Source organism: Streptomyces sp. S063, from assembly GCF_002832675.1.
GTDB lineage: Bacteria > Actinomycetota > Actinomycetes > Streptomycetales > Streptomycetaceae > Streptomyces > Streptomyces sindenensis.
Window position 1 is genome coordinate 1,882,256 of sequence record NZ_CP021707.1, and the last position, 56,385, is coordinate 1,938,640.

Sequence of the window (56,385 nt, forward strand, 5' to 3'; positions counted from 1 at the left end):
CCGGCCCGGGCAACGCCTTGGCCGCGACGAGGCCGAGGGCGACGACGAGCAGCAGGGACCCGAACGTCCAGGCCACGCCCAGGGTCTGCTGGGCCGTGGCGGTGAGCGGCTTCAGAACGAGCCCGGCGAAGGGCGTCCCGGTGAACCGGCCGCTGTCGTACAACGAGCCCGTGACGTGCAGGACGCCGCTCTCCCCGATCCAGGTCTCCAGATCGAGGAGCCGTTCCCCCGGTGGCTGCCGGAGCACCACCGCCACCTGCCGTACCGCGAGCGCGGCCACGACCAGCCAGAGCAGGGCCCTGGTCAGCCCCGTTCTCGCTCCCGTGTCCGCCGCCGCGTCACCGCGCACACTGTGATCCGCATTCACCACGCTGCGCCGACCCTCCCACCGTTCCGTGCATCGCCCTTCGAGTGGGGGCCATGCAGGATGAAGCCTCGCATTGCCCTACGAGGTAGACCCAATCAACCCCCTCTTTGCCTGGCTGTCATCCTGCTTTGGTCCGGAAGAATTCGTCCGCGGGGATGACGGGGGCTCGCGGGGAGGGCATCGGCCGGGCGCGGGAAGGCTTCAGGCGTCCGGGGCCGCGGGGGTCTCCGCCTGCCAGGCGGTGAACAGGGGTACGTCGTCGGCTCCGGCCAGCACGACGATGCCGAAGGGCCGGTCGAAGGCGATGTGGTGCACCCGCTGCGGCCGGGGCGCCGCGCCCGCCGGGGCCATGGCGACCACCGTCACGGCCGCGGCCTCCACGCCCTCCTCCGCGATCTTCAGCACGGCCTCCTGGATCACGTCGGAGACGAGGAGAGGTTCGGGCGAGAGGCCGGAGAAGTCGGCGTCGTCGGAGGTGGCCAGCCGTACGCCGAGGGCGGGCAGTTGGCCGGTGACGGGCACCCGGGTACGCAGGGCGAGCCGCGGCAGCCCGACGGTCACCCGGTCGGCGTCCAGCGGGGCCCCTGTGGTCCGGGGCGCCCAGCCCGCGGGGAGCACGCGCTCCGGGCCGGCCCCCGGCTCGCCCAGGACGAGACGGACCCGGGCTCCGGGGGCGCCGCCGGGCTCCCGCGCGCAGCGCAGCTCGACGACGTATGTCCCGCCGGCCGTCCAGGCGTCGGCCATCGGCACGTCCTTGGACATGGTCGGCACCTTCCGGACCGTCCCGGCCGCGTCGGTGAACGGCAGGTCTCGGGTGCGCCACCCCTCGAACGGCGTCTCCCAGCGGGCCTTCAGCGCCAGGACGTTGACCAGGGCGAGCAGGGTGTCGTCGGTGATCTCCAGCGGCAGCCGCTCGATGAGCCCGCCCGTCGCCTCGCGCACCCAGGCGTCGACGGCCGCCGGGTCCATCGGGTCGAAGCGGACGTCCGGCAGCGCCTCCCGGTACGCGCGCAGCACGGGCACCCGGCTCCAGACCCGGGTGGCCACGCCCAGCGCCCCGGTCGTCGCCAGCTCCCGGGCCACCTCCGTGACGGCCGGGGCGGCCTCCCGGTCCGCGGTGCCGAGGAGGGCCCGCAGCTCGGCCGCGGTCCCGCCGCGGGCGCCCGCGGCGACGGCGGCCAGGGCGAGCCACAGCCCGGCGGGCGAACAGACGAAGCCGGCGGGCGGCACGGTACGGCTCCGGCCTCGGACTGCCGCTCCGGCGGCGGTCATGCCGTCCTGTATCCAGCGTTCGGCCAGGTGCTGAATGGCTCGGGTCGTGGGTATCGCCGATGTCGTGGACACGTCGGTCACTGCTGCCCCCCGCACGGGTAATTGCGTCGTCGTCAGGCCGTACGGCAGCAAGAATGCCCCACATGACCTGGACCGTGGCCGCCGAACGATTCGACTCCCCCGACGCGAGCGCCCTGCGCCGTGACTACTACGACGAGGTCGCGAGCCGCTACTGGAATCGGCCCGCGACCGCCGAGGAGATCGCCGACGGGCTGGCCGACGACGGGGCCGACCTGCTCGTACCGCCGACCGGTCAGTTCGTCGTCGGCCGGTACGGGAGCGAGGCTGCGAGCTGTGCCGGGCTGGTGCTCACGGAGGAGGCCGAGGCGGGTACGGCGGAGCTGACGCGGGTGTACGTGCGCCCGGCGTTCCGGGGGACGGGCGGCGGCGGGCTGCTGCTGGCCGCGGTGGAGGAGGCGGCGAGGGCGTACGGCGTACGGCTGCTGCGCCTGGACACCCGCAACGACCTGGTCGAGGCGCGCGGGCTGTACGCGAAGCACGGGTACCGGGAGGTGCGGGCGTTCCACCGCCGTAACCGGTACGCGGAGCACTGGTTCGCCAAGGAGCTGTGACCCCCGGGGCAGGAGTCCGGCAGGCGGGCGGCTCAGACGGGCGGGTGGTGACGGCCGTGGCCGTCGCGGTCCTCGTGGTCGTGCTGGTCGTCGAGGACCCGGCTGTGGGCCTCGCGCTCGTCGTGGCGCAGATGGGCCTCGTGGTCGCGGGGAGGCGTCGGGGAGCGGGGCCGTTCCCTGGTCGAGCCGCTGACTTCGGCGGTCAGTTCATGGACGAGTCTGACCAGGTCGGTGGGGCGTTCGGGGCCCCACCAGTCGCCGAGGAGTTCGGCGAGGGAGTCCTCGCGGGCCTGCGAGAGCCGGACGACGGCTTCGGCCCCGGAGTCGGTGAGGATCATCTGGAGACCTTCCCGGCGGGCCAGTCCGCGCTCCTCGATCTGCCGGGCCGCGTCGGTGATCACACGCAGCGGTACGGGAACCGTCTCGGCGAGCCGGGCGGGTTCGACCATGCCGTGCCGTTTGATCCGCAGGAGCAGCCAGCCGGCCGCGGGCAGCAGGTCGTACCCCGCCCGCTCGGTGATCTTCTCGTAGATCTCGCGGCGGCCCTCCCGGGTGGCGAGCACGGACAGGGCGCGGGCGCACTCGTCGTACGAGGAGCGCTCGACGGGGTTGGAGGCGAGGGTCTGGCTGGTGTCCGGGGCGGTCACCGATCCCCGGAGTTTGTCCTCGCGGAGGAACCAGGCGAGGACGAAGGCCAGGAGGACGACCGGGGCGGCGTACAGGAAGACGTCCGTGATGGAGGTGGAGTACGCGCTGAGGACCCCGGGCCGGAGGTCGGCGGGGAGCTGCCCGATGGCCCGGGGGTCGGCGGACAGGCTGCCCGCGTCGATGCCCGGCGGCAGCGGCTGCCCGGCGAGCGCGTCCGTGAGCTGACCGGTCAGCCGGTTGGCGAAGATGGTGCCGAAGATCGCCACGCCGAACGCGGAGCCGATCGACCGGAAGAACGTGGCGCCGGAGGTGGCGACGCCGAGGTCCTGGTACGAGACGGAGTTCTGGGCGACCAGGACGAGTACCTGCATCACCAGGCCGAGACCGGCGCCGAAGACGAAGAAGCAGGCGCTCATCAGCCAGGTGGAGCTGTTCTCGTCGAGGTTGTGGAGCAGCAGGAGACCGACGGCGGTGAGGGCCGTGCCCGCGAGCGGGAAGACCTTCCAGCGACCGGTCCGGCTGACGATCTGGCCGGAGGCGGTCGAGGTGATCAGCAGGCCGAACACCATCGGCAGCATGTGCACACCGGACATCGTCGGGGTGATGTCGTGGACCACCTGGAGGAACGTCGGCAGGTAGGTCATCGCGCCGAACATGGCGAAGCCGATGACGAAGCTGATCACGGCGACGAGGGTGAAGGTCCGGATCCGGAACAGCTTCAGCGGCAGCACGGGCTCGACGGCACGCCGTTCGGCGGCGACGAAGGCCGCGAGCAGGACGACGGCGAGCACCGCGAGCACGATGATCTGCGGGGAGGCCCAGGCCCAGGTCGTCCCGCCCAGGGAAGCGATGAGCACCAGGCTGGTCGCGACGGCCGCGATGAGGAAGGTGCCGAGGTAGTCGATGGTGTGCTTCTCACGGCGGACCGGGATGTGCAGGACGGCCGCGATGACGCCCAGCGCGAGGACGCCGATCGGCAGGTTGATGTAGAAGACCCAGCGCCAGCTGAGGTGTTCGGTGAAGAAGCCGCCGAGGAGCGGCCCGAGGACGCTCGTCACACCGAAGACGGCACCGAAGAGCCCTTGGTACTTTCCGCGTTCGCGCGGGGTGACGAGGTCGCCGACGATCGCCATGGACAGCACCATGAGCCCGCCGCCACCGAGCCCTTGGAGAGCACGGAATCCGATCAGCTGGGGCATGTTCTGGGCGACTCCGCAGAGCGCGGAGCCGATCAGGAAGATGACGATCGCGGTCTGGAAGAGCTTCTTGCGGCCGTACTGGTCGCCGAGCTTGCCCCACAGCGGGGTCGCCGCTGTGGCCGCCAGCAGATAGGCGGTCACCACCCAGGAGAGATGGTCGAGCCCGCCGAGCTCGCTGACGATCGTCGGAAGCGCCGTGGAGACGATGGTCTGATCGAGTGCCGCGAGCAGCATGCCGAGGAGCAGCGCCCCGATCGCCACCAGGACGCTCCGGTGGGAATGCCCCTCACCGGGGGCCGCGGCCGAGGGCGGCGGGCTCAGCTGCTGGGACATGGGCGTCTCCTCCGCTGGGCCATGGCGTCTCCTCGATCCGCTGCGTCCGCTGATCCACTACACCCCCATCCTGGACGTTTCGCCCCGTTATGGCCTGCCGAGGGCGGGCCGTGCCCCCTGCGGCCCGTTGGGCTTCCCCGGAGCGGGCTGCATAATCGCAGGCAGTTCAAGGGGAGGGGACCCACGATGACCGGACACGCATGCCCGGAGTGCGGTAGACGGACGGCCGGGGAGCCCGGCACGGAGTACCGGGTGCCGTGCCGGTGCGGCGCGGGCGCGGGTTCGGCCCCGCTCACGGACGACGAGCAGCGCGCCGCCCGTACGGCGGAGATCGCGGCGGCCGAGGACTTCGACCCGCTGCGCATCCGGCCGTACGTGACGCTGACGGACCACGCGAGCACGGGGCCGGACCACCCGGGGGCGGGGCCGGACCGCTCGGGGGCCGGCGAGGCTTTTGGCATCACCGAGGGCGTGCGGCAGCCCGGCACGTGGACCGGCGAGGCTTCCGTGCCCGGAGGGCCGGGGCCCGACGTTCCGGGCTCGGCCGCCACCACGATGCCGCTGTTCCTGGGCGGCGACGGCTCGGACGCGGGTACGGGCCCGGGTACGGGTACGGCCGCGGGCCCGGGCGCCCCCACCGGCGCGTACCCCGCACCGGCCGGAAGCGGGGACCGGAACCGCAGGCGAACCGCCGCCGCGAACCCCGCCTTCGCCCCCGACCCCGTGCAGCCGCGCCGCAGGCGGCCCTTCGGGGCGCTCGCCGTGGGGGCGGCCGTGGCCGCGGTGGTCGGCACGGCAGCCTTCGCCGGCGGACTCCTCGGCGGCGACGACAGCGGGGACGAGGCACTGCCGGAGGCGACCACGAGCGTCCCGGACCTGGAGGACGAACCGGCCGCTTCGGTGGCCCCGTCCTCCTCCGCGTCGGCCACTCCGTCCCGTACGCCGTCCCGCTCGGCCGCACCGTCGGCATCGCCGTCCGCGTCCGCCTCGCCGACGAAGAGCCGGGAGCCCTCGCCGACCGCCACCGCCGCCGCGCCCGCGTCGCCGACGGCGAGCGCGTCGCCCGCCCCGGAGAACGGCGGCGCGCCCACGTCCTCGCCGTCCGCCGCCCCGCCCGCGGAGTTCGCCGGCCCTTCGCTGCGGCCCGGCGACCGCGGCCCGGAGGTCGGGGTGCTGCAGAACCGGCTCAGGGAACTGTGGCTCTACTCGGGGCCGTCCGACCAGAACTACAACGACCGGGTGGAGAACGCGGTGGCGATCTACCAGTCGTACAAGGCGATCCAGGGCGATCCGGTGGGCGTGTACGGACCGAACACCCGGCGCGCACTGGAGGCGGAGACGAGCGGGCGCGGGCACCGCTGAGGCAGGACACCCGGCGGGCCGGAGAGGGGCGAGCGGAGAACGGGAAGCGGCGAGGGGCGAGCGGGAAGCGGAGAGCAGGAAGCGGCGAGCCGGGTGATTGGCGTTCCGGCTCCGGTTTTTGTATCGTGATGGAACAAAGTAGCTCCCGCCCGCACTCCCTGACCGGCGGGCGGGGGTTGCTCTGGTTCCGCCCTGCCGTACGCGAGCCCGGGCCGTTCGCACATTCCCCCGCATTCCTGGAGCAGCCGATGCCGGCCACCGTCCTCACCGCACGCGCCCTCCTTCTGGACATGGACGGCACCCTCGTGAACTCCGACGCGGTGGTGGAGCGCTGCTGGCGGCGCTGGGCGGTGGAGCACGGGCTGGACCCCGAGGCCGCACTGAAGGTGGTGCACGGCCGGCAGGGGTACGCCACGATGGCCGTCCTGCTCCCGGACCGCCCGATGGAGGAGAACTACGCGGACAACCGGGTGATGCTCGCCGAGGAGACCGCCGACGTCGAGGGCGTCGTGCCGATCGGCGGGGCGCCCGCGTTCATGGCCGCGATCGCCGAGTTGCCGCACGCCCTGGTGACCTCCGCCGACAGCGCGCTCGCGACGGCCCGGATGAACGCGGCCGCGCTGCCGATGCCCGCCGTCCGCGTCACCGCCGAGCAGGTCGGCGCCAGCAAGCCGGACCCCGAGGGCTTCCTCAAGGGCGCGGCGGAGCTGGGCTTCGACGCGGCGGACTGCGTCGTGTTCGAGGACTCCGAGGCGGGCATCGCGGCGGGCCGGGCGGCGGGCATGCGCGTCGTGGGCGTCGGCCCGCGCGCCGCGACCCTGGCGCCGGACGCCCATGTGGCGGACCTGACGCGGGTGCGGGTGGAGGCGGCCGAGGACGGCTCGATCCGGCTGCACATCGACGAGGCCTGAGACCCGCCTGCACATCGCCGAGGCCCGAGACGGCAGCCGGAAAGCCCCGCCCCCCAGCCTCAGTCCCGGTACAGCAGCCCGCGCGCGACCAGCTCCAGGACCGTCGCGACGGCCACCCCCTGGACCGCCATCAGCGCGACGAGGACGAAGAGTTGCACGGCGCCCGCCTCCACCGGTGAGGCGCCGCCCAGCAGCATGCCCACGAACGCCCCCGGCAGCGTGACGAGCCCGACGGTCCGGGTCTGGTCGAGCCCGGGCAGCAACGCGTCCGAAGCCGTCGGCCGCACGATCTCCAGCCGGGCGTCCCGGTCGAGCAGCCCGAGGGCCAGGCCCGCCTCCACCTCCCCCGCGCCGGGCGGCGAATTCGCCCAGGGCGCGCCGCCCGCCGAGGACGGTCGCGGTGAGCGCCCCGCCGAGGAGGATGCCCGCCACCGGTAGAGCGCCACACCCCGGACCGGCACGAGCCCCGTGAGCAACAGCGCCCCGACGACGGGCAGCACACCCGCTCCGATCGGCACGGCGGCCCAACGCCAGGTGCGATTGCCGGTGATGCGACGGCCGGCGGTCCATACGGCCACGGCGAACATCAGCGCCACGAACCCGCGAAGCGGTGCCGCCGAGCGGACGACCCAGCCGATGAGCAGGGAGACGGCGGCGGCGAGGAACAGCAGGGCGGCGAGGACGACGCCGAGGGTGACGAAGACCGGAAGCAGCAGGCGGCAACGGTAGAGCCCCGCACTTCCCGCCGAACTCCCCGATGCCGCAGGGCCCGTACGGCCTTCGCTCTCCGAGGCGCCGCACGTCGATGCGATGCCACACGCCCGTACGGCCATCGCGCCCTGAGACCGCCGGAGCGCGGGACGACCGAGGACGCAGGAGAACCGGGGACGCGGGCCGACCGGGGGCGAGCGGGCCGCAGGCGACCCCCGGAGGGGGCGTGAACGGAAGCCCGAGCGCCCCCTGTTCCCCCGTCAGGGTGCCCACCACGCTCGGGAAGACCCCCCGTGACGGACGCGCGCGCCCCCGCGATCCGTCACTCCCCTTGCACACCTCTTGATGTGACGTGCACATGTCGCCACTCTGTTACCTGACGCCCACCCCACAGAAACCTGGCGTCGCCACGATGGCCGGGATCCGCCGAAGCCCGATCGTCGCCCACCCACGCACCCCCCACATCAAGGGAGTTCGCATGTCCGGTGTCTACGCGCGTCGCCTCTCCGTCGTCGCCGCAACCGCAGCGCTCGCCGCCACGTCCGCCCTGTTCAGCGCCCCCGGCGCACAGGCCGCCATGCCCACCCCGGTCAGCGCGGCGACCGCGCGGACCTACCTGAGCCAGCTCACCGTCGGCGCGGAGGGGTCGTCCAGCGGCTACAGCCGCGACAAGTTCCCGCACTGGATCACCCAGTCGGGAACCTGCAACACCCGCGAGGTCGTCCTCAAGCGCGACGGAACCAACGTCCAGCAGGACTCCTCCTGCGCCGCGGTCAGCGGCAGCTGGTACTCGCCCTACGACGGCGCCACCTGGAGCGCCGCGTCCGACGTGGACATCGACCACATGATCCCGCTGGCCGAGGCCTGGCGCTCCGGCGCGAGCAGCTGGACCAACGCCCAGCGCCAGTCGTTCGCCAACGACCTGACCCGCCCCCAGCTCATCGCGGTCACCGACAACGTGAACCAGTCCAAGGGCGACAAGGACCCGGCCGAGTGGATGCCGCCGCGCTCCTCGTACACGTGCACGTACGTCCGCGCCTGGGTCCACGTCAAGAAGCACTACAACCTGAGCGTCGACTCCGCCGAGAAGAGCGCTCTTCAGTCGGCGCTGAACGGCTGCTGACCCCGTCACCACCCCGGTACGCCGACCGAGTGCAGGTACCCGGTCGGCGTACCGGCGCGTTTTCGGCCGAGTACGGCTGGTGACGGTCGACACCCGCGTGACGTGAGCCCCGGCCCCGGAGACAGCAGGCAATGCCCGCGCCCGAGAAGACCCGACCGGCCGCGGGAAGCGGCGCGGTACGTCCCCTGCGCACACCTGCTCATAACGCTCACACCGCTTGGCCGGAAGTCTGCGCTGACATTGGTACAGGCCACAGCAGGGAAGCGGGGAGCCCAAGTTCGTAGGGGTTCTTGAGCGTTCCCCACCCCGGAGAGTTAGTCGATTTTCAGCCATACGACAGAATGTTGAAGTTGCAAGTAACGGTGAGGTTTCCCTAACCTGATGCGCCCAGTCGGTTCACGTCCCCACCCCGACCGAAGGAGCCCACCCCCCATGCTCATCCGCTTGAACCAGGCGCAGCCCTATGTGCTCAGCCTCTTCCGCCTCGTCGTCGGCCTGCTCTTCGCCTTCCACGGCGCCGCCACCCTCTTCGGGGTGCTCGGCGGCGATCAGGCGGAGACCGGTGCCTGGCCCGGCTGGTACGCCGCTCTGATCCAGCTGGTCTGCGGGGCTCTGGTCGCCCTCGGTCTCGGCACCCGTGCCGCGGCGTTCCTCGCCTCGGGCTCCATGGCCTACGCGTACTTCAAGGTGCACCAGCCGGAGGCGTTCCTGCCGCTCCAGAACGGCGGCGAGCCGTCCGCGATGTTCTGCTGGGCGTTCCTGCTGCTGGTCTTCACCGGCCCGGGTGCCGTCGCCCTGGACCGGTTCTTCGGTTCGCGGAGCACCGGCACCGCCGACACCGCCGGGGACGCGACGCGGCAGGACAAGGCCCCGGCGGTCTCGGTCTGACCGGCCGCTCCCGCACCACGGCTCTCCCCGGCCCCGCCCAGCCCGCGTTCCGGCGCCGACCCGGCGCGCGGTGGGGCCGCTGCGGTGAGACCGGAAGACGTACGACTACGCGCCCCGCTCCCCCGCGTTCGCGCAGGGAGCGGGGCGCTGCGGCGTACGCCGTGCTACCCGGTCAGCCCCTGCCGTCGGACCCGAACGGCACCGTGAAGCAGGCCGCCCGCTCCCCCGCACCGCCCTGCCGGTCGTGGATGATCACCGACCGTGCCCCGCCCTCACGGAAGTTCCAGTCGTGGACGGCCTCCGCGCGCCCGTCGCCTTCCTCGTCCGTCCGGAAGTCCAGCCACACCTCGTTGACCGGGTCCGCGGTCGGCGACGGGCGGTGCTGGTAGTGAGGGCCCGCGGCGGCCGGGTCGGCGCCACAGGGCGAGGTGTGCACATGCATCCCGTACGCCCGGCCGGGCACGAGTCCTCGCAGGCGCGCCCCGACCCGGGTGCCGGACGGGTCCGTGAACCCGGTGACCTCGATCCGCGCTCCCGCGGGCACCAGCCGGGTGTCGTACGTCAGCGCGTCGGACGGGACGAACGAACCGGGCGGCGAGAACACCCCCGCGGCCCGCGTCCACGAGGCGCCGCCCGCGCCGGCGACGCCATCGGCGCGGCTCGGCTCCACCGCGGAAGCCCCGGGCGCACCGTGGCCGCCGGGGGCGTCGTGGCCCACGGGAGTGCCGGGTGCGGCGTGGCCACCCGCGCCCTGGCCCCCCTGCGCTCCGTGGGCGCCAGGGGTGTCATGGCCACCGCCGGGGGCGGGCTCCTGGGCGGCGACCCCGACGCCCGCTCCGTACGCCAGCGTCAGCAGGGCCGCCGCGCCCGCCAGCACACCAGGGACCCGTGAGATCCCCCGGCTCCGCGCCCTCGGCTCCCCCTCGGGTCCCGCCGTCGGCCCCCGTCCCGAATTCGGGTGCGCGGGACCGTGTCCCGTCCGTACCATCCATGCCGTCATGCGCTGCTCCTCGCTCGTGCCGGTCGTTCTCCCCGCCTAACGGGCACATGGCCGCCAGGTGTACGTGACCTGCACAACATCACCCGCCCTGGGCGATGTCGGGAGAAGCCCCACGCGTACGCTGTACAGCTGAACCTGCCGCCCCTGCCGCTCCCCTGCGACCGTCGCGGCGCTTACACGACCGGGGAGTAGTAGACGGTGTTGGAGAGTGTGGCCGCGCTGACCAGCAGCCCATGGATCTACGCGGTGGTCGCCCTCTCCGTCCTCCTGGACGTCTTCCTGCCCCTTCTGCCCAGCGGTGTTCTCGTGATCACGGCCGCGACGGCGGCGGCAGCGGGCTCCACCACCGTCAACGGCGTCGGTGCGGGCACCGGTGGCCAGGTCCCCTCGCTCGTCGTGCTGATCCTGTGCGCGGCCACCGCCTCCGTGCTCGGCGACCTCGTCGCGTACCGGCTCGCCTGGCGCGGGGGCGACCGGCTGGACCGGGCCATCGCCCGCTCCCGGCGCCTGACCACCGCGCAGGAACGTCTCGGCGCGGCCCTGAGCCGGGGCGGCGGCGCGCTGGTGATCATCGCCCGGTTCGCCCCGGCGGGCCGCTCCGTGGTCTCCCTCGGCGCGGGGGCCGCCCACCGCCGGAAGCGGGACTTCCTCCCCTGGTCCGCGCTGGCGGGCCTGGCCTGGGCCGGTTACAGCGTGGGGCTCGGCTACTTCGGCGGCCGGTGGCTGGGCTCGACGTGGTTCGGCACGGCGGTCTCGGTGCTGGCCCTGTTCGCGGCGGGCGCCCTGGCCGCGTTCGTGGTCAAGCGCCCCGCGTCGCGCCCCGTATCTCCAGCCCGTCGAGCAGCTTCATCGTCGCTGCGGTGATCTCGTCGACGGCCCGGTCGAACACCTCGCGGTTGTGCGCGGCGGGCGCGCGGAACCCGGAGACCTTGCGTACGTACTGAAGGGCGGCGGCCCGCATGTCGTCCTCGGTGGCCTCTTCGGGGAGGGCGGGCGGGCGGAGTGTTTTGATGCTGCGGCACATGACTCCAGTGTGGACCGCCCCACTGACAACGGACACCCGTCCGCTCAGCGGCCCGTCGGCCGGGCGCCCTCGTTCGACCGGTCGGTGCACAGGGCCCAGATGACGAAGACGTCGATAGCGATGGTGACGACGGCCCAGACCGGGGTGTAGGGGAGCCACATGAAGTTGGCGATGAGGTTCAGCGAGGCGAGGGCGATGCCCGCGACGCGGGCCCAGGTGGCGCCGGAGAGAATGCCCCAGCCGACCAGGATGAGGATCACGCCGAGGACGAGGTGGATCCAGCCCCACGAGTTCACGCTGAACTTGAAGACGTAGTCGTTGATCCGCGTGTACACGTCGTTCGAGGCGATCCCCGCGATGCCCTTCAGCACTCCGAGGACACCGTCCACGAAGAGCAGGACACCGGCGAACACCGTTCCCCCGGCCGCCCACGGGCTGCCGGGGCCGCCGCCCGCACGGGGATCGGCGGGGCGCGAGGATCCGGGCGGGGGCGGGGGCGTGCTGGACTGCGACATGAGGACTCCTTGGCCGGAACAGGCTCCGGGACGGCCGGGGATCGGCCGGTAGCAGGTGGTACCGGGCGGCTGCCGTCCTGACCCGGTGGTTACGGACGGGTCAGCTTCGACGTTCCTGGCTGGGTCCGGCCGCAGCGAGCGGGACGCACCCGTTCGGGTGAGAGGTCACGGCGCGCTGACCGTGACGATGCGCCCCTGGGCGTCGACGGTGAGCGCCTCCCGCTCGACCCGGTTCACCAGCGCGAGGACGGCCCACACGACGCCCCACACCAGACACGAGAAGACGGTGAGGAAGGCGTGCAGCACATGGTTCACCGACTGCCCGCGCACCAGCACCACCTGGCTCCCGGAGCGGGACTCCACGCGCCAGCCGCTCGCGATGCGCCGGCTCACGACCCAGTCCAGGATCAGCGCCCGCTGTGCCCCGTCGGGGGGCTCGCGCCCGGCGTCCCCGGCGAGGTAGTAGCCGGGCGGTGGTTCGATCGACGCGCTCTCCCGTACCGTTCGACGACGCTTCACCGGATCACCCCCAGGTGTCGAGGTCGCCCCCGCGCCATTCGATCAGCCCGGGCCGGTCCAGCTCGACGGCCTCGTCGGGCCCGGGGGCGAACCCCGCGGCCCGCAGCAGCGCGGCCACCTCGCCCCGACCGTGCGCCAGCCCGACGATCCGGCCGTGCACGGTGACCCGCCGTCCTCCGGTCCCGGAGGGCGGGTAGACGATCACGGGCGGGTGCGCGGCCATGCATCCACGGTGCCCCGACCGCTGCCCCCGCGCATCCCGGGCGGCCCCGCCCCGCGCCGCGGAACCGTCCGAGCACGGCGGGACGCCCATGGACGTCGCGCCACGGAACCGCCCGAGCACGGCGGGACGTCCCATGGACGTATCGACGATCATGACCCGCGACGGAGGACCCGTCCATGACGGCAACGGCTGCCCGCTACCTGTACGTGACCCGGCACGGTGAGGCTTCCCAGGACGAGACCACGCTGACGGAGGCCGGCCGCCGCCAGGCCGCCCTGCTCGGGGAGCGGCTGCGCGGCGCCCCGATCACGGCGATCCACCACGGCCCGCTCCCCCGCGCCGAGCAGACGGCGCGGCTGGTGGGCGAGCAGTTGCCGGGGATTCCCCTGCTGCCGTCCGAACCGGCCGGCGACTACCTCCCGTACCTGCCGTCACGGGAGGAGCTGCCGGCGGAGTCGGCCGACTCGACGCTCGCACGGCTGGCGGAGTTCCCGGCGGCGGAGCGCGAGCTGGGCCCCGGACTCGCGGAGGAGGCGCTCGCACGGTTCACGGGAACGGTCGGGGGCGACGAGCCCCGCCACGAGCTCCTCGTCACGCACAATTTCCTCGTCGGCTGGCTCGTCCGGGACGCGCTGGACGCCCCGAAGTGGCGCTGGTTGGGCCTCCACCACGCCAACGCCGGGCTGACCGTGATCCGTTACTCGCCCGGCCGGCCCGCCGCCCTGCTCGTGTTCAACGACACCGGCCATCTGCCCACCGAACTCCGCTGGACCGGCTACCCGCCCGAACTGCACGTCTGAGGCAGTTCACCCGTTCCCGCCCTTCCTGCCCTTCCGCCCGCGACCGCCGATCATCGACATGAGCAGCTCGTGCGTCCCGGCGTCCGCGGCGGCGACGAGCCCCCGGCCGCCCGGTCCGACCGGAGCGCCGTCGACTCCGGTGACGACGCAGCCGGCGGCCCGGCACAGGGCGATCCCGGCGGCGAAGTGCACACTCCCGCTCAGGTCGCCGCCGTCCGTGACGTAGGCGGCCCGTCTGCCCGCCGCCACCCAGGCCAGCGCCAGCGTGGTGGAGACGACGCGCGGGCGGAAGTGCGCGACGAACCCGGGGTGGGCGAGCAGGTCGACGGCCCGGAATCCGGGTGCGCTCGGGAAGGGCGGGTCGAGGTTCACGTCCACCAGCCGGGTGTCCGCCGTGGGCGCCAACGGCCGCTCGGCGCCCCGCGCTCCGGTCCGTACGCGGGCGCTCTCCCCGTCGGTGAGGAAGACCTCGCCGCTGAACGGATCGGCCACGGCGGCCGGGCCGTTGCGCAACACCACGTTGACGGCGACGAGTTGGGAGCCGACGGCGTAGTTGAGCGTCCCGCACAGGGGGTCCACCAGCCACTCCCGCTCCGCGCCGGCTGCCCCCTGCCGGCCGCCCTCCTCCCCGTGCACGGCGTCCCCGGGCCGGGCGGCACGGATGACGTCGAGGATCGCCTCCTCGGCGGCCAGGTCGGCGTCGGTGGCGAAGTCCCCGGAACCCTTGTCGATACGGGAGTGGAGCCGCCCGTAACGGGCTCGAACGACCTCCGCCCCGGCCAGCGCGGCGGCTGCCGCGACCTCGGTGTCCGTCGCGCTCGCGAGTGAGTCGGTCACGCCGCCTCCCGACGGCCGAGGAGCAGCGCCTCCGAGCCGACCGGCCGGAATCCGGCGGCCTGGAACGCCCGGATGCTGCGCGCGTTCCCCGCGGCCTGCTGCGACCAGAGCGATTCACCCGGGGGCACCAGATGCCGGGCGGCTCTGGCGAGGGCGCGCCCGAGCCCCCGGTGCCGGGCGTTCTCGTCCAACTCGACGGCCACCTCCCAACGACCGGCCACGCCGCGCCCGAGCACCAGCACTCCCCCGTCGACCTCCCACATCCGCACCCCGTCGCGGCGCCGGCGGGCACTCACGACCCGCGGGTGCACGGGATCGGTGACCTCCCTCAGTTCCAGGCCGGGTTCACCGGGCAGCGAGGCCGCCACGGTCAGGAGGTCGATCGTGTCGGTGGTCCGCCCGGTGCGTTCCAGGAAAGCCGACAGAAAGCGCGGATGCATGGTCGCGGCCAGCGCATCGCAGTCCAGGGCGGCCAGCGTCTCGTGGACCCACTCGGGATCCTCATCGGTGAACACGACCGAGTGCGCGGTGAAGGCGATCACCCCCGTGTCGCGGCTGGAAGGCGCGGCGACCACGGTCGTCCTCCCGTCGGTCTCCGGAAACCGCCCGCCGGCCGCCCCGTGCAGGATCTCCGCCAGTGTCCGCCCCATCAACTGCCCCCTCGTCTTTCGTCATTCGCCGCCCGAGCGCAGGAGAAACGGGGATCGGCCTCCAACGGTCAACAGCAGAAGGGACGATATCCCCATGACCGATGAAGATCTTTTCGAGCCCGGCCACTTCGACCGCAGCGAGACCGACGGGGATCACAGCTGATGTGGGAAAGCGCCATCGCCGTCCTGGGCACTCTCGCCGGCGGCCTCCTCGTCACGGTCACCCAGCAGATGACCGACCGGCGCCGTCGGCGCGAGCAGCACCGTGAGCAGGTGGCGGACCTCACCGGCCGGCTCCTGAGCGCCGCGCTCCGCTACCGCCAGCTGTACTGGCTCCGGGTGGACGCCCTCCGGGCGGGCGAGCCGGACCCCGTCGTCCGGGCGGACTTCTATCAGGCCCGCAGTGATGTGACCGAGGCCCGGGACCGGCTCGCCCTCTCCGTCACGGACGAGACCCTGCTCCGGGCGGCCGGGCGCGCGGCCTGGAGCGCCCTGGGGCTGAGCGATATCGACCCCGGCGTGCCGCAGAACGGCCGCTACGCACCGGAGATCGAGGCCCGGCTCGAGGCGGCGCGGCAGCATACGCACAACACCCACACCGAGCTCCGGCAGGCCGCAGCCGGCTACGGCACCGCATCGGCTCCCGGCCGCGTCGTCGACACACGGTCGCAGTCCACCTGACGGCCCTGTGGCATCTTCGTGGACTTCCGGCATGAGAAGGCCCCCCAGTCGAGCACGACTGGGGGGCCGAAACAGGCTCTCACCTGCTGCTTTTCCTCGGTGGGCGCGGACGGTTTCGAACCGCCGGCATGTGCTTTGCAAGTTCGGCCGGGCGCCGCTGCGGCCCCCGCCTCCCGCCACAGCGACGGTCGGCCAAGAACGCTCACATACACCCCTGTCCAGCGGCGTTGATGTCAGCTGTAGATGTCAGAGACCTTCCGATCCGTAGCTCAACCGGATCGGCCATCGATAGCCATTCCGGCTGCTGCAGGCACCGAGAGGGACGATGACGGTCCGGGATGTGTGCTGTGGTTGCGGTGCTCCGTTGCTGTACGCCCACGGACCACCTCGTGCGGTGCCCCGCGGTGGCCTATGTCTTCAGCTTGGTTCGGGGGGCGTAGCAGTCCCAAATTCAATCTTCTCCAGCGCGCTAGCTTCATCAGGAAGTAGCCTTGCCGCATCATCAAGCCGCTGACTACGCAACGGTCGCATGAGGCAAGGGTACGCGCATGAAGGTATTCCTAAGTTGGTCTGGAGATCGATCCAAAGCCATGGCGGAATTTTTGCAAAACTGGCTGCCAGATGTTATTCAGGCGATTGATCCGTGGATCTCTTCGCAAAACATTTCGCAGGGCTCTCGTCCATTGCCGAGCATTGCCGACGAATTGGCCAGTTGTAATTTCGGGATAGTCTGCGTTACTCCAGAAAACAGAAGTGCCGAGTGGATTAATTTCGAGGCCGGAGCTTTGTCCAAGGCGCTTGATGATTCCGTGGTGATTCCCCTGCTTCTGGGAATCGAGAAAGCTCAGGTGACTGGCCCCTTGTCGCAGTTTCAGATGACGCTGAGCACAAAGAAGGATGAGATGTTTAAACTAATATCAGACATGAATGGCAGGCTCGGCGAGATGGCGCTCGCCCCGGACCGTCTCGATAGATCATTCGAGCAAAATTGGCCAAAATTGGAGGAAGAGCTTAATAGCATTTCCCAAAGGGAAGATTCTCGGAAGCCTAGACTGGAAAAGGGTCGATCGGCTGAGGATTTGATGGAGGAGGTCCTTCTACTTGCACGCCGACAAGAGAGGCGGCTCGCCGACGTCGAGAGTTCTTTGGAGTTTCTCAGCGCGAGAAGGGATGGATCTGTTCGGAACGCTAGGCGACTTCTCTCGGTGCAGTCGCCGGACGGGGGTGCCCGTGAGTCGCGTAAGCGCCAGGCGCACAGGGTTATGGACCTGCTGAGCGAATATGGCGTGAATAGTGTTAGATTCGAAGGCGATACCGCCTTCGTGGATCTTCAGGCAATCCCTGAAAGTGGCAATGGGCATGAAGAGTTCACGGCCGCGCTTGATCGAGTATCCAGCGAAATTAACCTCACGGTGACTGCCCAATGCGGAGAGCGCAAGTACACCCACAACTGGCCCTTCTGATGGGCCTTCATCAAGAGGTTTGCAGCTAAGTATCGGATTTTCGCCAAAGGTGATTTGCGGTCCTCACCCTGGGTGGCTAGCGGCTCCGACTGCCTGGCGCTCGGCCCATCTCTGCCGCACTGCTGGTGCGTTGGGGGTACAGCCCATCGAGCCGAATCGGTCAAACACAGTGAAAATTCAAGGGAGAATTTCAGATGCACTTTGCGGCTTCTTTTCATCCTTGTTGGCATCCGAATGAGTAATTATCCCGAACACGATGGACACGATTACCGCCAGTAGAGCAATCATCGACATTAGGAATTCTCCAGCCGTGATGCGCCACCACCTTTGCGGAAATTCCTGCCTATTAAGGCAAATTTCAACCCGGCTACGGCGGGCCATCTCCCTGCCGATCGATAGCCCTGCCACGAAGAATAGGAGCCAGAACGTCAAGGCTATGGCTATGCTCCACGCGACCGATAAGAATCCATCAGGCAAGAAAGCTGAACTTACTCCATACCAAATACCGTTTGCGGCGGATGCAGCAAAGGCGTAGCTGAGGGGTGGCGCGTACCAGATGCGCCACTTAAAGGGCCTAGCCTCCTCAATCAGAGAGCGTAGGGCGGCAGAGCGCCCGCGAACCCAGGTGGGATCTCCTGTTACCGTGCATTGAACTGTATTAGCCTCAGTGACAATCAGGGTGACTTTCCGCTCCGGCTTGAGTTGTCCCCTGGGTCTCGCGCGATGATCCACATATCGTCCAAGAGCTCGGGGTCCCCCGGCTCCGTGGAATCTCCCAGGGCGGTTTCCAAATCGTCCGGGCTGAACGCTCTTATTCGCGTGATGGACCTCTGCGTATATATGGACTGCTGGCCATGCCGCGAAAACCCCTCACCCGCGGCACGCCACAACCTATCCAGTTGACGCCGATGCATTTTGAAACCAATGACATTAAATTTGGCGGTGGCTGTAACGTGAGGGGTCATTCGAGCATGCTGCCATACCCCGTAGCCAAGCACCCCCTTGTTACGAAACTGGTGGTACTCGTGCACGCGAAGAGCCAACCACCCGCTATACCCACCACTCACCCCGGCTCCCATCCCGTCCGCCTTCGACCCACACACCGTGGAGCGGTCGTGGTTCAGGGCGTCAAGGTGGAGCGCGCCACTGTACGAACGACCTTGACGCCCTGGGCCGCGACTGCTCGGCTCTGCCTGGGTCGAAGGTGGTCGGGATGGGAGCCCCCTCGACGCTCGCCCCGCTCCGGCCGGCACTCGCGAACGGTGCCCCGTCCATCCCGGAGTCTGAGCGCCCCCGCCGGAGGCATCGTCTTGAAGCCGCGGGCTTGGTTCTCGTCTCATGCCCCCGGGCCTATCCAGTTGTGGGCGCGCGTCGGCGGCGGCAGCGCCGAGCGGGCCGAAGGCAGGAGCGCGGGCGCAGCCAGAGCCGGGAAGCGCGCCCGGCGGAGCGGAGCGCAGCCGGGTGCCTTGATGAGGTAGAGAAACCCGTAACAGCTCTCGTCGTCAGGCGGGTGCCACGAAGCAGACGGCGTCGACCTGCTTGCCTCCGAAGGTGTGGACGGCTTCACCGATGCGTTGCCAGCCGAGGTTTTCATAGAGGCGAATCGCGGCTGCGTCCTTCGTCAAGACCTCCAGCACCAAGCGCAGGTGCCTGTCTCGGGGTAGGTCGTAGCGGTTTCCATGAGGAGTTTGCCGACAGACGCCTTACGTGCCTCGCGCGCCACGAAGAGTCCAGCCAGGACCCCGATGTGGGAGTCGTCGTCACCGCTCTCCTCCCTCCAGAACCGGGCCAACTCTTCTCCGGGCTGCGGGCTGTTGATGGCGATATGCCCCACGCCATGTCCATCGGTCGGCCCTGCCTGAGGCTGCCGGTGATCAGTGGGAGGAGACCGGCTACGTCTTCACCACCCGATCCGGCCGGCCGATTGAGCCGCGCAAGCAGTACCGCTCGTTCACCCGGGTCGCCGGAACCGCAGGGCTTCGCGTCATCCGGCTGCACGATGCCCGGCACGGCTGCGCGACCCTGCTCACCGCCGCCGGGGTCGCTCCCCGTGTCGTGATGGAGATCCTCGGGCACAGTCAGATCGCGGTCACGATGAACATCCATGCCCACGTCGTCCAGGACACGCAGCGCGGAGCCGTGAGTCACCTCGACCGCATGCTGAGGCGGCAGCGGCCCGACCGTGGGTGACCGCGCCCGTTGATGTCAGAAGCGGATGTCAAAGACCCCCAGCCATGATCGGCTGGGGGTCTTTGTGCTGGTGGGCGCGGACGGTTTCGAACCGCCGACATCTGCTTTGTAAGAGCAGCGCTCTACCCCTGAGCTACGCACCCGTGGATGAGGCAACAGCGTACATGGACCGGGCCCCTGCTCATAAACCGTTCGGGACCGGGGGATAACCCCACCCCCAAGACGGTAGCCGGCCGGATCCCGCCGGGGGCTGTCGCTGCATACGGTTTGAGTGCACCGGCAACGACGTCCGGTGGCACCGTCCGGCAGCAGGCACCGCACGCACTGGGGGACCGATCACCGTGGACATCGTTACGAGCGCACCGACCCGCACCCGTTCCGGGGCGCGCCTCGGGGGTGCCGCAGGGCGGGCCCTCGCTCTCGGGGGCGGGGTGGCGTTGCTGGCGCTGGCTCTCACCGGGTGCGGGAGCACGGACGTGGACGGCGCCCCCGTCGAGCGCAAGTCGTTCGCGCTGAAGGGGAAGACGCTGACCGTGGACGCCGAGAACGGCCTCGTGGACCTCGTGCCGGCCGATGTGGAGCAGGTCGAGGTGGAGCGGCAGTTCGACGGGTGGGCCGTGTTCGGCAATGGGCCCGACGCCGTCTGGAGGATGGAGGACGACACCCTCACGCTCCGGGTGAAGTGCGAAGGCATCGGCAACTGCGACTCCCGGCACCGGGTGAAGGTGCCGCGCGGGGTCGCGGTGACCGCCGCCTCGGACAACGGGACGGTCAGCGCCAGCGGTTTCGACAGCGCGCTGGATCTGTCGTCCGACAACGGCGAGATCAAGGTCCGGGACGCGAGCGGCACGCTGAAGCTGAAGAGCGACAACGGGGAGGTGCGGGCCGAGCGGATATCCGGCCCCTCCGTGATCGCCCGCGCCGACAACGGGGAGATCCGGCTGGGCTTCACCTCCGTGCCCGACCTGGTGGACACCGTCAGTGACAACGGAAGCATCACCATCGATCTGCCGCGGGGCCAGACGTACAAGGTCGATGCCTCCGCGGACAACGGGGACGTCTCCGTCGACGTGCCGCGCGGCGACGACAGCACGCATGTGGTGAAGGCCTACAGCGACAACGGGGAAGTCACCGTGCGAAGCGCGAACTAACCGACCCGTGTGTTCGTCCTTACCTGGTGGGACAATGTACCGGGCAGGGCGAATCGGCACGGGAGAGGGATGTGACGGCGACCAACGCGCGGCCGGAGGCAGGAGCGGGTGCGAGGTCCGCCGTTCGAAGTGGCCGGGATCTTCTGGCGCTGATGTTGCTGCCCGTGCCCCTCGTGCTGGCCGCGCTGCCCGCCGCCTTCGCCGGTGGCGGCACGCGCCGGTGGTTCGGCGGGCGCGGCGGGGAGAGTCAGCGGGCCGAGGCGCAGGCCGCCAAGGACGCCGCCGCCGAGGCCTTCTACGAGCTGGACACCGCCCAGCGGGATCTCCGGATCTCCATCGAGACCATCAACGCCGTGGACAGCTCCTCGCGCGGTCGCAAGGCGTCCGAGGACTTCGCCGCGCTCGGCCGGCGCATCGACGAGGTCAGCCACGCGTACATCACCGCCGTCGACAGCCATGACCTGGACCGGGACGACCTGGAGCCCGCCGTCGCCTCCCGGGCCCGCACCGAGCTGACCCGGGCCAAGGACGACCTCGTGCGGGTCAAGGGCGAACTGGACCGGTTCGCCCAGGGGCTCGGGCCGCTGCTCGGCAGCGCGGAGACCCAGCTGGCCCGGCTCGCCCCCGCCGTCGAGCGGGCCCGCCAGGCACTTCTGGCGGCGAGCAACGCCCTCGACACCGTGCGGGCCGCGGGGCTGCGGGCCGATGAGCTCGCCGCCCGGCTCGCCGCGCTCGCCCCCGAGCTGACCAAGCTGAACCAGGGCGCGGGTCAGCACGGCGTCCCCGAGACCCTTCAGCGTGCCGATGTGGTCCTCCGTGACGCCGAGGCCGTGCGCACCGAGGCGGAGCGGCTGCCCGAGCGGGCCGCCGAGATCGACCGGCGGCTGGTCTCCCTGCGGACCCGGGCCCAGGCGCTGACGACCCGGGCGGGCTCGGTGGAGCCGGTGCTGAGCGAGTTGCGGCGGCGGTTCTCGGCCGCGTGCTGGCAGGACCTCCAGCCGGTTCCGGAGCAGGCCGCGGTCAACATACGGCAGGCGGAGGACAAGCTCGCCGAGGCGGCGAAGGCGCGGGAGGAGCAGCGCTGGGCGGACGCCACGTCCCGGCTGTCCACGGTCCGCGCCCTGCTCAACGCGGTGGACGAGGCGGTCTCCGCCGCCGGGGACCGGTTGCAGCGGCTGAACGCGGTGGCGAAGGATCCGCAGCAGGAGATCGAGCGGACCCGGTTCGCGGTGCGGGACGCGCAGCGTCTCGCCATGGCCGGGCGGCACACGCCCGATCCCCGGCACGCGCGGCCGCTCGACGACTCCGTCGCCCGGCTGGAGCGGGCCATCGCGGGGCTCGGCGGGCGCCACCCCGACTACTGGCACTTCCTGACCGAGACCGAGGCCGTGCGCCAGACCGCCGCCGGGGTCGTCTCCGACATCCGTGAGGAACGCGGCGGCGGCACGTAGGACCTGGCCGCCACGGCAGGCGTCGAGCTGTCCTGTCCGGCATCAGCAGGCGTCGGAGGGGGTGTGTGGTCTCAGGCCCGACAGGGGGCGTGTCCTCGGGCCCGACAGAGGGCGTGGTCTCCCGCTCGCGATGGCTCTAGCCTGGGTCCATGCCTCGTTACGAATTCCGCTGCCGCACCTGCGGTGACACCTTCGAAGTCAGCCGTCCCATGGCGCAGTCCTCGGACCCCGCCTCCTGCCCCGCAGGCCACGACGACACCGTCAAGCTGCTGTCCGCCGTGGCCGTGGGCGGTGCCGCCGGATCCGCTCCCGCGCCGTCCGGTGGCGGTGGGGGCGGTGGTTGCTGCGGGGGTGGATGCTGCGGCTGAGGCCCGGGCCCCGGGCCCGCAGCGGCCCGCCCCTACCTCTTGCGGGACAGCGTCAGGCCGTCCGCGACCGTCAGCAGGACGCTGTCCATCCGGGCGTCCGCGCTCACATGGTCGTTGAACTCCTTGATCGCCGCCGCCGGGCCCGTCGCCTCCGGGTCCGTCACCCCGCCGTGGAAGAGCACGTTGTCCGTGGCGATGACCCCGCCCTGCCGCATCCTGGGCACCAGCTCCTCCCAGTACGCGATGTAGCCGCCCTTGTCCGCGTCCAGGTAGGCGAAGTCGATGTGCGGCTCGGCGGGCATCGCGCGCAGGGTGTCCAGGGCGGGGGCGATCCGCAGGTCGATCCGGTCCGCGACGCCCGCCTTCTCCCAGGCCTCACGGCCGTACGCCGTCCACTCCTCCGAGATGTCACAGGCGATCAGCGTGCCGTCGGCGGGCAACGCCTGGGCCATCGCCAGGGCGCTGAAGCCGGTGAACGTGCCGACCTCCACCACATGCCGGGCGCCCACCAGCCGGACGAGGAAGGCCAGCAGCGGGGCCTGCTCCTCCGCCGACACCATGCCCGCGTGGTCGGGGAACCGTGCGTACGTGGTGTCCACCAGCTCCCGCTGGACCGGGTCCAGGGGCGGGTTGTGGGCCAGCATGTACTGGTAGAGGTCGTCGGTGATCGTCGTGTCGTTGCCCTTGGTCATGCCCCCAGCCTCGCGCACCGCGCGCCCGCGCGCAGGAGGACTCACACAGCGGCGGCCGCCAGGAAGCGGCGCAGGATCTCCTCCCCCGCCGCCCCGCCCCGCTCCTCCAGGGCCACCACGTGGGGGGCCCGCCAGCCCTCGTCGGCCAGTTCGCCGTGGCCGGGGCGCCAGCCGAGGTCGGCGGCGAGCAGCAGGTCGGCGTCGAGGAGGGAGTCCCCGGCGGCGAGCGTGCGCGTGGCTCCCGTGCGGCGGGCGACCTCGTGCATCGCGGCGCTCTTGGTGAGCGGCGCCGGGACCGCGTAGATCTTGCGGCCCTGGAGGGAGACCGTCCAGCCGCGCGGGCGGGCCCAGGCCGCCAGCTCCTTCACCCACTCCTCGGGCAGCAGGGACCGTTCGACGACGAGGTAGGCGAAGAGGTCCTCGGCGACCCGTTCCTTCAGCAGCCAGGCCGGGTCCGCGGTGGTGGCGAGGTGGGCGCGGACCTCGGTGAGCGGTGCGCACTCGGCGGCGATCCGGGACTCCACCCGCTGCTGCCAGTCGCGGTCGGAGACGCCGTCGACCAGGATGTGGCCGCCGTTGGCGCAGATCGCGTACCGGGGGGCGGGGCCGGGGAGGTGGATGCGCCCGTACTGCTCGCGGGTGCGGGTGGTGGTGGGCACGAAGACGGTGGAGGCCGTCACCTCGGTGAGGAGCGCGGCGGCCGTCTCCGTCATGTACGAGAGGGGCTTGTGGCCGTACACCTCGACGCACAGGAGCCGGGGGGCCTCCGCGTCCGGCATGGACAGGTCGAGCGAGGCCGCCGAGTAGATCAGCGTACGGTCGAGGTCGCTCGCGACCAGGGTGGTGGAGCCGTTCCCAGCGGTCGGGGTGCTCATGCGTCCTTCACCGCCCCGCCGTCGGCCGCCGGCGTGCTGCCGCCCGCCACCGCCTTGCCGTCCGCGCCCGTCGCGCCGCGCGTGTAGCGGGGGTGGATCAGGCCGACGCAGCTGTACGGGAGGTCGTCGACCTCCTCGACCGGGACGCCGCGCTGCTCGGCCAGCAGCCGGATGTGCTCCAGGTCCGTGCCCGCGCCGCGCTTGGCGAGGATCTTCCAGGGGACCCGGCGGAGCAGCACGCGGGTGGTCTCGCCGACGCCGGGCTTGACCAGGTTGACGTCGTGGATGCCGTACTCCTCGCTGATCCGCTCGACGGCGGCCCAGCCCTCCCAGGTCGGGGCGCGGTCGGCGGCGAGCAGTTCCTTGGCCTCGGCCTCGACCTGGCCCGCCACTTCGTCGAAGCGGGCGGCGACCGTGTCGAGGAAGCGGCCCGAGACATCGGATTCCGCCAGTTCCCGGTAGAACTTCCCGCCGTGGAAGTCGTCCGGCCCGACCAGGTCGGCGCGGAGCACCGTACGCGAGATGAGGCCGGAGACCGTGGAGTTGAGGCAGGCCGAGGGGATGAGGAAGTCCTCGCGGGTGCCGTACGTCCGCACGCAGCCGCCCGGGTCCGCGAGCACCGCGATCTCCGGGTCGAAGCCGGCGGGCCCGCCCGAGGCCTCGAAGTCGGTGATCGCCGCTGCCAGTTCGCGGGTGATCGCGCCCTTGCCCGTCCAGCCGTCGACGAACACCACGTCGGCCGGGGCGTGATGGGCGGCCAGCCAGCGCAGGGCGGTGGCGTCGATGCCCCGGCCCCGGACGATGGAGATGGCGTAGTGCGGCAGGTCCAGGCCGTGCCGGTGCCGGGCCCAGCGGCGCATCAGCACCCCGACCGGGGTCCCGGCCCGGGCGAGCGAGACGAGGACGGGGCGGGGGCCGCGTTCGGCGAGGACCGTCTCGGTGACGGTGCCGACCGCGCGGGCGATGCGCGCTGCGGAGGTCTCCAGGGCGGCGGAGAACAGCGCCTGGTACTCGGCGCTCGGCTGGTACTCCACGGGCAGCGACTCCGCGTAGTGCGCGCCGCCGCTCTGGATGGCCTCCTCTCGCTCCTCGGTGGGGGCTTCCAGCTCGGTGTCCGAGAGGTCCTGGAGCAGCCAGCCGACGTCCTCGGGCGGGTAACTGGAGAAGTCGGGGCCTCGGAGGGGCTCGGGCAGCACGGCGGGCTCCTGGACGGGTGTGGGGGTGTACGAGGGGACGACCGCGAGGAGAACCTGGCCGGTGTGGGCCGCAAGTTGGGCCAACAGCCCTTCGGGGGCGTGGAGTTCGGGGGTGTCGGCGGTGGAGTCGACGACGGCGACCACCGCGTCGAAGCCGGCGCCGGCCACGTTGTACGCGTACCGGTCGCCGGGGCCGTCCGCCGGGGAGTCGTGGGCCGGGAAGACGAGGCGGGTGCGTATCGCGTAACCGGGGTCGTCGACGGCGAGGACGGGCGAGCGGGTGGTGGTGGAGTAGCGGATCTCGGTACCGGGCCCGAGGGAGTCTTCCAGAGCGGTGCCCAGGCGCAGGGGCGCGTACATCAGCTCCTCGAAGCCGAGGACGAGCACCCGGCCCTGGCGGGCGCCGTCGCCCAGCGTGTCCGCGATCCGCTCCGCCATGTCCGGGAGCGCCGCTTCGAGCGCGGCGCGGTGGGACGGGGTGAAGCCGTGCCGGCCGCCGTCGGGAACGCCCACGGGCCAGGCGAGGTCGACGCGGGTGACCGGGGCGGCGCGCCCGGCGGCTTCATGGACCGGGCCGGCCTCCTCCGCCTCCTGGGCCGCGACCAGGGCCTGGCCGCGTTCCAGTACGCCGTCCGGGAGCGTGACCGTGCCCGTGGCGCGGGTCACCAGGTCGACGCGGGCGCCGATCTCGACGGCGAAGGCGGTCAGCCGGTCGCGGTCGGCCGGGGAACGCATGTCGACCAGCGCGACGATGACGTAGCGGTCGCGCGGGTGCAGCTCGTGCAGGGCCCGGATGGTGTTGAGCACGGTGTTGCCGGTGGAGAACTCGTCGTCGACCAGCACCAGGGGGGAGGCGACCGCTCCCTGGGCCAGCAGTGCGGGGTCCTCGGGCAGCAGCAGGTGCGAGGTGGCGTGCGAGTGGGCCTCCTCGAAGCCGCCCGCCTGCCGGACTCCCGCCACCGGGCGCCGGGTGGAGTGCAGGTACGGGGCGTCCCGGAGGCCGTCCGCGACGGCGTGGCCGAGACCGGTGGCCGTCTCCGCGTATCCGAGGACCACCGCGCGGCGGGCCTCCTCCGCGCCGAGGAGAGCCCGGACCCGCTCACCGAGGCCGTATCCCGCCCCGTACACGACGGAGGGCCGCTGGGGCACATGCTTGCCCAGCACGTTGGAGACGAGCAGGTGCGCCCGCTTGGGGTTGCGGCGCAGGGCCAGGCCCAGCAGTTCCCGCAGTTCTCCGTCGCCCTCGAGGCCGACTCCGAGCCGCTCGGCCACCCAGTCGCCCGACCACACCACGTCCACGTTCTCTTCTCTCGTCGCGCGCTCGCTCATCGACGCGCGCTCAGTTCGTCAGGCCGGCGGCCAGCAGGTCCACGAAGCCGACGTCTTCCCTCGCCACTCCGAAGACCTCGGCCCGCTGGAGCGTGCGCTCGGCCCAGGCCCGGTGGGGTTTCACTTCGTTCATCTTGTTCGTGTACGCCGAGCGGAGCACCCCGCCGCCCCCGCGCTCGGGGCTCAGGATGTCCTGGGCGTCGGTGAACTCCTCGTGGCTGACCACGGACAGTGCGTGGACGGGCGCCACGTGCGACGGGTGGATGCAGGTCTTGCCGAGCAGGCCGTTGGCCCGGTCGAGCTCGATCTCCCGGAGCAGTCCGTCCATGTCGTGCTGGATGAGGGCCGTGCGCAGCTCCTCGGCGCGGCCCTCCAGGAAGGGGCTGCGGCGCAGCTGGGGCTTGAACATGCGCTCCTGGCGGCGGAAGTACTCCCAGACCGGGCCGGTGATCGTGAAGCCGCTGCCGTCGGCCCGGCCGAGCACGTTGACCACGTCGGCGATCACGGAGGCGACGATATGGACGTCGTACGCCGTCATGTCGGGCGCGCGGCGCAGTCCGTAGGCCGAGCAGAAGTCGGTGACGCCGAGCCGCAGGGCGAGCACCCGGTCCCGGTACTTGTCGACGCTGCGGGCGATGCCCCGGAGGATGTCGCCGCGCGTCTCCAGGTGGAGCAGTTCGGGGGATTCGAGGACGGGCATGGCGAAGAGCCGTCGGCCACACGCCGTCTCGGCCTCGGCAAGCGCCTCCAGGAAGTGCCTGCCACGCTCCTCGGTGAACTTGGGAAGTACGAAACCGGACAACATTCGGACCGAGTCACCGAGGCGCCGCACCAGGTCGGTGATCTGGTCCGGTTCCCGTACGCGGATGAAGAGGAGCGGGACGTCCGCGCCCGCCGTGCTCCCGGCGTCGCCCTCGTGCCGCGGTGCGGGCCCCGGCGCCGCTTCCCGGGCGGCCAGCTCGGCGAACTGCCTGATCAGGTTGGCTTCGGCGTCGATCACCTCGGCGTCGTCGATCGAGTCCTCCAGGCACAGCACCATGGAGACGACACCGCGCGCGGCCTGCTTCAGCACGTCGTCGGCGAGCGACGGACGGGTGGCCGGGGAGTAGAGCGTGGCCCCCAGGGCGACGGAGAGCATCCGCGCCGGCGACTCCGCGGTGAAGGCGCAGGGTTCCTTGTAGAACAGACCCTCGCGGGCAGTGGGCGATATGTGCCCGAAGTGACGCATCCTTTTCCCCCGAACTGCCTGATCGGCCGAACAACGCATGGCCGGTAATAGTACGTACGGACGGGTGTCAACAGTTCCCCATGTACATGAATTTCCGGTTACCCGCCCCTTGTCCGGCCCCCGCTCGCGGTACCGTCCCGCTCGGTCCGTACCGCGGCCGGGCTCGGCAGTGCCGCCCCCCGCGTTGTCCGCACGGGTCCCCAGCAGGCAGGATGACCGTCATGACGCACACGATGCTGAAGGGCTCGAACGTCCCTGTCGATGCCGCGGCCGTCCGGGCCGTGCTGCGCTGGACCCCGGGCACCGGGGTTCCCGACGTGGACGCCTCCGCTCTGCTCCTCGGTGCGTCCGGGCGGGTGCGGTCGGACGAGGACTTCGTCTTCTACAACCAGCCCCGACACCCCTCCGGCCTGGTCCGGCGGTTGCCGAAGCGCAGTGTCCCGGAAGGGCTGACGGACACGATCGAGGCGGATCTCGGGGCGCTCGACGCCTCGGTGGACCAGGTCGTCATCGCGGCCTCCTCCGACGGGGCCGCCTTCGAGCAGGTCGCGGACCTGCGGATACTCCTGTTCGACGCCGCGTTCGCCGACGGCGAGCCGCTGGCGGTGTTCGATGTGCGGCCGGAGACCGGGGAAGAGACGGCGATCATCTGCGGCGAGCTGTACCGCCGCGGCGAGGGCTGGAAGTTCCGTGCGGTCGGCCAGGGCTATCCCACCGGCCTGATCGGCCTGGCCACCGCCTTCGGCATCTCGGTGGACGAGTCGGAGGCGGCGGACGAGGACCGGGCGTCCGGCGGTGCGCGGGAACCGGCCGCCGCGGGGCCTCTCCCGGCAGCCGGGCCGCCGCCCCCGAACGCGCCGCCGGGACCCGTCCCGGCCGCCGCCACCGGAACCGGGCCCGACTCCCAGGCCACGGTGCAGCATCAGCAGCCCTCCTACGGCTATCCGCCTCCGGCCGCGCCCCCCGCTGCCGCCGCCGGGGCCCAGCAGCCGGCGTACGGCTATCCGCAGCCCGCGGCCGCGCCGCCCGCCTACGGCTATCCGCAGCCCGCGGCAGCCGCCGCGCACGCGCCCGACCCCATTTCGTGCTGCCTCCGCAAGGTCCGCAGTTCGTCCGGTCCTGAGTCGCGCCCCGGGCCGTGCCCCGGAAGCGGCTCCGGATCAGGTCCGGGACTTGTAGCCGCGCCCCCATTGCATGCCGTAGCCGTACAGCCGGTCCAGCTCGGACTGGAATCCGTACACGAACTTCACCTCGCGGCGCACGATCAGCTCGTCCTTGATGTTCTCCACGGTGAACACCGCGCAGGAGCGGGCCTGCGGCGCGCGTTCGTCCAGCTCGATCTCGATGCGCGGGCCGTTGCCGGGGTAGAGGGTGACCTTGGCATGCGTGCGGTCGAACGCCGGTGTCCGGTCGTAGATGTAGACGAAGAAGAGCAACCGCTTGATCTTGTCGCGCTGGTCGAGGTTGACGTAGACCGTCTCGCCCGAGGGCGCGCCGAACCGGTCGTCGCCGCTGAGCCGGACGTACGGCGGGCCGTTGAGATCACCGATCAGGCTGCCCAGGGGCTGCACGACCCCCTTGGTGCCGTCCATCAGCTCGTACATACAGCCGAGGTCCAGGTCGACGTTGACGACGCCCTGGGTGTGCGCCTGGACGACCTCGGGCTTGAAGAGCTGGAGAGGGCGCCGCAGCTTGCCGCTCTGCCGGGAGCGGCCCTCGATGTCCGAGGTCCGCATCCGCCAGGAGAGGTTGACCCGGAGGTTGCCCGAGAGGGCGCCCTGTTTGCTGAGCGAGATCGTGGCGTTCCGTTTGGACAGCACGACGGCGCTCGACGGCGCGTTGCCCGAGTCGAACTGCGCCGCGCGCCCCGGCCACAGGCCGTCGAAGAATCCCATCCCTACCCCCACCTGTTCGCGTTGCCTGTTCGAGCACCCCGGACATCACTGCGGGGCGGCCACCGGGCCGGGTCCGGGAGATCCCGGAGAGCCGTCGCCGTGTGGGCCGCCCCGCAGAGAGCGTTCCTCAATCCTTACCGGGTCACACCCCGGAGGACACTTCCGCCTTCACGTCCGAGCCGCCGCCCTCGCCCGATCCCGCGGCGAGCGCGCGGTTGCGCTTGACCGAGGACCAGAAGGAGAGGGCGATCAGGATCACGCCGACCGAGCCGGTGATGAGCTCGTTGATCTCGTGCTGGATGGTGATCAGCAGGATGACCGAAAGGGCGCCGATCGCGTAGTGCGCGCCGTGCTCCAGGTAGACGTAGTCGTCGAGCGTGCCCTCGCGCACCAGGTAGACGGTGAGCGAACGGACGTACATGGCGCCGATACCGAGGCCGAGCGCCATCAGCACGATCTCGTTGGTGATGGCGAAGGCGCCGATGACGCCGTCGAAGGAGAACGAGGCGTCCAGGACTTCCAGGTAGAGGAAGAGGAAGAACGCGGCCTTCCCGGCGAGGGCGACCCCGGTGACGGGCTTGCCCTTCTTCTTGGCCTCTTCCTCGGCCTCGTGCTCACGCTCCTCCTCCTCTTCGAGCTTGTTCTCGAAGAATCCGGAGAGCCCGCCGACGATCAGGTAGGTGATCAGACCGGCGATGCCGGAGAGCATGACCGTCGCCGACTTGTCCACGTGCCCGCCACCGTGCTGGTGGGCCTGGGTCGCGAAGGTCATGGCGGTGATCATCAGGATGATCAGCGCCACGCAGACCGACAGCATGTCGACCTTGCCGAGCTTGGCGAGCGGACGCTCGATCCAGCGCAGCCAGTGGATGTCCCGGTCCTCGTCGAAGATGAAGTCGAGGAAGATCATCAGCAGGAACATGCCACCGAAGGCGGCGATCGACGGATGGGCGTCCGTCACCAGTTCCTTGTACCTGTCCGGGTCGTTGAAGGACAGGTCGATGGCCTCGATCGGTCCGAGCTTGGCGCTCACGGCGACGATCACGACGGGGAACACCAGTCGCATACCGAAGACGGCGATGAGGATGCCGATGGTGAGGAAGATCTTCTGCCAGAAGGCATTCATCTTCTTCAGGATTCCGGCGTTGATCACCGCGTTGTCGAAGGACAGCGAGATCTCCAGGACGGACAGGATCGCGACGATGCCGAAAGCCTGCCACCCCCCGTAGAAAATCGCTGCGACCAGGCCGAGCGCGGTGACCGCGAACGACCAGCCGAAGGTTTTCAGTACCACTGGCTACCCCATCGTGTTGTTAAAGGGTCTCCCCCGGTGCGTCGGGGCCCCCCGCGCCTAGGTCCTGCGCGGCATTATGAAACGTTGACGCCGAAGTCTAGAGCGATGCCTCGCAGGCCGGACGCGTACCCCTGGCCGACTGCACGGAATTTCCACTCGCCGTTGTACCGGTAGAGCTCGCCGAAGATCATCGCGGTCTCCGTCGAGGCGTCCTCGCTCAGGTCGTAGCGGGCCAGCTCCTGGCCGTCGGCCTGGTTGACCACGCGGATGAAGGCATTGCTGACCTGGCCGAACGCCTGGCCCCGGTTGTCCGCGTCATGGATCGAGACCGGAAAGACGATCTTGTCGCAGTGGGCCGGGACCTGGTCGAGGCGGACGATGACGGACTCGTCGTCGCCGTCGCCCTCACCGGTGAGGTTGTCGCCGGTGTGCTCGACGGAGCCGTCCGGGCTCGTGAGGTTGTTGTAGAAGACGAACCACTCGTCGCCGAGCACCCGGCCCGACTGGCACAGCAGTGCGCTGGCGTCGAGGTCGAAATCGGCGCCCGTGGTGGAGCGTGCGTCCCAGCCGAGCCCGACCAGCACCTGGGTGAGGTTGGGTGCGACCTTGGAGAGGGAGACATTGCCTCCCTTGGCGAGCGTGACGCCCATGTGTGTCCTCCCCGAGTCGTGAAAAAAACGCTGCCGGGCGCTTTCGACGCCCGGGGTCGGGCGTCGAAAGCGCCCGGTCGGGGTGTCCGGCGGATCAGGATCGGCCGGCACCCCCTTGGCGCCAGAACGTCAGACGTTGACGCCGAAGTCCTGGGCGATGCCGCGCAGGCCGGAGGCGTAGCCCTGGCCGATGGCCCGGAACTTCCACTCGGCGCCGTTGCGGTAGAGCTCGCCGAAGACCATCGCGGTCTCCGTCGAGGCGTCCTCGCTCAGGTCGTAGCGGGCGAGCTCGGTGTTGTCGGCCTGGTTGACCACGCGGATGTACGCGTTGCGGACCTGGCCGAAGCTCTGCTGACGGGTCTCGGCCTCGTAGATGGAGACCGGGAAGACGATCTTGTCGACGTCGGCCGGGACACCGGCGAGGTTCACCTTGATGACCTCGTCGTCGCCCTCGCCCTCACCGGTGGTGTTGTCACCGGTGTGCTCGACGGAGCCGTCGGGGCTCTTCAGGTTGTTGAAGAAGACGAAATTGCCGTCGGCGGCGACCTTGCCCTCGGGGTTCGTCAGCAGCGCGCTGGCGTCGAGGTCGAAGTCACCCCCGGTGGTGGTGCGGGCGTCCCAGCCCAGACCGACGATGACCGCGGTCAGGTTGGGCGCGGCCTTGGTCAGCGAGACGTTGCCGCCCTTGCTGAGGCTGACTCCCACGAGTCCTCCAGTAGTTTTCTCAGGGGCCGGCAGACACCAGCGTCCCCGTCGTTCGTTGGCATCGGATCAACGATTGGATCCTAGTGACCGGTTCCCGACCAAAACAGGCTTTTGACCGGGCGTCGCCAGGAGATCGTCTCAGAGCGCTTCGAGCGCCTTGACGTAGTCCTTCAGGTCGCGGGCGTCCGGGAGGCCGTTGACGACGCTCCAGCGGACGGTGCCCGCCTTGTCGATGACGAAGGTGCCCCGCACCGCGCAGCCCTTGTCCTCGTCGAAGACGCCGTACGCCCGCGAGGTCTCGCCGTGCGGCCAGAAGTCGGACAGCAGCGGGTATTCCAGCCCCTCCTGCTCGGCGAAGACGCGCAGGGTGTGGATGGAGTCGTTGGAGACGGCGAGGATCTGGGCGTCCTCGTTCTCGAAGCGGGGCAGCTCGTCGCGGAGCGCGCACAGCTCGCCGGTGCAGACGCCGGTGAAGGCGAACGGGTAGAACACCAGCACCACGTTCTTCTCACCGCGGAACTCCGACAGGCGCACGGTCCGGCCGTGGTTGTCCTTGAGCTGGAAGTCCGGGGCCTGGCTGCCGACCTCGATCGTCATGGAACACGTATCCCTTCGCCGCTTCTCCGCTTGCCCGGGGCCCTGGCCGGGCCCGTCCGGGTGACTCCCACCCTACGCAGCCCGGCGGCGGACGTACGAAGGCCCTCACGGGTGCGGATGCGCCCGTGAGGGCCTCGGGGTGGTGCGAAAAGCGGTTCAGCGCTTGGCTTTGGCCCCCTTGGGGGTGGCCAGACGGCTGCCCGTCCAGTCCTTGCCCGCGCTGATGCTCTTGGTCTGGGCGAGCCCGGCCGTCTGGGCGGCCTCATTGATGTCGCTCGGTTCGACGTATCCGTCACGGCCGGTCTTCGGCGTCATCAGCCAGACCATCCCGCCGTCCTCGATCAGACCGATGGCATCCACCAGCGCGTCCGTAAGGTCGCCGTCCTCGTCACGGAACCAGAGCAGGACGACGTCTGCGACGTCGTCGTAGTCCTCGTCGACGAGTTCCTGGCCGGTAGTGGCCTCAATGCCCTCACGGAGCTCCAGCTCGACGTCGTCGTCGTAGCCGATCTCCTGGACCACCTGTCCGGGCTCGAACCCCAGGCGTGCCGCCGGGTTGGTCCGCTCCTCCGCGTGGTCCGCGGTCGCGCTCACGGGTTGCCTCCTGATCATGTCTTCGGAAAATGCTGCAGCCACGCGCGTGCGCGGGGCGTAGGCCGTAGTCCACACGGGCCCGGCGAATCGCGCAAGTACCCAGTGTGCGAGACCGCCTATACGGTGACGTTCCCTGCCACGTCACCGCAAGTTCCGGCATGTCTCTCCGGCGGCTTCCCGGGGCCTGCCCCAGGTCGCTCCATCCGTCTTACGTCCTTCCTCAGCTTATGCGGTTTCGCTCCGCCATTAGGAGTCGAACAGCCTTTGGGAACGCTTGGACGCCTTGGGCGTAAGGTTGCGGTTTGCCCGTACCCAGCCGCGTACAGCCCACACTCGTGCCCGCCGGGCGAGTTTTCCGAACCCTAGGGTTACCACTCGGTAGAGATGACGTTCGGGCCCTCGCGGTAGCACGATGGAGGCGGCGCACACAGAGTTGACAGAGTTGACAGAGCTGTCTGGGGGCACGTTCCCCGCAACAGCCCCGTAGAGCACCACCGAACAGCGAAGGAACAGTGTGGCTTCCGGATCCGATCGCAACCCGATCATCATTGGCGGCCTTCCCAGCCAGGTCCCGGATTTCGATCCCGAGGAGACCAAGGAATGGCTGGACTCCCTCGACGCCGCCGTCGACGAGCGCGGCCGTGAACGGGCCCGCTATCTGATGCTCCGGCTCATCGAGCGCGCGCGGGAGAAGCGCGTGGCGGTGCCCGAGATGCGCAGCACGGACTACGTGAACACGATCGCCACGAAGGACGAGCCGTTCTTCCCCGGCGACGAGGAGATCGAACGCAAGGTCCTCAACGCGACCCGGTGGAACGCCGCCGTGATGGTCTCGCGGGCCCAGCGCCCCGGCATCGGCGTCGGCGGCCACATCGCCACGTTCGCCTCCTCCGCCTCGCTGTACGACGTGGGCTTCAACCACTTCTTCCGGGGCAAGGACCAGGGCGACGGCGGCGACCAGATCTTCTTCCAGGGGCACGCGTCCCCGGGGATCTACGCCCGCGCGTTCCTGCTGGACCGGCTGAGCGAAGCGCAGCTCGACGCGTTCCGCCAGGAGAAGTCGAAGGCCCCCAACGGGCTGTCCAGCTACCCGCACCCGCGGCTGATGCCGGACTTCTGGGAGTTCCCGACCGTCTCGATGGGCCTCGGCCCGCTCGGCGCGATCTACCAGGCGCGGATGAACCGCTACATGGAGGCGCGCGGCATCGCCGACACCTCCAAGTCGCACGTCTGGGCCTATCTGGGCGACGGCGAGATGGACGAGCCGGAGTCGCTGGGCCAGCTGTCCATCGCGGCCCGTGAGGGCCTGGACAACCTGACCTTCGTCGTCAACTGCAACCTCCAGCGGCTCGACGGTCCGGTGCGCGGCAACGGCAAGATCATCCAGGAGCTGGAGTCGCAGTTCCGGGGCGCCGGCTGGAACGTCATCAAGCTGGTCTGGGACCGTTCCTGGGACCCGCTGCTGGCGCAGGACCGCACGGGCATCCTGGTCAACAAGCTGAACACCACGCCGGACGGCCAGTTCCAGACGTACGCCACGGAGACCGGCGCGTACATCCGTGAGCACTTCTTCGGCGACGACCCGCGGCTGCGGGACATGGTCAAGGACATGACCGACCAGCAGATCCTGCACCTGGGGCGCGGTGGTCACGACCACCGCAAGGTCTACGCGGCCTACGCGGCGGCCAAGGCGCACAAGGGCCAGCCGACGGTCATCCTGGCGCAGACGGTCAAGGGCTGGACCCTGGGGCCGAACTTCGAGGGCCGCAACGCGACCCACCAGATGAAGAAGCTCACGGTCGAGGACCTCAAGCGCTTCCGGGACCGTCTGCACATCCCGATCACGGACAAGCAGCTGGACGAGGGCTACCCGCCCTACTACCACCCGGGCCGCGACTCGGAGGAGATCCAGTACATGCACGACCGCCGGCAGAGTCTGGGCGGTTACGTCCCGACCCGGGTGGTCCGTGCGAAGCCGCTGCCGCAGCCCGAGGACAAGACGTACGCGGCCGCGAAGAAGGGTTCGGGTTCGCAGTCGATCGCCACCACCATGGCGTTTGTCCGCATCCTCAAGGACCTGATGCGGGACAAGGAGATCGGCAAGCGGTTCGTGCTGATCGCCCCCGACGAGTACCGCACCTTCGGCATGGACGCGTTCTTCCCGAGTGCGAAGATCTACAACCCGCTGGGTCAGCAGTACGAGGCGGTCGACCGGGAGCTGCTGCTCGCGTACAAGGAGTCCCCCACGGGTCAGATGCTGCACGACGGCATCTCCGAGGCGGGCTGCACGGCCTCGCTGATCGCGGCCGGTTCGGCGTACGCCACGCACGGCGAGCCGCTGATCCCGGTGTACGTCTTCTACTCGATGTTCGGGTTCCAGCGGACCGGTGACCAGTTCTGGCAGATGGCCGACCAGCTCTCGCGCGGTTTCGTGCTGGGCGCGACCGCCGGGCGCACGACCCTGACCGGTGAGGGCCTCCAGCACGCGGACGGCCATTCGCAGCTGCTCGCCTCGACCAACCCGGGCTGTGTCGCGTACGACCCGGCCTACGGGTTCGAGATCGCGCACATCATGCAGGACGGGCTCCGCCGGATGTACGGCGAGGCGAACGAGGACGTCTTCTACTACCTCACCGTTTACAACGAGCCGATCCAGCATCCGGCCGAGCCCGAGAACGTGGACGTCGAAGGCATCCTCAAGGGCATCCACCGCTTCTCCACCGGCGAGAAGGGCGAGATCCCGGCCCAGATCATGGCGTCGGGTGTGGCGGTCCCCTGGGCCCTGGAGGCGCAGAAGATCCTCGCGGACGAGTGGAACGTCAAGGCGGACGTCTGGTCGGCGACCTCCTGGAACGAACTGCGCCGCGACGCGGTGGAGGTGGAGCGCCACAACCTCCTGCACCCGGAGGAGGAGCAGCGCGTCCCGTATGTGACGAAGAAGCTCGAAGGGGCCCAGGGCCCGTTCGTGGCGGTCTCGGACTGGATGCGTTCGGTGCCGGACCAGATCGCGCGCTGGGTGCCGGGCGCGTACCAGTCGCTGGGCGCGGACGGCTTCGGCTTCGCGGACACCCGGGGTGCGGCCCGCCGGTTCTTCCACATCGACGCGCAGTCGATCGTGCTGGCGGTGCTGACCGAGCTGGCCAAGGAGGGCAAGGTCGACCGGTCGGCCCTGAAGAAGGCCGTCGACCGCTACGAGCTCCTGGACGTGGCCGCGGCCGATCCGGGCGCGGCGGGCGGCGACGCGTAGGCAGGAACGGCCGGGAGGGGCGGTGGCGCTGGAGCGCCGCCGCCCCTCCCGCGTGTCCGGGCTCAGTTCTCCCAGATCTTGAAGGCGCGTACCTGGTACGGGGAACGGGGCGCCCAGGTGCCCCCGCCCGGGTACGTCTCGAACTCCCCCGTCTCCGCGCACTCGGCGGACTGGTAGGTGGTGACGGGCCGCCCGGTGCGGTTGGCGAGGGACTGGGCGTCGCCGCCCTTCGGCAGCGGGACGCAGCTTTCGATGTCGGTGTCGGAGAGCTCGAAGGTGTGGCGGGCCCCGGTGAAGTCGGGCTTCTTCCAGAGGCAGAGCCTGCCCGCCTCACAGGAGCCGAGAGTGACGGCCCGGGACCGCTCGGGGGCCGCCGCCGCCCGGTCGTGGGCCAGGGCCTGGGGAACCAGTGCGGAGACGGCCAGGGCGGTCGCGAGAACGGCCGTACGCGTGAGGTTCGTACGCGGGGGATTCGGACGGGTGACGTGCGTTCGCAGCGGATTCGGACGGATGACGTTCGTGCGCATGGTGGATCAACCCCCGTGGTCGGTCGGTGCTGTGCTTCCGATGCTCACTCTGAGTCACCGGGCAAGCGGTGCGGAAGAGGGGCCGGGGTGCTCCACCCTGATAGGCGACAGCCCCGCCGAAAGGATTCGGCGGGGCTGTGGCCTGCGCTGTGTTGACGACCTCGTCGTGCGGGGCGCGTCAGATGTGACCCACTCCGGCACCCGCCTCGGCGTTCTCGCCGCGCTTGGTGAGGGTGGCGACGAAGGCGGCGACGACCGCGACGATGCCCGCGACGGTGAAGGCCAGCCCCATGCCGGACATGAAGGTGTCGTGGATGACCCCGCCGATGCGCTCGACGATGTCCGGCGTCATGCCGGGAGCCTTGGAGAGGGCGTCGACCGGGACCATGCCGAACTCCGCCGCCTCCTCCAGCTTCGGGTCGGGTGCGCCGGGCAGGCCCGCGCCCGCCCAGTTGTCCGCGAAGTCGGCACTGACCTTGGCGGACATCACGGCGCCGAGGACGGCGGTGCCGAGCGCGCCGCCGACCTGCATGGCGGCCTGCTGGAGACCACCGGCCACGCCGGACAGCTCCATGGGCGCGTTGCCGACGATGACCTCGGTGGCGCCGACCATGACCGGGGCGAGCCCGCAGCCCAGCAGGGCGAACCAGAGGGACATCGCGAAGGTGCCGGTGGAATCGGTGAGCGTGGTCATGCCGAACATCGCGGTGGCCGTGCAGACCATGCCGCCGACCAGCGGAACGCGCGGGCCGAACTTCGTGATCAGCAGGCCGGCGACCGGCGAGGCGACGATCATCATGGCGGTCAGCGGCAGCAGGCGCAGACCGCTGTCGACCGGGCTGAGGCCGTGGACGCCCTGGAGGAAGAAGGTCACGAAGAAGAGGCCGCCCATGAACGCGAAGGCCATCAGCGTCATGAGGACGGCACCGGCCGTCAACGGGAGGGAGCGGAACATCCCCAGCGGGACGAGCGGCTCGCGGACCCTGGTCTCCCAGAGGCCGAAGACGATGAAGAGCGCGACGGCGGCGGCCAGCCAGGCCCAGGTCCGGCCGTCGCCCCAGCCCCAGGACTCACCGGCCTTGATGATGCCCCAGATGAGGGCGAACATCGCGCCCGAGAGCAGCACGATGCCGAGGATGTCGAAGGAGCGCGGCGCGTTGGCGGCGCGGTGGTCCTTGAGGATCACCAGGCCGAAGGCGAGCGCCACGATGCCGACCGGCACGTTGATGAAGAAGACCGACTGCCAGCTGACGTGCTCGACGAGCAGACCGCCGACGATCGGGCCGCCCGCGGTGGAGGCTCCGATCACCATGCCCCAGATGCCGATCGCCATGTTCAGCTTCTCGGCGGGGAAGGTGGCGCGCAGCAGACCGAGCGCGGCCGGCATCAGCAGGGCGCCGAAGAGGCCCTGGAGCACCCGGAAGAGAACGACGAGGCCGATCTCCTTGGAGAAGCCGATGGCGGCGGACGAGGCGGCGAAGCCCGCGATGCCGATGAGGAAGGTCTGCCGGTGGCCGAAGCGGTCCCCCAGCTTGCCCGCGGTGATCAGGGCGACGGCGAGGGCGAGCAGATAGCCGTTGGTGATCCACTGGACGTCGGCGAGCGTGGCGCCGAGGTCCTTCTGGATGGCGGGGTTCGCGATGGCGACGATGGTGCCGTCGAGGGCGACCATCATCACGCCGATGGCGACGGCGAAGAGGGTCAGCCAGGGGTGGCCGCGAAGCCCCTTGACCGGGGCGGGTCCTGCGTTGTCTTCGGGCTCCCGCGGCGCCTTCTCGACGGTGGTCTGACTAGTCATACGGGGGAGACTAGTGACAGCGTCTGACAGTTGACAAACCAATTCACAAGTCAGTAACTGTCACGTAGCTCACAGGTATGCTGAGCTGGACAAACACGGGAAAAGAGGGACCGGTACGTGACCGACGGGCAGACAGCCGAGCCCCGACCCGGACTGCGTGAACGCAAGAAACAGCGCACCCGCGACGCCTTGTTGCGCGCCGCCCTCGAACTGTTCACCACCCAGGGGTACGAACGCACCACCGTCGACGAGATCGTCGACGCCGTGGAGGTCTCCCAGCGCACCTTCTTCCGCTACTTCGCGAGCAAGGAGGAGACCACCTTCGCCGTGCAGGAGATGGTCGAGTCCCGCTTCATCGAGGAGCTGCGCCGGCGCCCCGCGCACGAAGCGCCCTTCGAGGCCATGCGCCGGGCGGTGCTGTGCGCGTGGAACAGCATCGGCGAGGCGATCGAGGAGGTCATCACCGTCGACCTCCATATGCGGACCTACCAGATGATCGAGTCGACCCCGTCCCTGCTCGCCGCCCATATGCGGCGCGGCATCGCCCTGGAGAACCAGATCGCCCTGCTGATCGCGGAGCGCGAGGGGCTGGACGTGGAGCGGGACCCCCGGCCCCGGGTGGCCGTCGCCGCGTTCTCCGGGGTGATGCGGGTGACCGGCCAGCTGTGGGGGCACGGGGTCGATCCGAGCGTGGAGGCGCTGCGCGATCTGACCGAGGAGTATCTCGACCAGCTCGTCCCGGCCCTCGCCCGCGACTGGCGTGAGAGCTGGAGCGTGTCCGACGGTCACCGGTAGCGCAGCCACGAGGCGGCTGTGACCCTCCGTGAGGGATCCAGGGTCAATCCTTCGCGGACGGGTGATGTACCTCACCCGCATCACGGTCGTCGGCGCGCGTCTCCTAGGGTGTGGCGCAGTGACTTCCTTCGACACCTCCCCCACGTTGACCGTATGGCGCGCGCTGCTCGCCGTAGCGGTGGTGTTCGTGATGCTGGCGACGACGGGCTGGAGCGCCGTACGCGATCAGCAGGCCGAAGGGGCGCGCGAGCTGGCGCTCGCCGCCTGGGCGCGGGACCGGATAGCGGGCCATTCGCTGCCGGAGGTCGACGCGCCCGCCTACCGGCTGGCCCACTTCTTCGCCACCCTGACCTCCGGGCAGCGGTTCGCGCTCGCGGGCAAGTACCCGTCGGTGGTGGGGAATCTGGACGGCGTGCCGGTCACCCTGCGCTACCGCGCCAACCGGGTGGCGCTCCGCCAGGCCGCGGCCGTGGAGAAGGCGCGGGCGCGCGACGAGAAGCTCTCGCCGGACGGGCGCGACGAGGCACAGGCCCGCTACGACCGGTTCCGGTCGCTGCTCAAGGGCGAACGGCAGATCCTGGCCTTCGATCCGTCCGGGAAGGGCAGGGCGGCCGAGGTGTTCGGCGATCTCGACCGGGCCGCACGGGTCTCCGTCGTCGTTCCCGGCGTCGACACCCATCTGCTGACCCTGGAGCGGAGCAAGCGCAAGTACGCGGCCCCCGTCGGCATGGCCCAGTCCCTGTACGGGGCGGAGCGCTCGGCCTCCCCCGGCACCCGTACGGCGGTCATCGCGTGGGCCGACTACACCTCCCCGGCCGGTCTCGGCATGGACGCGGCGCTGGGCGGCCTCGCGGCGGACGGCGCGGTCCGGCTGAACGCGATGGTCGGCGCCCTGCCCGGCACCTCGAAGGTCTCGCTGTTCTGCCACAGCTACGGCTCCGTGGTGTGCGGGGTGGCCGCGGACCACGCCCCCGACCGGGTGGCCGACATCGCGGTCGCGGGCAGCCCCGGTATGCGGGCCGCCAACGCCGGGCAGCTGGAGACCGGGGCCCGGATCTGGGCGACGCGGGACGGGGACGACTGGATCGGGGACGTGCCGCACATGGAGTTCGGCGGGATCGGTCACGGGGCCGACCCGGTCGATCCGTCGTTCGGTGCGCGGATCGTCTCGGCGGCCGGGGCAACCGGGCACAGCGGCTACTTCGAACCGGGCACCGAGAGCCTCCACAACTTCGCCGCGATCGGCGTCGGAGCGTACGGATCGGTCAGCTGCGCGCGCGCCGACAGCACGTGCCGCAGCGGTATTTCCGGCGAGCGGAACGGCTGACGCGCGTAGAGGACCGTGCCGGGCCGAAAAAATGGGACGTACTTCGAGGGGGGACGTGCGGGACTGTGCCGCATACGATGTGGCACATGGGTGATGTGCTGGCCGGAATTCATGCCACCTGGGAGTTCGGCACCGACTCCGTGCTCATCCGCTTCGAACGGGGCATCCGCACACCGAAGCTCTTCCAGAGCCTGCGGGAACGCCGCATCCCGTATGCGGCGCTGGCGTCGGTGACGCTGACCCCCGGCAAGCGGGGCACGGTGGTTCTGCGTGCCGTGCCGAGGGCGGGTGCCGATCCTCTGGTGGAGGCTGCCTCCGGGCAGCTCAAGGAGGGGTGCGACCCCTATCGCCTGGTGCTTCCGGCTGAGCGGGAGGTGCTCGCCGAGTACTACGCGGACGAGCTGCGGGCCCTGCTGGACCCGGCGTGCGACGAGCCCGCCGACCGCTTCCTGGTGGCGGCCCCCGAGGCCCCGATGAACTTCAAGGCGTACGACGGCCGGGCCGGCTTCGACGGCGAGCGGGTCTCCTTCCGGTGGTCCTGGACCGGAGCGTCCAGCACCAAGTGGAAGGCCGGCGACCAGACCTTCAAGGTGAGCGAGTTGGCCGGAATCATATGGCGCTCGCCCGAGGCGCTCGACGGCTATCTGCGGCTGCTGCCCCGTGCGGTGGCCCCGGTCGACCACCGCACCGGCGGCAGCCTGGGCGATCTGCACGGCCCCGACGGCTCCACCAGCGCGGTGGGCGGGCCTGACGGCGGGGTGCCCGCCACGGCTCCGATCACCCGGGCCGCGGACCAGGACCCGGCCGCCGTGCTGTTCGGCCTGGGCTACGGGCCGGTGCACGAGTCGCTGCCGTTCGCCGCCGCCGTCCTGGAATCCGTACGCCGGACCCAGCCCGCGCCCGTGGCCGCCGCCCCGGCCCTGGTGAACGCCGGGCGGCGCGACCCCGCGGACATCGCCGAGCGGATACACCACCTCGGCGAGCTGCACCGGGCCGGACTGGTGACGGACGCCGAGTACACCGCGAAGAAGGCCCAGCTGCTCGCGGAGCTGTGAGCCGGTGGCCGGTAGCCCCTGGCCGATGGCCGGTACGCGGCCTGCCCCGTACGTCCCGCTCTCCGCCGGGCCGTGACCGTACGCCGAGTCGTGACTCCGTACACCCCACACCCCGTACCGGAGTATGAGGCGGTCCGGCGGGGTCGGAACCCCGGTATGACGCCCGAAGAGCCTCTGTCTGCCTAGGCTGACCGGGCCATGGCCACTTCTTCTTCCTCCTCCCCCGCCGGGCCCCGCCGCCCGCCGACGGCCTGCTGAGCGCCGCCCGCCGCAATCTGCGCGAGCTGGCCCACGGGCTGTCCCACCCCTCCCATCCGTCCACCCCGCTGCTGGCCGACGCTCCGAAGCAGTGGCAACGACTGCTGCCGTACGTCGTGGTCCTCGCCCTGGCCGCGACCTTCATCCCGGTCACCATCACCGTCCTGACCTCGCAGTACGGCATGCCGGGCGCAGTCGCCGGGGCGCTCGGGGTGGCCCAGGCGGCCCCGTTGCTGATGCTCGCCCACCGGCCCCTCCAGGCGTGGTGGATCGTCTTCCCGGCCGACATCGTGGGCGCGCTGGTGCTGCTGGCCCACGATCCCGGGCGGCTCGACATCTGGCCGTGGCCCCCGCCGACCCTGATCGCCTACCTCTTCCTGCTGCTGGCGCTCGGCCTGCGCGAGACCCGGCGCACGGTCGTCGCCGTGTGGGCGGCGACGGCCGCGGCCGGGGCGGTCCTGCATCTGATCGCGCCCTCGGACCGCAGCACGGGCAGCGCCCTGCTGCTGCCGATCCTCGGCGCGGTGGTCCTGGTGATCGGCGCGGCGGTACGGGAGCGCGGCGAGGCGACCCGGCGGCTGGCCGAGCAGGAGACGATCAGCGAGGCGGAGCGGGCGCAGCGCACGCTGCTGGAGGAGCGGACGCGGATCGCCCGTGAGCTGCACGACGTGGTCGCGCACCACATGTCGGTGATCACCGTGCAGGCGGACTCCGCGCCGTACCGGATCTCCGGTCTCTCGGAGCCCGCGCGGGAGGAGTTCGCCTCCATCGCGGCGGCGGCGCGGGAGTCGCTGGGCGAGATGCGGCGGCTGCTGTCGGTGCTGCGCAGCGACGGCACCGAGGGCGACCGGGCGCCGCAGCCGGGCCTGGACCGGCTCCAGCAGCTGGTGGAGGCGACGGTACGGGCCGGGCTGCCGGTGACGCTGTCGCGCGCCGCGGATCTGGGCGAGGTGCCGTCGGCGGTGGATCTGTCGGCGTACCGGATCGTGCAGGAGGCACTGGCCAATGTGGTGCGGCACGCGCCGGGTGCGCGTACCCAGGTCTCGGTCCGGGCGGCCGCGGGCCATCTGAACGTGTTGGTGGTCAACGGGCCCGCGCCGGAGCCCGCTTCGCCGCTGGAGAGCGCCGGGACCGGGCACGGGCTGGTGGGGATGCGCGAGCGCGTACGGTTGACCGGCGGCACGCTGGACACCGGGCCGCTGCCGGACGGAGGGTTCCGGGTGGCCGCCCGGATGCCGCTGCCCCCGCGGGTCCCCCCGTCCGACTCCCCTTCCGTGCGACCTTCTTCGGAGGATCTGTGACCATCCGCGTGATCATCGTCGACGACCAGGCCATGGTGCGGGCCGGGTTCGCGGCGCTGCTGGCCGCGCAGAGCGACATCGACGTGGTGGGCGAGGCGGCGGACGGCCGTCAGGGTGTGGACGTCAGCCGCCACCAGCATCCCGACGTGGTCCTGATGGACGTGCGGATGCCGGAGATGGACGGACTGGCCGCCGCGCGCGAGCTGTTGAACCCGCCGACGGGGGTGGTGCACCGGCCGAAGGTCCTGATGCTGACGACGTTCGACGTGGACGACTACGTGTACGAGGCGCTGCGTGCCGGAGCGTCCGGGTTCCTGCTGAAGGACGCGCCGCCCGCCGATCTGATCGCGGCGGTACGGGTGGTGGCGGCCGGGGACGCGCTGCTCGCGCCGTCCGTGACCCGGCGGCTGATCGCGGACTTCGCGGCGCAGCGGCCGGCCGGGGCGACGCGCACCGGGCAGGCGCTCCGGCGACACAGCCTGACGCCGCGCGAGAGCGAGGTGCTGGAGCTGATCGCCCGGGGGCTGTCGAACCAGGAGATCGCGGGGCGTCTGGTGCTGGCCGAGCAGACCGTCAAGACGCACATCGGGCGGGTGCTGGCCAAGCTGGATCTGCGAGACCGGGCGCAGGCGGTCATCTTCGCGTACGAGTCGGGTCTGGTGACGCCGGGGGACGCGGGGGCGTAGTCCGTCGTTCCGGTCTCCTCCACCCCCTACCCCGGTATCACTTCGCGGTTGGCTCCCCGGTGTGACGTCGCGTCACCCGTCCTCTTCCTACCTTCCTCCCGGTCGCACCGGACGGTGCGGATCCGGAGAGGGAGGGCACGATGCGCCGATACGCGAGAAGCCTGGTCGCGTTCGCACTGGCCACCAGCGTGGTGGCGGGCACCACGGGTTGGGTTTCGGGGGATGCGCAGCAGGCGCTGACCGGGCCGCCGCCGGGCAGTGCGCAGTGGCGGGCGGACCGGGTGCTGGGTACGGGGCTACCGGATCCGGAGCGCGCGAAGCCTGCCGAAGTCGCCCGGTTCTTCGCCTCTTTGAGCACCGCCGAGCAGCAACTGCTGCTGGTGCGGCACCCGTCCGTCGTCGGCAACCTCGACGGGGCACCGCTGGAGCTGCGCTACCGCGCCAACGCCCTTGCCCTGTCCACCGAGGACGATCCCCGCTACCGCTCACTCGCCGCCCCCGGCCGGCAGATCCTCGCGTTCGACCCGCGCGGGCGCGGCCAGGTCGCCGAGGTCTTCGGGGACCTGCGCACCGCACGGCGAGTCTCCGTGGTGGTGCCCGGGTCCGACAACGACGCCGGGACCTTCGACCGGAAGGTCGCCGCGCACGGGGCTCCGCCCGGGATGGCCAGGACCCTGCACGCGGCGGCCGGTCCGGGGACGGCCGTCGTCGCCTGGGTCGGGTACACCACCCCGGTGGGCGTCGGCATCGACGCGGCTACCGGCAGCCTCGCGGAGGCGGGCGCCGGGCGGCTGACCCGGTTCACGGAGGGCCTGAGGGCGGACGGGCTGCCCGAGCCCGCCGTGTTCTGCCACAGCTACGGCTCCGTCGTGTGCGGGATCGCCGCACGCCGTCTCCCCGTCACCGACCTGGTGGTCCTCGGCTCCCCCGGCATGCGGGCGGACGATGCGGCGGGGCTGCGGACGAAGGCACGGGTGTGGGCGGCGAAGGACCCGACCGACTGGATCGACAACGTGCCGAACGTCCGCTTCGCGGGCCTCGGCCACGGCACGGACCCGACCGACCCGGCGTTCGGCGCCCGCCGGGTACCGGCGAACGACGCCCGGGGCCATGCCGGTTACTTCGCGCCGGGGACGGATTCGCTGCGGGCCTTCGCCGTGATCGCGCGGGACACGACCACGCCGGAAGGCGCGAAGACCCCCGCGGACACGCAGGCGCCGCACGGCTCGCACGCAGCGGGGAACGCGCCGGTCCTGGAAGGGGCCGTCCGATGAACGCCGTACGGGAGAACGCGCGGCGGCTCGCCGCCCGGATCGACGCCTCCACCCCCGCCCACCGCGACCGCGCCGTCGACGGCCTGCGGGCCCTGGCGCTGCTCGCCGTGCCGCTCGGCCACTGGATGCTCGGCGGGTTCCGGTTGGACGCCGACGGTCTGCACAACGCGAGCCCGCTGGCCACGTTCGGGGCACTGGCCCCCGCGAGCTGGGTGCTCCAGATGCTGGGGATCTTCTTCCTGGTCGGCGGGTACGCCTCGGTCCTCTCCTACCGTCGCCGGGCCTCGACGACGGCCGCCTGGCTGGGCGGCCGCCTGGCCCGGCTCGGTCGGCCGGTGCTCGGGGTGAGCGCCGTGTGGGCGGTGCTGCTCGCGGTGCTCGCCGCGCTGGGCGTACCGGGCGACACCCTGCGTACCGGGTCGACGCTGGTGATCCAGCCGCTCTGGTTCGTCGGGGTGTACACCGTGGTCACGGCCCTCACCCCGGTCTGCGTGCGGCTGGCACGGCGGCTCGGCGGCTGGGCGGCGCTCCCGCTGCTGGTCTCCGTCGCCGTCGTGGACTTCCTGCGCTACGGGCCGTTCGCGGAGGCGATGCCGTCCTGGCTGAGCGCGCTGAACGTCCTGCCCGGCTGGCTGTTCGCGTATCAGCTCGGGGTGTCGTGGGGCGAGGGCCGGATCGGGAAGCGCGGGGCCCGGCTGCTGCTGATCGGTGGCGGGACGCTGTTCGCCGTACTGCTGCTGGTCTTCCACTACCCGGCGTCGATGGTCGGCGTGCCCGGCGAGACGCGGACGAACTCGCATCCGCCGTCGCTGCTGGTGGTGGCGTTGGCGGCGGCCCAGAGCGGGGCGGCGATCCTGCTGCGCGACCGGCTCGGGCGGCTGTTGCGCAAACCGCTGCTCTGGGCGCCCGTCGTGGTGGTCAACCTGTCGGCGATGACGATCCTGTGCTGGCACCAGACGGCGATGCTGGCCGCCGCCGTACCGGCCTCGCTCGCGGGGGCGGGGGGCACGGCGGTGGCGGGGCTGACGACTCCACCGGAGACCGTGGGCTGGATCCTCGCCCGGATCGCCTGGCTGCCGGTGTTCGCCGGACTGCTCGTGCTGATCGCCCGGTACGCGCGCCGCTTCGAGGTCCCGTGGCGGTCGGGCACCCGCGCCGCGAACGCCCGCCGCGCGCTCGCGGGACTGCTCGCGGCGGGGTTCGCGGTGTTCGCGCTGGGGCTGGCGTGACGGGGCACATCTGTTATCGGCCATGACATTCGGTGGGTTCATATTTCGGCCCCGCAATCCGGCTCTATATGCGGAACTGCCCGGAATTCCGGTGCATCGGGAATGACCGAAACGGCCCTCCGATAGTGAAGATTCCGTTGATAAGTTGATCAAGCCGTGGACACCTGGCCACATTCCGTGACCATTGTCATACCCACTGACCCTTATGTCTGCTATTTTCCAAAGGATAGACATTGGACGAGAAGGTGCTCGACGCCCAGAAGTGGGTCAATTCCACTTATGCCGGCGCCACGGGATACGCGCGCTGCCCCGAGGACGGCCGTATCGGCTGGTCCACCATGGACTCCCTCGTCATGGGCCTCCAGCACGAACTGGGCATCAGCCCGCTGGTCGCCAGCTTCGGCCCCACCACGATGTCGAGGCTTCAGGCGCTCGGCGACATCGGTTTCGGCTGGAACAAGAACGCGAATATCGTCCGCATCCTCCAGCACGGCCTGTTCTGCAAGGGGTACTGGGGAGCCAACGGTTACGGGGAGTACGGCGCCGTAACCGTCGAGGCGGTTAAAAAGCTGCGGGTCGACATGGGGCTGCCGGAGGGCGGCACCGGCACCCAGGGCGGTGTCACGACCGCCAAGATATACAAGTGCATACTCAACATGGATGCCTATGTCCGGGTCTCGGGCGGAACGGACGACGTTCGTTCGATTCAGCGCTGGCTCAACGGCCGCTACTGGACGAAGGACGCCTACAGCATCGGCCCCTGCGACGGGATCTACTCCCGTGATGTGCAGAAGGCCCTGATGATCGCCATCCAGTACGAACTCGGCATCGCCGCCCCGAACGGAAACTTCGGCCCCAGCACCCAGGCCGGACTGAAGACCAAGAACCTCAGTCAGGGCAGCTCCGGCCTCTGGGTCGATCTGTTCTCGGCCGCATGCGTCTTCAACTCCCCCATCCCGACCGGCACCAGCGACACGGGCATCCCCACCACCTGGCGCAGCAGCTACGACGCCAAGCTGACCGAATGGGTCAGGGAGTTCCAGAAGTTCTGCAAGCTGGAAGTCAACGGCCGCTCCGACTACCAGACATGGGCCCAGCTACTGGTCTCCATGGGTGACCCGGACCGCGATGTCACCGGTTCCGACACCCGCTTCGAGATCACCGGATCCCGCGCCAAGTGGCTGCGCGACAACAAGATCGAGGTCGTCGGCCGCTACATCAACGACCCGCCGGGCTCCACTCTCGACAAGGAGATCAAGCCGGGTGAGCTGAATACCATCTTCAGCAACGGGCTGCGGGTATTTCCGATCTACCAGGACAACGCCCGAAAATTCGCCGACTTCACCTACACCCAGGGTTACCAGCACGCGCTCAACGCCCACAAACTGGCCGCGGAGTACGGGTTCAACCGAGGCACCGTCATCTACTTCGCCGTGGACTACGACGCCACCCGCGGTGAGATCGACGCGGCGATCGTTCCGTACTTCCACGGGGTGGCCGCCGGACTCAGTTATCACGGCAAGCGCTTCGTCCACGGGGTGTACGGCTCGCGCAACGTGTGCACCGTCGTCAGCCGGCAGACCGGCGCTCGCTACTCCTTCGTCTCCGGTATGTCCTGGGGCTTCTCCGGAAACCTCGGAGTCCCCATCCCGGCGAACTGGTCCTACAACCAGATCAAGGAGATCAAAGTCACCAACGGGTCGGACACGTTCGATCTCGACCGTACCGTCGTGTCCGGCGCGGACCGCGGCCAGGACAGCGTCAACAAGCCGTCCGGCCCGGCTGACAGCTTCATCGACTACGTCCAACGGCTGTACGACCACGCCGTCGCGTTTCCCGGCGATGGCAACCCGAACCAGCTGGTGATGGAGTTCATCCGGCACGAGGGCTACGGCGGCGGCGACTGGGATTTCCTGATCGGCAAGTACAACAAGGAGTTCGTCCAGTACGCCAAGGGGAAGGGCATGTCGGTCATGGCCGACTTCGTCGATCCCTACACCGCGTACGAGCTGAGCGCCGAACATCTGATGGCCTCCGCCAATGGGCACTTCGTCTCCTGGATGCCGTCCAACAGGCGTGCGGTGAACGAGGGCGACGTCGCGGGCTGGGGTGGCGACCTGCTGACCCTGTACGTCGACTGGCGCCGGGCCAAGGACGAGTTCCCCGACGGCCGCGACTTCGTCCAGCTCAAGATGGCCAAGGTCGGCGTGGCCTCCAGCTTCGGATACAACGACCTGATCGAGGACGCCGACGCGTGGCTGCTGGCCCAGGCGGTCCGCGGCGGCAGGACGATCGCCCAGGCCGTCCGCGATCTGTACAACGGCGGGGGCGGGCTCACCCGTTTCGGCCGCTACTGGTCAGGGCGCTTCAACGGCAACGTCACGGACGCCACATTCCTCGCCCACAACCTCCTCACCGCGGCGGACGACGTGGAGGTCGTGGCCGCCCAGGTCGGGCTGGTGACGGTCCGGGGCGGCATCAAGACGCTGCCGGCCATGCTGGGTCGCGACGAACTCGAACCCTTCGAGCAGGGCTTCGCCGATGTCCTTCTCGCCCGCACCGGAACCGAGCGGAGCATGCGCGCCGCCTACGAGGCCAATCACGCGAAGTACATCAAGGCTGCCAAGGCCCGCGCGGCCCGTAGCTGAACGAAGGGACCTCGTCGTCGGTGAACGTCGTTTCGGTACTGGCCGCCGTCCTGCTTCCGCCGCTCCTGCTGGCGCTGGTCGCCCTGAGCCTCTGGAAGACCGTGCGCGGACTGCTCACCCGGCAGTGGCGGCAGCCCCGTTGGTGGGTGTTCCCCGCTGTCCTCCTGGTCGTCGCCGGTTGCGTCACCTGGTTCATCGGGATGTTCTCCAGCGGTCTCGACGTCCGGGAGACATGCGGAGAACGCGGATTCGACTACGACGAAGCCCACCGCCCCGAGCCGTCACAGGGGTTCCCGCTGCACTACTGGTGCGACGCCGAGCACGACCTGGTCCCAGCCTTTGTCAACCCCTCGCTCATCGCCATCGCGGTCGCACTCCTCGGCTGCTCCGCAGGAGCGGCCGCCGCCGCGGTCGTCGGAAGGAAGAAGCGTGAAGAACAAGATTGACCGGCGGAGCGTGCTCATGGCGGGCGCCGCACTCGGGGCCACCGCCCTCGCGGGCCTTCCCGGAACCGCGTACGCCGCGCCGGGAACCCCGTCCGCCGACACGTCACCCACGGACCGCACCTGGACCGGGAGGAGAACGGCGAACGGCTGGCCCGTCCTGCCCGAGGCGGAGCTCATGCGGATCGAGGGCTCGGACCAGTCCGTGCGCCTCGCCGCCGGAGACGCGGCCACCATCCTGCTGCACGTGGCCCGGCGGTTCCACTACGAGATCGATCAGCTCCGCGACGGCGACGTCACCGGACACACCACCGAGCACGGCATCGACCAGGACTACGAGTCCAACTACCTGTCCGGCACCGCCCTGGCGATCCGTCCGCGCGCGTACCCGGTCGGGGCCAAGGGCGGTCTGTACCCGCGGGAACTGATCGTGGTGCGGGACGTGCTCGCCGAGCTGGACGGCGTGGTCGCATGGGGCGGGGATTTCGCCACGCCCAAGGAATCCCACTTCGAGATCGCCTACGCACCCGGGCACCCCAAGGTCAAGGGGGTGGCTCGCACGATCCGCGGGTGGCAGGAGGGCCCGGGCAACGAGGGCGCCGGCACCGTGGATGCCTACGGGCCGGGGCGCCGCGGCAGGGCCGAGGCCTTCGCCCGCCGAACCGCCTGACCGTCTCGCGCCGAACCGCCTGCCCCTTTCCGTCCGGACCGATACGTCCGGCTCACCCAGTAGAAATCATCACAGAACAGGTCAATACATGAGGCTCATGCGTACATCCCGCTCGAACACCGGCTGGGCATTCGCGGCGGTGGCCGCCGCTTCGCTCCTGGTGGGGGGATACGCCGCTCCGGCAGTCGGCCAGGAGGCACCGGGATCGGAGACGGCAGCTCCGGCGAGAGCGACTCCCGCGGTCTCCTCGCCCGGTGCCGCCGCCGCGATGGTGTCGCCGACGGCGAACAGCACCACACGGGCCATCGCGAACAAGCAGCCTGAATCGGTTCAGGCCATGGCCAACCTGTGCGGTGCGGGATACGTCCTGCAATACGCCGAACAGCTTCCCGACTCGCGGCGCTTCGGAACGCTGTTCACCTATCAGAAGAACACGTCGCCGTTCTCGAGCTGTGCCATGTTCGACAACAACCTCGGCACCGCCAAGTACATGAAGCTGACGCTGTGTCCGAACCAGCTGAGCAAGCCGTGCAGTGTCGACGAGGGGACCTTCAGCCAGTACGCCGGTCCCGTGCGCGTCACCGACGGCATGTGCGCGGAGGTCACGGCGATCATGAAGAACTCGAAGTCCTCCACCACGGCGCTCATCGACCGACGGTTCGCCGTTCCGCCCTGCAACTGACGCACCCGGGGCGGGCCTCTTCGCGCACGAGGGCCCGCCCCGCCCGCGCCTACTCCCGCGCCGCCGCCGTACTGCTCATGTCCGGGTAGCGGTCCCCCGCCACCCGGTCCGCGATCGGCTCCAGCGCGGCCAGTTCGGCCGGCGTCAGGGTCAGCCGGGTCGCCGCGACGTTCTCCAGGAGCCGGCCTCGCTTACGGGTGCCGGGGATCGGGACCACGTTCAGGCCGTGCACGCCGGCGCGCTGCTGGACCCAGGCGAGGGCCACCTGCGCGGCCGTCGCCCCGTGCGCGGTGGCGATCTTGTGGACGGGCTCCAGCAGGGCGGCGTTCGTCCGGGCGTTCTCGCCGGTGAACCGGGGCTGGTGCTTGCGGAAGTCGCCCTCGGCCAGGTCCTTGCCCGCGTCGGAGAAGGCCCCGGTGAGGAAGCCCCGGCCGAGCGGGGAGTACGGGACGAGCGTGACGCCCAGCTCGGCCGCCGCGCCGACGGCGCTCCTCTCGACGTCCCGGCTGAAGAGGGACCACTCCGACTGGAGGGCCGCGATCGGGTGCACGGCATGCGCCTCGCGCAGCTCCGGGCCCGTCACCTCGCTCAGCCCGAGTTGCTTGACCTTGCCCTGCCGGACCAGCTCCGCCAGCGCGCCGATCGATTCGGCGAGCGGGACGGCCGGGTCGCGGCGGTGCATGTAGTAGAGGTCGATGACGTCGGTGTTCAGCCGGCGCAGGCTCGCCTCGACCGCGGTACGGATGTACGCGGGGTCGTTGCTGATGCCCCGGTAGTGGGGGTCGTCGGTGCGGACGAGGGCGAACTTGGTGGCGAGCGTGATCTCGTCCCGGTGGGCCCCGACGAACGGGGCGAGGAACTCCTCGTTGGCCCCGCGCCCGTAGGCGTCGGCGGTGTCGAGGAGCGTGACGCCCGCCTCCAGGGCCGCGTCGAGGGTGTCGCGGGCGGCGCGTTCATCGGTGTCGCCGTAGAACTCGCTCATGCCCATGCAGCCGAGGCCCTGGACGCCGACCCGCGGTCCGCCCGCTCCCAGCTCCACGGTGGCGATCTTGTCAACAGTCATCGGACGCTGTGCCTCTCCGGCGCCCGGCGGGCGCCCGCGTAGAACTCGATCTTGTGGTCGAGGACGGCGAGGGTGTCGTGGAGCTCCGCGATCCGCGAGATCACATCGCGGCGGGTCGCCTCCAGCAGTTCCTGCCGTTCCTCGAAGGTGGACTCCCCTGCGCGGAGCAGCTCCGCGTACCGCACCATGTCGGCGACGGGCATCCCGGTCAGCCGCAGCTTCCCGACGAAGGCCAGCCAGTCGAGATCGCGGTCGCTGAAGCGGCGCTGGCCGGTGTGCGAGCGGTCGACGTGGGGCATGAGCCCGATGCGCTCGTACCAGCGCAGGGTGTGCGCGGTGAGCCCGGTGAGGGCGACGACCTCGCTGATGCTGTAGCTGCGCTTGTCCGTGCCTGTGCCCGTCATGTCCTCCACGCTAGATCCTTCGAGTGCGCTCGAAGCAAGCGCGATCGGACTCCCCCACCCCCTCCCCTGGTGCGCTATGCCATATTTGTCCGAGATGAAGGAATGTTCATCCTGGTTTCATGTTCGTACCGCCCGGGGCCGTCAGGGTGAACCCATGGCTTTCTCACCTCGTCTGGCGGCCCTGGCGGCCGTCGTCGCCGTGCCTCTGGGCATAGCGGCCACCAGCTACGCCATGACCGACACCTCTCAGGCGCCGAAGGTGCCTCCCGCCGTTCAGCTGGACGAGAGTCCACGCCCAGCGCCGCCGACGCCGAGCGGCACCCCCGCTCCGACCCGTACGCCGGACAGCTCCGTCGTCCCGGGCCCCTCCGCGGCCGACGACGAGGATGACGACGACTTCGGTGATGACGGTTAGCCGGTCGCCCGTGGGCTTCCCCAGGATCTCCGCCCGGGTCCGGATCCTGCTGTGGCTGCTGGTCGTGATGGCGGTCGCGCTGGGCGCGGTCGCCGTCACCGTGCGTTCGATCCTCCAACGGGACGTGGACCACCGCATCAGCCAGCTGCTCACGCAGGAGACCGGCGAGTTCGCGAACTTCGTGCCGCAGGGGGTGGACCCGGACACCGGCGGCCGGTTCGACACCGCCGACCGGCTGCTGCGCATCTATCTGCAACGCCAGTACGCCGACCCCGACGAGGAGTTGCTGGGCCTGACCGGCCCGGCCGGCGACCGGCCCGACGTCATCCGGCAGCGCCGCGACCTTCCCCCGGACACGGCCCTGTGGCGGGACACCGACGCGCTCACCCGGATCCGCGCCGCCGAGGACTCCTTCGGCACGCTGGAGCGCCCGCAGGGCGAACTGCGGTGGGCGAAGGTCGAGATCGGGCCGTCGGCGGGCGGGCAGCCCGGGGCGTTCGTCGTCGCCTTCCACCCGGAGCGCGAACGGGCCGTCGCCGACAAGACGTTCTGGATGCTGCTCGCCCTGTCCGGGGTGGCCCTGCTGATGACGACCGGGATCGGCTGGGCCGTCGCGGGGCGCATCCTCGCGCCCGTCCGGCTCGTGCGGACGACGGCGGCGGAGCTGACCGAGCAGGATCTGACCCGGCGGATCCCCGTGGAGGGCCGGGACGACATCGCGGCCCTCGCCGAGACCTTCAACGCGATGCTGGACCGGCTGGAGCGGGCTTTCGCCGCGCAGCGGGTCTTCGTCGACGACGCCGGGCACGAGCTGCGCACCCCGATCACCATCGTCCGGGGCCATCTGGAGCTGATGGGCGACGATCCGGCGGACCGGGAGGAGACGGTACGGCTGGTCACGGACGAACTGGACCGGATGAGCCGGATCGTGGAGGACCTGCTGCTGCTCGCGGGGGCCGAACGCCCCGACTTCGTACGCCCCGAGCCCGTCCGGCTCGCGGAGCTGACCGCCGACGTGTTCGTGAAGGTGCGAACCCTCGGCGAGCGGGAATGGGTGCTCGACGGGGTCGCGGACCGTGAGGTGCGGCTGGATCCGCAGCGGATGACGCAGGCGATGGTCCAGCTCGCGCAGAACGCCGTCCAGCACACCGTGCCCGGCCAGCGCATCCGCATCGGCTCCCGGGCCGTCGACTCGCGGGCCGAGGGCGACCGTATCGAGCTGTACGTCGCCGACCACGGACCCGGCATTCCGCCGGAGGACGCCGAGGTCATCTTCGAACGCTTCCGCCGGGGCACGTCCCGGCGCGGGACCCGCACCAGCGGGGCCGGACTCGGCCTCGCCATCGTCAAGGCCATCGCGGAGGGCCACCACGGCGGCGTCGAACTGCGCCGGACCGACGGCGGCGGAGCCACCTTCGTACTCACGCTGGAGACCGACACATGAACCGCATCCTGATCGCCGAGGACGAGGAGCGCATCGCCTCGTTCGTCCAGAAGGGCCTGCGCGCCAACGGCTTCACCACCGTCGTCGCCGAGGACGGCGACCTGGCGCTCGGCCACGCGCTGACCGGCGGGTTCGACCTGATGGTGCTCGACATCGGGCTGCCGGGACGGGACGGCTTCACCGTACTGCGGGAGCTGCGCGAGGCGCGCGTCACGCTACCGGTGATCGTGCTCACCGCCCGCGACTCGGTCCGCGACACGGTGGCCGGCCTGGAGGGCGGGGCCGACGACTGGATGACGAAACCGTTCCGCTTCGAGGAGCTGCTCGCCCGGGTACGGCTGCGTCAACGCGCCGCCGCCCGGGCGCCCGAGGTCACCATGTTGCGCAGCGGCACCCTCGCCCTCGACCTGCGGACGCGCCGGGCCCGCGCGGAGGACCGGACGGTGGACCTGACGGCGCGCGAGTTCGTGCTGCTGGAGATGTTCCTGCGCCACCCGGGCCAGGTGCTGTCGCGCGAGCAGATCCTGTCGCACGTGTGGGGGTACGACTTCGACCCCGGCTCCAACATCGTGGACGTGTATGTCCGGGCGCTGCGCCGTAAGTTGGGCGCGGAGCGGCTGGAGACGGTACGGGGCATGGGGTACCGGCTGCCTTAGGGCCTCTGAGCCAGGGCCCGCATGAAGGATCCTTCACGGGCGGCTCATCGACCGCTCACCCCGCCTTCCGAGGCTGTACAGCGTGCCTCTTCCTCTCCGGCAGACGGTCGGCCTCTGTGCCGTCCTCGGACTCTGCGCCCTCCTCGCCGTCCCCGGCGCCGCCCCCGGTCTCAGCACCGACGGGCGGCTCTCGCTCGCCGTCTTCGCCCTGGCCACCGCCGCCTGGATCGCCACCCCGGTGGACGACGCCTACATCGCGCTCGGCGCGGGCCTGGCGCTGACGGTGACGGGGGTGATCGGCAGCGAGGCCCTGTTCGCCACGCTGGGCGACGAGACGGTGTGGCTGCTGATCTGCGCCTTCGTCCTGGCGGCCGCCGTGACCCGGACCGGCCTGGCGGGCCGGGCGGCGGTCTTCCTGGTCGGCGGGGCCAGGACCGTACGCCAGTTGACGCATCTGACCACGGCGGGTCTGGTCGTCACCGCGTTCGCCGTGCCGGCCACCTCGGGGCGGGCCGCGCTCGCCCTGCCGGTGTTCCTGGCGCTGGCGGCCGCACTCCGTGAGCGCGGCCGCCTGGTCGTCATGCTGGCGCTGCTCTTCCCGACCGTGATCCTGCTGTCCGCCGTCGCGACGCTGATCGGGGCGGGAGCCCACCTGATCACGGTCGGGGTTCTGTGGGAGCAGACCGGGGAGCAGCTGAGCTTCGTGCAATGGCTGGTCCTCGGGCTGCCGTTGGCGGGCGTATCGTCCCATCTCGCAGCCGAACTGGTGCTGTTGACGACGACCCGGCGGGCCGACCGCAAGGGTCCGGTCACGATCTCGGCGGCGCAGATCCAGGAGCACTCCGAGACGGCCGTCGAAGGCCCGTTCACCCCGGCGGAGTCCCGGTGCCTGCTGCTCCTGGCGACGGTCGTCCTGCTGTGGTGCAGCGAGCCGGTGCACGGGGTGTCGCCCGCCGTGGTCGCACTGATCGGCGCGCTGGTGGCGACCTCGCCCGCACTGGGCACGGTCCGTTTCAAGGACGGCCTGCGGACGGTCCCCTGGCCGCTGCTGCTGTTCATGGCGGCCACCATGGCGATGGGCGTTGCCCTG

At 70.7% G+C, this 56,385-nt stretch carries 52 protein-coding genes, 1 tRNA gene and 5 pseudogenes (2 of these 58 only partly in view); 30 read left to right on the top strand and 28 right to left on the bottom strand.

Annotated elements, in window-relative coordinates:
• Both CCZ36_RS08445 and CCZ36_RS08450 read right to left on the bottom strand, forming a co-directional pair.
• Positions 1-349, bottom strand: partial view of a bifunctional glycosyltransferase 87/phosphatase PAP2 family protein gene (locus CCZ36_RS08445; RefSeq protein WP_069738479.1) — the beginning only. 1,715 nt of this gene lie to the left of the window's left edge; 349 of the gene's 2,064 nt are visible here — the first part of the coding sequence; it begins with the start codon at positions 347-349; the stop codon falls past the left edge of the window.
• A 219-nt stretch (positions 350-568) separates the two neighbouring features.
• Positions 569-1,720: a serpin family protein gene (locus CCZ36_RS08450; protein WP_128817379.1), complete on the bottom strand. Its 1,152-nt coding sequence runs from the start codon at positions 1,718-1,720 to the stop codon at positions 569-571.
• A 62-nt stretch (positions 1,721-1,782) separates the two neighbouring features.
• Here CCZ36_RS08450 and CCZ36_RS08455 point away from each other — a divergent pair, with 62 nt between their 5' ends.
• Positions 1,783-2,271, top strand: a complete 489-nt coding sequence (locus CCZ36_RS08455; RefSeq protein WP_069738480.1) for a GNAT family N-acetyltransferase — start codon at positions 1,783-1,785, stop codon at positions 2,269-2,271.
• Positions 2,272-2,303: 32 nt separating this feature from the next.
• Here the strand turns inward: CCZ36_RS08455 and CCZ36_RS08460 are convergent, their stop codons facing one another.
• Positions 2,304-4,451, bottom strand: a complete 2,148-nt coding sequence (locus CCZ36_RS08460) for an MDR family MFS transporter (RefSeq protein WP_128817380.1) — start codon at positions 4,449-4,451, stop codon at positions 2,304-2,306.
• 186 nt (positions 4,452-4,637) lie between these two features.
• Between CCZ36_RS08460 and CCZ36_RS08465 the strand changes: the two genes are divergently transcribed.
• Positions 4,638-5,813 (top strand): peptidoglycan-binding domain-containing protein, encoded by a 1,176-nt coding sequence (locus CCZ36_RS08465; RefSeq protein ID WP_079149626.1) that lies wholly within the window; start codon positions 4,638-4,640, stop codon positions 5,811-5,813.
• A gap of 248 nt (positions 5,814-6,061) precedes the next feature.
• The gene (locus tag CCZ36_RS08470; RefSeq protein WP_069738483.1) at positions 6,062-6,724 is read left to right on the top strand and encodes an HAD-IA family hydrolase; all 663 of its coding nucleotides are present in this window, start codon (positions 6,062-6,064) and stop codon (positions 6,722-6,724) included.
• Positions 6,725-6,783: 59 nt separating this feature from the next.
• On the opposite strand, the pseudogene CCZ36_RS08475 reads toward CCZ36_RS08470, so the two are convergent.
• Positions 6,784-7,440, bottom strand: a pseudogene (locus tag CCZ36_RS08475) (ABC transporter permease).
• 473 nt (positions 7,441-7,913) lie between these two features.
• Here CCZ36_RS08475 and CCZ36_RS08480 point away from each other — a divergent pair.
• Both CCZ36_RS08480 and CCZ36_RS08490 read left to right on the top strand, forming a co-directional pair.
• Positions 7,914-8,558, top strand: a complete 645-nt coding sequence (locus tag CCZ36_RS08480) for an HNH endonuclease family protein (protein ID WP_069738484.1) — start codon at positions 7,914-7,916, stop codon at positions 8,556-8,558.
• A 432-nt stretch (positions 8,559-8,990) separates the two neighbouring features.
• Positions 8,991-9,446 carry a DoxX family protein gene (locus CCZ36_RS08490; RefSeq protein ID WP_069738485.1) on the top strand — a complete coding sequence of 152 codons (456 nt, stop codon included), beginning with the start codon at positions 8,991-8,993 and terminating at the stop codon, positions 9,444-9,446.
• 172 nt (positions 9,447-9,618) lie between these two features.
• On the opposite strand, the gene CCZ36_RS08495 is transcribed toward CCZ36_RS08490, so the two are convergent.
• On the bottom strand, positions 9,619-10,446 hold the full coding sequence (locus CCZ36_RS08495; RefSeq protein ID WP_128817382.1) for a superoxide dismutase family protein: 828 nt from the start codon (positions 10,444-10,446) through the stop codon (positions 9,619-9,621).
• A gap of 198 nt (positions 10,447-10,644) precedes the next feature.
• Between CCZ36_RS08495 and CCZ36_RS08500 the strand changes: the two are divergent.
• Positions 10,645-11,289, top strand: a pseudogene (locus CCZ36_RS08500) (DedA family protein); the annotation flags it as partial.
• On the opposite strand, the gene CCZ36_RS08505 reads toward CCZ36_RS08500, so the two are convergent.
• From CCZ36_RS08505 to CCZ36_RS08520, 4 genes are all read right to left on the bottom strand, one after another.
• Positions 11,246-11,470: a DUF2277 domain-containing protein gene (locus CCZ36_RS08505; RefSeq protein WP_069743388.1), complete on the bottom strand. Its 225-nt coding sequence runs from the start codon at positions 11,468-11,470 to the stop codon at positions 11,246-11,248. The pseudogene CCZ36_RS08500 and the gene CCZ36_RS08505 overlap by 44 nt on opposite strands.
• Positions 11,471-11,514: 44 nt before the next feature.
• Entirely contained in the window at positions 11,515-11,985 is a 471-nt protein-coding gene (locus CCZ36_RS08510; protein ID WP_069738488.1) for a DUF7144 family membrane protein, read from the bottom strand.
• A 165-nt stretch (positions 11,986-12,150) separates the two neighbouring features.
• Positions 12,151-12,504 carry a hypothetical protein gene (locus CCZ36_RS08515; protein WP_069738489.1) on the bottom strand — a complete coding sequence of 118 codons (354 nt, stop codon included), beginning with the start codon at positions 12,502-12,504 and terminating at the stop codon, positions 12,151-12,153.
• Positions 12,505-12,508: 4 nt separating this feature from the next.
• On the bottom strand, positions 12,509-12,727 hold the full coding sequence (locus CCZ36_RS08520) for a hypothetical protein (RefSeq protein WP_128817383.1): 219 nt from the start codon (positions 12,725-12,727) through the stop codon (positions 12,509-12,511).
• 176 nt (positions 12,728-12,903) lie between these two features.
• Here CCZ36_RS08520 and CCZ36_RS08525 point away from each other — a divergent pair, with 176 nt between their 5' ends.
• Positions 12,904-13,527: a histidine phosphatase family protein gene (locus CCZ36_RS08525; protein ID WP_069738491.1), complete on the top strand. Its 624-nt coding sequence runs from the start codon at positions 12,904-12,906 to the stop codon at positions 13,525-13,527.
• 6 nt (positions 13,528-13,533) lie between these two features.
• Here CCZ36_RS08525 and CCZ36_RS08530 read toward each other — a convergent pair whose 3' ends face one another.
• Both CCZ36_RS08530 and CCZ36_RS08535 read right to left on the bottom strand, forming a co-directional pair.
• Positions 13,534-14,364, bottom strand: coding sequence for an inositol monophosphatase family protein (locus CCZ36_RS08530; RefSeq protein WP_128817384.1), 831 nt, complete (start codon positions 14,362-14,364; stop codon positions 13,534-13,536).
• A complete protein-coding gene (locus CCZ36_RS08535; protein WP_069738493.1) occupies positions 14,361-15,014 on the bottom strand; it encodes a GNAT family N-acetyltransferase in 654 nt (217 codons plus the stop codon). The genes CCZ36_RS08530 and CCZ36_RS08535 overlap by 4 nt, the downstream gene beginning before the upstream one ends.
• A gap of 162 nt (positions 15,015-15,176) precedes the next feature.
• Between CCZ36_RS08535 and CCZ36_RS08540 the strand changes: the two genes are divergently transcribed.
• Together CCZ36_RS08540 and CCZ36_RS08545 are read left to right on the top strand one after the other, a co-directional pair.
• Positions 15,177-15,695 (top strand): hypothetical protein, encoded by a 519-nt coding sequence (locus tag CCZ36_RS08540; RefSeq protein ID WP_069738494.1) that lies wholly within the window; start codon positions 15,177-15,179, stop codon positions 15,693-15,695.
• A gap of 548 nt (positions 15,696-16,243) precedes the next feature.
• Positions 16,244-17,158, top strand: coding sequence for a TIR domain-containing protein (locus CCZ36_RS08545; RefSeq protein WP_079149628.1), 915 nt, complete (start codon positions 16,244-16,246; stop codon positions 17,156-17,158).
• A 177-nt stretch (positions 17,159-17,335) separates the two neighbouring features.
• On the opposite strand, the gene CCZ36_RS08550 is transcribed toward CCZ36_RS08545, so the two are convergent.
• Entirely contained in the window at positions 17,336-17,635 is a 300-nt protein-coding gene (locus tag CCZ36_RS08550; protein WP_164873492.1) for a hypothetical protein, read from the bottom strand.
• 1,025 nt (positions 17,636-18,660) lie between these two features.
• Positions 18,661-18,798: an acetyltransferase gene (locus CCZ36_RS35615; protein WP_373297575.1), complete on the bottom strand. Its 138-nt coding sequence runs from the start codon at positions 18,796-18,798 to the stop codon at positions 18,661-18,663.
• A gap of 217 nt (positions 18,799-19,015) precedes the next feature.
• Here CCZ36_RS35615 and CCZ36_RS08560 point away from each other — a divergent pair.
• Positions 19,016-19,348, top strand: a pseudogene (locus CCZ36_RS08560) (tyrosine-type recombinase/integrase); the annotation flags it as partial.
• A gap of 68 nt (positions 19,349-19,416) precedes the next feature.
• Here the strand turns inward: CCZ36_RS08560 and CCZ36_RS08565 are convergent.
• Positions 19,417-19,491, bottom strand: a tRNA-Val gene (locus tag CCZ36_RS08565).
• 198 nt (positions 19,492-19,689) lie between these two features.
• On the opposite strand from CCZ36_RS08565, the gene CCZ36_RS08570 reads away from it, so the two are divergent.
• The 3 genes from CCZ36_RS08570 to CCZ36_RS08580 all read left to right on the top strand — a co-directional run bounded on the left by CCZ36_RS08570 (position 19,690) and on the right by CCZ36_RS08580 (position 22,318).
• Positions 19,690-20,499: a DUF4097 family beta strand repeat-containing protein gene (locus CCZ36_RS08570; protein ID WP_069738497.1), complete on the top strand. Its 810-nt coding sequence runs from the start codon at positions 19,690-19,692 to the stop codon at positions 20,497-20,499.
• A gap of 71 nt (positions 20,500-20,570) precedes the next feature.
• Positions 20,571-21,950 (top strand): hypothetical protein, encoded by a 1,380-nt coding sequence (locus tag CCZ36_RS08575; protein WP_128817386.1) that lies wholly within the window; start codon positions 20,571-20,573, stop codon positions 21,948-21,950.
• Between the two features lie 149 nt (positions 21,951-22,099).
• Positions 22,100-22,318, top strand: a complete 219-nt coding sequence (locus tag CCZ36_RS08580; RefSeq protein ID WP_030592937.1) for an FmdB family zinc ribbon protein — start codon at positions 22,100-22,102, stop codon at positions 22,316-22,318.
• Between the two features lie 32 nt (positions 22,319-22,350).
• Here CCZ36_RS08580 and CCZ36_RS08585 read toward each other — a convergent pair whose 3' ends face one another.
• From CCZ36_RS08585 to CCZ36_RS08600, 4 genes are read right to left on the bottom strand one after another with little or no spacing between them, the layout of a single operon-like run.
• Positions 22,351-23,010 carry an O-methyltransferase gene (locus CCZ36_RS08585; RefSeq protein WP_069743381.1) on the bottom strand — a complete coding sequence of 220 codons (660 nt, stop codon included), beginning with the start codon at positions 23,008-23,010 and terminating at the stop codon, positions 22,351-22,353.
• A 41-nt stretch (positions 23,011-23,051) separates the two neighbouring features.
• Positions 23,052-23,885, bottom strand: coding sequence for an HAD family hydrolase (locus tag CCZ36_RS08590; RefSeq protein ID WP_069738500.1), 834 nt, complete (start codon positions 23,883-23,885; stop codon positions 23,052-23,054).
• Positions 23,882-26,410 carry a phosphoribosyltransferase gene (locus CCZ36_RS08595; RefSeq protein WP_128817387.1) on the bottom strand — a complete coding sequence of 843 codons (2,529 nt, stop codon included), beginning with the start codon at positions 26,408-26,410 and terminating at the stop codon, positions 23,882-23,884. Before CCZ36_RS08595 ends, CCZ36_RS08590 begins: the two co-directional genes overlap by 4 nt.
• 10 nt (positions 26,411-26,420) lie before the next feature.
• Positions 26,421-27,638 carry an HpcH/HpaI aldolase/citrate lyase family protein gene (locus CCZ36_RS08600; protein WP_069738502.1) on the bottom strand — a complete coding sequence of 406 codons (1,218 nt, stop codon included), beginning with the start codon at positions 27,636-27,638 and terminating at the stop codon, positions 26,421-26,423.
• 221 nt (positions 27,639-27,859) lie between these two features.
• Here CCZ36_RS08600 and CCZ36_RS08605 point away from each other — a divergent pair.
• Positions 27,860-28,761 (top strand): annotated as a pseudogene (locus CCZ36_RS08605) (TerD family protein).
• 37 nt (positions 28,762-28,798) lie between these two features.
• Here the strand turns inward: CCZ36_RS08605 and CCZ36_RS08610 are convergent.
• From CCZ36_RS08610 to CCZ36_RS08640, 6 genes are all read right to left on the bottom strand, one after another.
• Positions 28,799-29,533, bottom strand: coding sequence for a TerD family protein (locus CCZ36_RS08610; RefSeq protein WP_069738504.1), 735 nt, complete (start codon positions 29,531-29,533; stop codon positions 28,799-28,801).
• Between the two features lie 142 nt (positions 29,534-29,675).
• Positions 29,676-30,827 carry a DUF475 domain-containing protein gene (locus CCZ36_RS08615; RefSeq protein WP_128817388.1) on the bottom strand — a complete coding sequence of 384 codons (1,152 nt, stop codon included), beginning with the start codon at positions 30,825-30,827 and terminating at the stop codon, positions 29,676-29,678.
• A gap of 74 nt (positions 30,828-30,901) precedes the next feature.
• Positions 30,902-31,477, bottom strand: a complete 576-nt coding sequence (locus tag CCZ36_RS08620) for a TerD family protein (protein WP_007452411.1) — start codon at positions 31,475-31,477, stop codon at positions 30,902-30,904.
• 129 nt (positions 31,478-31,606) lie between these two features.
• Positions 31,607-32,182, bottom strand: coding sequence for a TerD family protein (locus CCZ36_RS08625; RefSeq protein ID WP_006124182.1), 576 nt, complete (start codon positions 32,180-32,182; stop codon positions 31,607-31,609).
• Between the two features lie 138 nt (positions 32,183-32,320).
• Positions 32,321-32,779 carry a peroxiredoxin gene (locus CCZ36_RS08635; RefSeq protein ID WP_069738506.1) on the bottom strand — a complete coding sequence of 153 codons (459 nt, stop codon included), beginning with the start codon at positions 32,777-32,779 and terminating at the stop codon, positions 32,321-32,323.
• Positions 32,780-32,935: 156 nt separating this feature from the next.
• On the bottom strand, positions 32,936-33,373 hold the full coding sequence (locus CCZ36_RS08640) for a DUF3052 domain-containing protein (protein ID WP_010070596.1): 438 nt from the start codon (positions 33,371-33,373) through the stop codon (positions 32,936-32,938).
• A 514-nt stretch (positions 33,374-33,887) separates the two neighbouring features.
• On the opposite strand from CCZ36_RS08640, the gene aceE reads away from it, so the two are divergent.
• Entirely contained in the window at positions 33,888-36,620 is a 2,733-nt protein-coding gene (gene aceE / locus CCZ36_RS08645) for a pyruvate dehydrogenase (acetyl-transferring), homodimeric type (protein WP_069738507.1), read from the top strand.
• 62 nt (positions 36,621-36,682) lie between these two features.
• Here aceE and CCZ36_RS08650 read toward each other — a convergent pair whose 3' ends face one another.
• Both CCZ36_RS08650 and CCZ36_RS08655 read right to left on the bottom strand, forming a co-directional pair.
• Positions 36,683-37,147 (bottom strand): peptidase inhibitor family I36 protein, encoded by a 465-nt coding sequence (locus CCZ36_RS08650; RefSeq protein ID WP_234427682.1) that lies wholly within the window; start codon positions 37,145-37,147, stop codon positions 36,683-36,685.
• Positions 37,148-37,325: 178 nt separating this feature from the next.
• Positions 37,326-38,945, bottom strand: coding sequence for an MFS transporter (locus CCZ36_RS08655; protein ID WP_069738508.1), 1,620 nt, complete (start codon positions 38,943-38,945; stop codon positions 37,326-37,328).
• A gap of 117 nt (positions 38,946-39,062) precedes the next feature.
• Here CCZ36_RS08655 and CCZ36_RS08660 point away from each other — a divergent pair, with 117 nt between their 5' ends.
• From CCZ36_RS08660 to CCZ36_RS08710, 11 genes and pseudogenes are all read left to right on the top strand, one after another.
• The gene (locus CCZ36_RS08660) at positions 39,063-39,740 is read left to right on the top strand and encodes a TetR/AcrR family transcriptional regulator (RefSeq protein ID WP_069738509.1); all 678 of its coding nucleotides are present in this window, start codon (positions 39,063-39,065) and stop codon (positions 39,738-39,740) included.
• Between the two features lie 118 nt (positions 39,741-39,858).
• Positions 39,859-41,067, top strand: a complete 1,209-nt coding sequence (locus CCZ36_RS08665; RefSeq protein WP_069743375.1) for an alpha/beta hydrolase — start codon at positions 39,859-39,861, stop codon at positions 41,065-41,067.
• An 86-nt stretch (positions 41,068-41,153) separates the two neighbouring features.
• Positions 41,154-42,122, top strand: a complete 969-nt coding sequence (locus tag CCZ36_RS08670) for a DUF4429 domain-containing protein (RefSeq protein WP_128817389.1) — start codon at positions 41,154-41,156, stop codon at positions 42,120-42,122.
• 198 nt (positions 42,123-42,320) lie between these two features.
• Positions 42,321-43,681: pseudogene (locus CCZ36_RS08675) on the top strand (sensor histidine kinase).
• Complete coding sequence (locus CCZ36_RS08680) at positions 43,678-44,367, top strand: response regulator (protein WP_128817391.1); 690 nt, start codon at positions 43,678-43,680, stop codon at positions 44,365-44,367. The pseudogene CCZ36_RS08675 and the gene CCZ36_RS08680 overlap by 4 nt, the downstream one beginning before the upstream one ends.
• A 140-nt stretch (positions 44,368-44,507) precedes the next feature.
• Entirely contained in the window at positions 44,508-45,641 is a 1,134-nt protein-coding gene (locus CCZ36_RS08685; protein WP_128817392.1) for an alpha/beta hydrolase, read from the top strand.
• On the top strand, positions 45,638-46,870 hold the full coding sequence (locus CCZ36_RS08690; RefSeq protein WP_128817393.1) for an acyltransferase family protein: 1,233 nt from the start codon (positions 45,638-45,640) through the stop codon (positions 46,868-46,870). Before CCZ36_RS08685 ends, CCZ36_RS08690 begins: the two co-directional genes overlap by 4 nt.
• 233 nt (positions 46,871-47,103) lie before the next feature.
• Positions 47,104-49,518 carry a glycoside hydrolase domain-containing protein gene (locus CCZ36_RS08695; RefSeq protein WP_128817394.1) on the top strand — a complete coding sequence of 805 codons (2,415 nt, stop codon included), beginning with the start codon at positions 47,104-47,106 and terminating at the stop codon, positions 49,516-49,518.
• Positions 49,519-49,538: 20 nt separating this feature from the next.
• A complete protein-coding gene (locus tag CCZ36_RS08700; RefSeq protein WP_128817395.1) occupies positions 49,539-49,964 on the top strand; it encodes a hypothetical protein in 426 nt (141 codons plus the stop codon).
• Positions 49,965-49,980: 16 nt separating this feature from the next.
• Positions 49,981-50,631 (top strand): hypothetical protein, encoded by a 651-nt coding sequence (locus tag CCZ36_RS08705; RefSeq protein WP_069738518.1) that lies wholly within the window; start codon positions 49,981-49,983, stop codon positions 50,629-50,631.
• 97 nt (positions 50,632-50,728) lie between these two features.
• Complete coding sequence (locus tag CCZ36_RS08710; RefSeq protein WP_237302610.1) at positions 50,729-51,313, top strand: hypothetical protein; 585 nt, start codon at positions 50,729-50,731, stop codon at positions 51,311-51,313.
• Between the two features lie 49 nt (positions 51,314-51,362).
• Here CCZ36_RS08710 and CCZ36_RS08715 read toward each other — a convergent pair whose 3' ends face one another.
• The gene (locus CCZ36_RS08715; protein ID WP_128817396.1) at positions 51,363-52,376 is read right to left on the bottom strand and encodes an aldo/keto reductase; all 1,014 of its coding nucleotides are present in this window, start codon (positions 52,374-52,376) and stop codon (positions 51,363-51,365) included.
• Entirely contained in the window at positions 52,373-52,780 is a 408-nt protein-coding gene (locus CCZ36_RS08720; protein WP_079149631.1) for a MerR family transcriptional regulator, read from the bottom strand. Before CCZ36_RS08720 ends, CCZ36_RS08715 begins: the two co-directional genes overlap by 4 nt.
• Positions 52,781-52,934: 154 nt before the next feature.
• On the opposite strand from CCZ36_RS08720, the gene CCZ36_RS08725 reads away from it, so the two are divergent.
• The 4 genes from CCZ36_RS08725 to CCZ36_RS08740 form a co-directional block, all read left to right on the top strand.
• The gene (locus CCZ36_RS08725; protein WP_069738522.1) at positions 52,935-53,195 is read left to right on the top strand and encodes a small hydrophilic protein; all 261 of its coding nucleotides are present in this window, start codon (positions 52,935-52,937) and stop codon (positions 53,193-53,195) included.
• Positions 53,185-54,639: a sensor histidine kinase gene (locus tag CCZ36_RS08730; protein ID WP_206515716.1), complete on the top strand. Its 1,455-nt coding sequence runs from the start codon at positions 53,185-53,187 to the stop codon at positions 54,637-54,639. Before CCZ36_RS08725 ends, CCZ36_RS08730 begins: the two co-directional genes overlap by 11 nt.
• Complete coding sequence (locus tag CCZ36_RS08735) at positions 54,636-55,295, top strand: response regulator transcription factor (RefSeq protein ID WP_128817398.1); 660 nt, start codon at positions 54,636-54,638, stop codon at positions 55,293-55,295. The genes CCZ36_RS08730 and CCZ36_RS08735 overlap by 4 nt, the downstream gene beginning before the upstream one ends.
• Positions 55,296-55,377: 82 nt before the next feature.
• Positions 55,378-56,385, top strand: the 5' portion of a protein-coding gene (locus CCZ36_RS08740) for an SLC13 family permease (RefSeq protein ID WP_128817399.1). Its footprint extends 438 nt past the window's final position; 1,008 of the gene's 1,446 nt are visible here — the first part of the coding sequence; its start codon is at positions 55,378-55,380; its stop codon lies off the right edge, out of view.

Coding starts and splice junctions, on each gene's coding strand:
- CCZ36_RS08540 (WP_069738494.1), top strand. CDS start 15,177: ATGTGGGAAAGCGCCATCGCCGTCCTGGGCACTCTCGCCGGCGGCCTC.
- CCZ36_RS08535 (WP_069738493.1), bottom strand. CDS start 15,014: ATGGGGCGGACACTGGCGGAGATCCTGCACGGGGCGGCCGGCGGGCGG.
- CCZ36_RS08525 (WP_069738491.1), top strand. CDS start 12,904: ATGACGGCAACGGCTGCCCGCTACCTGTACGTGACCCGGCACGGTGAG.
- CCZ36_RS08480 (WP_069738484.1), top strand. CDS start 7,914: ATGTCCGGTGTCTACGCGCGTCGCCTCTCCGTCGTCGCCGCAACCGCA.
- CCZ36_RS08595 (WP_128817387.1), bottom strand. CDS start 26,410: ATGAGCGAGCGCGCGACGAGAGAAGAGAACGTGGACGTGGTGTGGTCG.
- CCZ36_RS08470 (WP_069738483.1), top strand. CDS start 6,062: ATGCCGGCCACCGTCCTCACCGCACGCGCCCTCCTTCTGGACATGGAC.
- CCZ36_RS08710 (WP_237302610.1), top strand. CDS start 50,729: ATGCGTACATCCCGCTCGAACACCGGCTGGGCATTCGCGGCGGTGGCC.
- CCZ36_RS08735 (WP_128817398.1), top strand. CDS start 54,636: ATGAACCGCATCCTGATCGCCGAGGACGAGGAGCGCATCGCCTCGTTC.
- CCZ36_RS08460 (WP_128817380.1), bottom strand. CDS start 4,451: ATGTCCCAGCAGCTGAGCCCGCCGCCCTCGGCCGCGGCCCCCGGTGAG.
- CCZ36_RS08635 (WP_069738506.1), bottom strand. CDS start 32,779: ATGACGATCGAGGTCGGCAGCCAGGCCCCGGACTTCCAGCTCAAGGAC.
- CCZ36_RS08465 (WP_079149626.1), top strand. CDS start 4,638: ATGACCGGACACGCATGCCCGGAGTGCGGTAGACGGACGGCCGGGGAG.
- CCZ36_RS08725 (WP_069738522.1), top strand. CDS start 52,935: ATGGCTTTCTCACCTCGTCTGGCGGCCCTGGCGGCCGTCGTCGCCGTG.
- CCZ36_RS08455 (WP_069738480.1), top strand. CDS start 1,783: ATGACCTGGACCGTGGCCGCCGAACGATTCGACTCCCCCGACGCGAGC.
- CCZ36_RS08600 (WP_069738502.1), bottom strand. CDS start 27,638: ATGCGTCACTTCGGGCACATATCGCCCACTGCCCGCGAGGGTCTGTTC.
- CCZ36_RS08655 (WP_069738508.1), bottom strand. CDS start 38,945: ATGACTAGTCAGACCACCGTCGAGAAGGCGCCGCGGGAGCCCGAAGAC.
- CCZ36_RS08580 (WP_030592937.1), top strand. CDS start 22,100: ATGCCTCGTTACGAATTCCGCTGCCGCACCTGCGGTGACACCTTCGAA.
- CCZ36_RS08670 (WP_128817389.1), top strand. CDS start 41,154: ATGGGTGATGTGCTGGCCGGAATTCATGCCACCTGGGAGTTCGGCACC.
- CCZ36_RS08705 (WP_069738518.1), top strand. CDS start 49,981: ATGGCGGGCGCCGCACTCGGGGCCACCGCCCTCGCGGGCCTTCCCGGA.
- CCZ36_RS08715 (WP_128817396.1), bottom strand. CDS start 52,376: ATGACTGTTGACAAGATCGCCACCGTGGAGCTGGGAGCGGGCGGACCG.
- CCZ36_RS08590 (WP_069738500.1), bottom strand. CDS start 23,885: ATGAGCACCCCGACCGCTGGGAACGGCTCCACCACCCTGGTCGCGAGC.
- CCZ36_RS08730 (WP_206515716.1), top strand. CDS start 53,185: ATGACGGTTAGCCGGTCGCCCGTGGGCTTCCCCAGGATCTCCGCCCGG.
- CCZ36_RS08545 (WP_079149628.1), top strand. CDS start 16,244: ATGAAGGTATTCCTAAGTTGGTCTGGAGATCGATCCAAAGCCATGGCG.
- CCZ36_RS08510 (WP_069738488.1), bottom strand. CDS start 11,985: ATGTCGCAGTCCAGCACGCCCCCGCCCCCGCCCGGATCCTCGCGCCCC.
- CCZ36_RS08520 (WP_128817383.1), bottom strand. CDS start 12,727: ATGGCCGCGCACCCGCCCGTGATCGTCTACCCGCCCTCCGGGACCGGA.
- CCZ36_RS08720 (WP_079149631.1), bottom strand. CDS start 52,780: ATGACGGGCACAGGCACGGACAAGCGCAGCTACAGCATCAGCGAGGTC.
- CCZ36_RS08490 (WP_069738485.1), top strand. CDS start 8,991: ATGCTCATCCGCTTGAACCAGGCGCAGCCCTATGTGCTCAGCCTCTTC.
- CCZ36_RS08495 (WP_128817382.1), bottom strand. CDS start 10,446: ATGACGGCATGGATGGTACGGACGGGACACGGTCCCGCGCACCCGAAT.
- CCZ36_RS08620 (WP_007452411.1), bottom strand. CDS start 31,477: ATGGGCGTCACGCTCGCCAAGGGAGGCAATGTCTCCCTCTCCAAGGTC.
- CCZ36_RS08650 (WP_234427682.1), bottom strand. CDS start 37,147: ATGCGCACGAACGTCATCCGTCCGAATCCGCTGCGAACGCACGTCACC.
- CCZ36_RS08610 (WP_069738504.1), bottom strand. CDS start 29,533: ATGGGATTCTTCGACGGCCTGTGGCCGGGGCGCGCGGCGCAGTTCGAC.
- CCZ36_RS08585 (WP_069743381.1), bottom strand. CDS start 23,010: ATGACCAAGGGCAACGACACGACGATCACCGACGACCTCTACCAGTAC.
- CCZ36_RS08690 (WP_128817393.1), top strand. CDS start 45,638: ATGAACGCCGTACGGGAGAACGCGCGGCGGCTCGCCGCCCGGATCGAC.
- CCZ36_RS08505 (WP_069743388.1), bottom strand. CDS start 11,470: ATGTGCCGCAGCATCAAAACACTCCGCCCGCCCGCCCTCCCCGAAGAG.
- CCZ36_RS08685 (WP_128817392.1), top strand. CDS start 44,508: ATGCGCCGATACGCGAGAAGCCTGGTCGCGTTCGCACTGGCCACCAGC.